This is a genomic window from Jatrophihabitans fulvus (assembly GCF_054781375.1).
In genome coordinates, this window is sequence record NZ_BAAGUN010000004.1 from 245,060 (window position 1) to 300,040 (window position 54,981).

The window sequence follows — 54,981 nt, forward strand, 5'->3', positions numbered from 1 at the left end:
GGGCCGTGCGGCGGGGTGCGGCCGGACGGTGCGTGCGAGATGCGACCGCACCCGTGCGTGTTCGACGGCCCGGTGCCGTGGCCCGACCCCGTCGCCGCCGCACCCGCGGACGTGCCCCTGGTGCTCGCCGACTTCTCGGCCCCGCCGTTCGACCTCGCCACCGCGACCCGCCTCGCGCGGACGATGGCCGAGCACTGCGGCGCCGTGCTCGTGGGCGAGCACAGCAACCGTCCGGATCTCCCACCCACTCTGCTCGCGAGCGCGCTGCTCGACGCCGGCGCGACCCCGTGGATCACGCTGTCGTGCCGCGAACGCAACCGGGTCGTGCTCGAGCAGGAGCTGCACGGGCTGGCGTCGGTCGGGGTGCGCACCGTGCTCTGCGTGACCGGGGACGGCCGCGGCTACGACGTGCGTCCCGACGTCACCCAGGTGTTCGACCTGGACGGTCCCCGGCTGGCGTCCCTGGCCGCGGCGACGGGACTGACCGCGGCCGTGCCCGAGACGCCGACCGCCCCGCCGGTGGGCGGACGCCCGCAGCGGCTGGTGCAGAAGCAGCGCGCGGGCGCCTCGGTGGCGGTGCTCAACCACGTCGCGTCGGCCGCCGCGCTCGCCGACTTCGTGGCCGCGGCGCGCGCCGCCGGCCTGACCGTCCCGGTGGTGGCCGGGGTCGCGGTGTACACCGACGTCGCGTCGGCGGCGGTGCTCGACGCCCTGCCCGGGCTGCATCTCGACCGTGGTGTCGTCGATGCGGTGGTGACGGCGCCCGACCCGTTCGAGGCGGGCGTCGCGGCCGCGGTCGACGTCGCCCGTGAACTGCTGGCGATCGAGGGCGTCGCCGGCGTGAACCTGTCCGGGTCGGCCGTCACCGGCGACCCGATGGCCGGGGCGGAGGTCAAGGCCGAGATCGCGCGCCGACTGGCCTCGCCGGTGTGAGGAGGTCCGGTTGAACGACCGTATGGACGACGAGTTCGACACCGTCGCGTGGTGGACGGCCGAGGCCGCCCTCGAGCTGGGGGAGGATCACCGTCTGCCGGCCGCGTGCCGGGGCAGCGGCGGCCCGGGCGTGCTCGGCTGGCTGCTCGACCGGCTGTCGGTCACGGCCGACGACCTCATGCTCGACTGCGGCGCCGGGGTGGGCGGCCCCGCCGCGTTCGCCGCGCAGCGCACCGGGGTGCGTCCGGTGCTCGCCGAACCCGAGGCCGGGGCGTGCCGGGCCGCCACCCGGCTGTTCCGGCTGCCGGCCGTGATCGCTCCCGGCCAGGACCTGCCGTTCCCGGACGGATCGTTCGACGTCGTGTGGTCGATCGCCGTGCTGTGTACGACGGACGAGCAGACCGAGCTCGTCGCCGAGCTGCGGCGGGTCGTCGCGGACGCCGGCCGCGTCGGCCTGCTCGTGTACGTCCGTACCGTCGAGGACGTCAGCGGCGGTCCCGCCGGCAACGTGTTCCCGTCCGACGCCGAACTGGACGAGCTGATCGAGCGCGCCGGGCTCGAGGTGACCGACCGGCGCGGCACGTCCGACCTGCCGTCGGCGGACGACGACTGGAACTCCCGCGCCGAGGCGGTGCAGGACCGGGTGCGCGAGCGCCACGGGCACGAGGAGGCCTGGCGCAGCGCGCAGGAGCAGGCGGACGCGTTCGCGTCCCTGCTGGAGGACGGGCGGGTCGAGGGACGGCTCGTGGTCGCGGTCCCGCGGGTTCGCGATGGCGCCGCCGGGGCACCGTGACGCCATGCCGCTCTGGTTGGACAAGATCCTGGGACGTACCCGCAAGGCCGAGGCCGACGTCGAGCTGGACGACGCCCGCGTCGACAGCCGCGACGCGGCCGGCGACACCGACTACGTCGGACGCGTGGCCGGGCAGGACCCCGGCGCGATCGGCGAGCAGGGCGCCGAGCGCCGCGCGCAGGAGGACGACGACTGACCCGTGCGGTAGGCCGTCGCGGTGCCGGGGCAGCCTCGCGTCACTGTCTGCCGGGACGGGTGAGCGATGAGCAGGATCCGCATGACCGCGGTCGACGCCGCGTGGTTGCACATGGACAGGCCGGTCAACGAGGTGGTGGTCAACGCCGTCCTCTGGTTCGACGAGCCGCTGGACGACGACGTCGTCCGCCTCGCGGTCGAGAAGCGGCTGGTGGGGGAGCACCCCCGGTTCGCGCAGCGGGTCGACGACGACGGCACCGCGGCGTGGTGGGTACCGGTCGACGGTTTCGACCCGATGGCGCACGTGACCCGCGAACGGCTGCCCGAACCGGGTGACCGCGCCGCGCTGGAGCGCCGGGTCGGGGCGCTGGCCTCGACGCCGCTCGACCGGGAGCGTCCGCTCTGGCACATCCACGTCGTCGACGGCTACCGCGGCGGCACGGCGCTCGTGGCCCGCATGCACCACTGCATCGCCGACGGTGTCGCACTGTTCCGGGTGCTGCTGTCGCTGTCGGACGAGGCCCAGGACGGCGGGCTGGGGGCACCTCGAGCGGCGGGGCCGGCGGCCCCGCTGCCGAACGTGGTCTCGCGCGGGTTGCGGGTGACGCGGGCGGTGGCGCAACTGGTCGCCCTGCCGCCCGACCGCGGCACCGCGCTGCGCGGCCCGTTGGGCACCACCAAGGCGGTCCGCTGGTCCGATCCGCTGCCGCTGGACGGCGTGAAGGCGGCCGCCCGCGCGTCCGGCGCCACCGTCAACGACGTCGTGCTGGCCGCCCTCGGCGCGGCCCTGCGCGATGTCATGGCGGACGGGCGGGTGCGCGACGTGCGGGCCGTGCTGCCGGTCAACCTGCGTCCGCTCGATTCGCCCCGGGTCGAGCTCGGCAACCGCTTCGGTCTGGTGTTCCTGCGGCTCCCGGTCACCGCGCCGTCCGCCGCCGCCCGCATCGCGGCCGTCCGCCGTCGCACCGCCGCACTCAAGCGGTCCGCGACCGCGCCGGTGGCGCTGGCCGTGCTCGCGCTGGTCGGACGGACGCACCGGCGGGTCGTGTCGGCGGTGGTCAGCGCGTTCGCGGTCAAGGCGAGCGTGGTGGTGACGAACGTGCCCGGGCCGGGACGGGCGCTGCACCTCGACGGACGGCGGCTGGCGGGGATCATCGCGTGGCCGCCCCAGGTGGGATCGCTCGGTCTCGGGGTGTCGGTGATCAGCTACGGCGGACGGGTCGTGCTCGGTGTCACCGCCGACGAGCGCGTGGTGCCCGACCCCGGCGCGTTGCTGCGCGGCCTCGAGCGCGAACTGGCCGTCCTGGGTGTGACGACGTCGAGTGCCTGACACGGTCCCGATCTGGGTATCCCTCCTGTCGAAGATCGTTCCTCGGGAGGACCACGTGACCAGCGACGCCCTGCGCGCCCCGCGCATCGTCGACGACCCCGACACCGTCTGGTTCCCCGTCGACGACCACGCCGCGGGGTCGGCGCGGCAACACGTCGCCACGGTGCTGGCGTCATGGGGCATCGACGACGTCTGCGCGGGTGACGCCGAGCTGCTGGTCTCCGAGCTGGTGACCAACGTGGTGCGCTACACCGGGTCGCGCACCGTCGGTGTGAACGTCCGGGCGACCGAGCGGATGGTCATCGTCGGCGTCCGGGAGACGGCCGTGACCGCCACACCCGGCCCGCGGACCACGATGCTCGCCGACTTCGCACCGCCACCCGGGCCCGGCGACGACGCCGTGCACGGCCGGGGCCTGCGCATCCTCGACGCCCTCGCCACCGAGTGGGGCATCACGCGCACGAACCGCTACACGGGCACCTGGTTCGCACTCACGCCCGACACGCCGCCGCCGCTGCGGGCGCTGAGCGTGGCGGCCGCCGCCCAGCTCGACGCGGTGCAGTCGAGCCTGGCGCGCACCCAGCTCCTGCTGCGCATCACCGAGAGCCTCGGCGACGCCGTGACCGCCGACCAGGTGGGCACGGTGATCACCCGTCACCTGCGCGACCACCTCGACGCCGTGTTCACCGGCATCGCGCTGATCGTGCCGGGAACGGCCGGCGAGGACGCCATGATGCGCTACCTCGACCTGTCGGCGTTCCCCGAGAGCACCCGCGCGCACTGGGCCCGCTTCCCCTACGCCACCGGCGCCCCGGTGGCGGCCGCCGCAGCCACCCGCACGGGGCTGTTCCACGAGAGCCGCGACGCCGCGGACGCCGATTTCCCCGGCATCGGCGAGCACATGGCCACGGCGGGCACCGGTGCTATGGCGCACGTGCCGCTGCTGGCGGCCGGCACCTGCCTCGGCACGCTCGCCCTGGCGTGGTCGCAGCCGCGGGTCATCGACGCCGACACCCGGGCCCTGCTCACGATCGTGGCGGGCTACGCCGCGCACGCCCTGCACCGGCACGCCTGACGCCGACACGGGCGCCGCCCGCCCGCACACGTCAAGATGGAGGGGTGACCCTCGATCCCGCGGAGCTGTTCGACCTCGACCCGGACCGTCCCGACCTCACCGGCACCGTGCTCGTGCACACCCTCGACGGGTTCGTCGATGCCGGCGCCGCCGTCCGGCTGGCCCGGTTGAGCCTGCTCGGCGAGGCCGACGACGCGCCGGTGCTGGCCCGCTTCGACATCGACCAGCTCTACGACTACCGGGCGCGGCGGCCGATCATGCGCTTCGACGCCGACCACTGGAGCGCCTACGAGACGCCGCAGCTCACCCTGCGCCTGCTGCACGACAACGACGAGACGCCGTTCCTGCTGCTGAGCGGCCCCGAGCCCGACATCCAGTGGGAGCGGTTCGCGTCCGCGGTGACGATGCTCGTCGAACGGCTCGGCGTCCGCCTCGTCGTCGGGCTCGACGCGTTCCCGATGTCGGTGCCGCACAGCCGCCCGACACCGCTGATCGTGCACGGGTCGCGGCGCGATCTGTTCGCCGACTACCAGCCCTGGCTCGGCCAGATCGTCGTGCCGGCGAGCACCGGCCACCTGCTGGAGTACCGGCTCGGCACGGCCGGCATCGACACGATGGGACTCGCCGCCCCGGTGCCGCCTTACCTGTCCGAGACACAGTTCCCCGCCGCCGCGCTGGCTCTGCTGCGCGAGCTCGGCGCCCGCGCCGGGCTGCGGCTCGACACGGCCGCGCTCGAGGACGCCGAGCTGGTGAGCCGGACGGCCATCGAGCGCGAGGTGGCCGGCTCCGAGGACCTGCAGCGGGTGGTCGCGGCGCTGGAGAAGCAGTACGACGACGCCGCGGCGACGCGGCGGGCGACGCTGGGCGACGACCTGCCGTCCGCCGACGAACTCGGCGCGGAACTCGAACGCTTCCTGGCGGACGAGTCCCGCGGCGAGTGACGCCTCAGGACGCGAGCGGGACGCCGAGCCGGTCGGCCAGGTCGGCGGCCGTGGTGCCGTAGGTCTCGACGACCTCGACCCGGCCGTCGCGCAGGGCGAAGACCGCGTGGTCGGTGTAGACGCGGGTGACGCAGGCGAGGCCGGTCAGGGGGTAGGTGCACTCGGGCACCAGCTTCGGCGCCCCCGCCTTGTCGAACAGGGTCATGATCACGTAGACGTCCTTGGCGCCGATGGCGAGGTCCATGGCGCCGCCGACGGCGGGGATCGCGTCCGGCGCCTCGGTGTGCCAGTTGGCGAGGTCGCCCGCGACGGACACCTGGAAGGCGCCGAGCACGCACACGTCCAGGTGGCCGCCGCGCATCATCGCGAAGCTGTCGGCGTGGTGGAAGTAGCTGGCGCCCGGGGTCTCGGTGACGGGGATCTTGCCGGCGTTGACGAGGTCGAGGTCGACCTCGTCGTCGTGCGCCGCCCGGCCCATGCCGAGCATGCCGTTCTCGGTGTGCAGCGTGACGCCGCTGTCGACGTCGAGATGGTCGGCCACGGCGGTGGGTTGGCCGATGCCGAGGTTGACGTACGCGCCGGCCGGGATGTCGCGGGCGACGCGCGCCGGGATCTCGTCGCGTCCCAGGGGTCCGCGGTCGAGGTGTTCGACGGTCACGCGACCACCACCCGGTCGACGAAGATGCCGGGCGTGACGACGTGCTCGGGATCGATGTCGCCCAGCTCGGTGACCTGGACGACCGTCGTCGTGGCGGCGGTCGCCATGACCGGTCCGAAGTTCCGCGCCGTCTTGCGGTAGACGAGGTTGCCGGCGTGGTCGGCGCGATGCGCCTTGATCAGCGCGACGTCGCCGCGGATGGGGTACTCGAGCACGTAGTCGCGGCCGTCGATCGTCCGGGTCTCCTTGCCCTCGGCCAGCGGGGTGCCGACGCCGGTGGGGCAGAAGAAGGCACCGATGCCCGCGCCCGCGGCCCGCATCCGCTCGGCCAGGTTGCCCTGCGGCACGAGCTCGAGCTCGATGCGGCCCTGGCGGTACAGCTCGTCGAACACCCACGAGTCGCTCTGCCGCGGGAACGAGCAGACGATGCGGCGCACCTGTCCCTGCTTCAGCAGGGCGGCCAGGCCGGTGTCGCCGTTGCCCGCGTTGTTGTTCACGACCGTCAGGTCGCGCACGCCGCTGCGCCGCAGCGCCTCGATCAGTTCGACGGGCTGGCCGGCGGGGCCGAAGCCACCGATGAGGACGGTGGCGCCGTCCTCGATGCCGGCCACCGCCTCGTCCGGGTCGGCGCAGACGACCGCGCGGCTCACGCGTTCTCCTCCGCCAGCACGATGTCGAACCGTACCCGCGTCCAGGTGCCGTCGACGGCGCGACCGTCGGGCGTCGGAGTGCCGGCGGGCTGTCGCTCGAAGTCGCGCACCAGCGACTGCCGGATGCCGAAGACGCTGTCGGCGCCGAGGTCGTCGCCGGCGACGAAGATGTGCGTGACCAGCGTGGCGCAGCCCGGGGCGGACACCATGAAGTGCAGGTGGGGTGCCCGCATCGGCGACCGGTGCGTGGCGGCGAGCAGCCGTCCGACGGGGCCGTCGTCGGGGATCGGGTACGGGGTCGGGGTGAGCGCCCAGAACCGGAACGTGCCGTCGCCGGCCGCCACGAGCCGCCCGCGGGCGCTCGTCCGGTCGCCGTCGCGCTGCACGTCGTAGAGGCCGTCGTCGTCGGCCTCCCACACCTCGATCGCCGCGCCGGGCAGGGGACGTCCGGAGGCGGAGCGCACGCTGCCCTCGACCCAGCACGGCTCGCCCGGCGCGCCGAACGCGATGTCGCCGCCGTCGGCGACCTCGGGGGCGCCTTCGACGAAGAACGGTCCGAGGACGGTCGACTCGGTCACGCCGCCGTCCGCCGGGTGGTTGACGGTGATCGTCTGCATCGACAGCCCGAGCACGTCCGACAGCAGCACGAACTCCTGGCGGCGGTCGTCGGTGATGTGGCCGACGGCGGTGAGGAACTCGATGGCCGCCGACCACTCCGGCTCGGTGAGCCGCACCTCGCGCGCGAACGCGTGCAGGTGCCGCGTGAGCGCGGTGACGAGTTCGTGCAGGCGGGGGTCCGGGGTCGCCGCGAAGCTCGCGACGACGGTGTCGGTGAGGGCGGCCTCGCGGGCGGCCCGGTCGTCGGTCATGTGCTTCCCTTCGCGGACGGTGTCGAGTGGAGCCACCATGACGGACGTCCCACCGCGCCGCGCGAGGTGGTCGACCAGGTCATGGGACGGCCCGGTCGACGGCCGGGGCGGACCACGCGGTCCAGAGCCCGGCGTACCGCCCGCCCGCGGCGAGCAGGTCGTCGTGGGTGCCCTGCTCGACGATCGCGCCGTCGTGCAGCAGCAGCACCCGGTCGCAGGCGGCGGCCTGGCCGAGCCGGTGCGCGATGACGATGGCCGTGCGCCCCTCGATCGCCGCCTGTGCGGCCGCGTCGAGCTGGCGGGCGCCGGACGAGCCGGCCTCGGCGGTGGCCTCGTCGAGGACGACCACGGGCGGGTCGGCGAGCAGCACCCGTGCCAGGGCGAGCTGTTGCGTCTGGGCGGGGGTCAGGGTGGCGCCCCCGTCACCGACCACCGTGGCGGCACCGTCGGGAAGGGCGTCGACCCACGCCAGCGCCCCGACCCGGGCCAGCGCGGCGCGCAGGTCGGCGTCGTCCGCGTCCGGACGGGCCAGGGTGAGGTTGTCGGCGACGGTGCCGGTGAAGACGTGCAGGTCCTGGCTGACGAGCCCGACCCGGCCCGCGTGCACCCGTCCGCGGGTGGGGCGCACCCGCCCGGCGGCGACGAGTCCGAGCGTCGACTTGCCGGCGCCGGTCGCGCCGACGACGGCCACGTGCTCGCCGGGCGCGAGCACCAGGTCGACGTCGCGCAGCACCGGACGACCCGGCACGTACTCGTGCCCGACGCCGGCGAGGACGACCCCGGCGTCGGGACGGTCGCGCGCGTCCGCGGTGGGGGGCGGCATCAGCGCCACCCCCGCCATGCGCGACAGCGACGCCCCGCTCGACTGGATCTGGTCGAACGAGAACAGCAGGGTGCCGATGGGATTGAACAGCCGGTGGAAGTAGAGCGCCGCCGCGGTGGCCTCGCCGACGGTGCCGCCGCTGCGGACGACGAAGAACCCGGCGGTCAGTACGAGAATCAAACCCACGAGTTCGCTGCCGTTGTTGCGGGCACCCCAGCGCACGAGGACGCCGAAGACGGTCATCGACAGGTCGGCGGCACGTCGCGACTGCTGCCGTACGCGCTCGACCTGGTCGCGCTCGCGTGCGAAGGCGCGCAGCGTCGCCGCGCCCTGAATGCCGGTGACGAGGGCCTCGGCACGCTCGCCCTGCGCGATGCGTTCCTCGCGGTAGAGCTGCGGGGAACGGGCGAGATACCAGCGCAACGCGAGCGCGTAGCAGGGCATGGCGGCGAGCCCGGCCAGGCCGAGCCGCCAGTCGAGCGCGAGCAGGCCGACGGCGGTGAACGCGGTGGTGAGCAGCGACGTGATCACCGGCGGCACCACGTCGGTGAGCGAGGTCGTCACCGTCCGCACGTCGTCGCCCACGCGGGACAGCACGTCGCCCGCCCCGGCCGCCTCGATCCGCTGCGCGTCGAGGTGCACGGCCCGGTCGAGCACGTCCTCGCGCAGGTCCGCCAGCGCCGGCGCGGTCACGCGGGCGAGCGCGGCCGCCGACAGCGTGGTGGCCACGCCGCCGACGACCGCCGCGGCCGCGACGACCAGCGCCAGCCGGGTGACGGTCGACGCGTCGTCACCGTCACGCACCGCGTCGACGATGCGGCCCAGCGCGAGCGGCGCCACCATGCTGCTGAGGCCGGCGACGACGAAGGCGGCGACGGTCAACGCCAGCGCGCCGCGCCGGCGCCGCAGCAACCGCATCGCGAGGGCGGCGGTCGGGCGGGGTCCGGCGATGGGGAGCAGGTCGCGGGTGGTCACCGCACCACCGCTTGCCGGTACGCGGCGTCGCCGGCGACGAGATCGCGGTGAGCGCCGCGTGCGGCGACCCGTCCGTCGCGGACGACGACGACCTCGTCGGCCAGGTCGAGCAGCGCCGGGCTCGAGGTGACGACGAGCGTCGAGAGACCGGCGCGCACCGTCCCCACGCCCCGGGCGATCGCCTGCTCGGTGACGGCGTCGACCGCGCTCGTGGGCTCGTGCAGCACGAGCACCGGTGCGGGTGCGGCCAGCGCCCGGGCCAGCGCGACCCGCTGCCGCTGGCCGCCCGAGAGCGTCGAGCCGGACGGCGAGACCGGGGCGTCGAGTCCACCGTCCGCCGACGCCACGACGTCGTCGGCCGCGGACGCCGCGAGCACCGCCGCGAGGTCGTCGGCGTCGAGCCGGTCGTGGGGGTCGACGTTGCTGCGCAGGGTGCCCTCGAACAAGTCGACGTGGTGCGGGCAGACGAGCAGTGCGCTGCGCCGTGCCGCGATGCTCAGCTCGGCGAGGTCGACCCCGCCGAGCGTGACGCGGCCCGCGTCCGGACGCCGCCCGGCGAGCACATCGAGCAGGGCGTCGGCGGTGGCGGGGTCGTCGACGGCCAGGGCCACGAACCGTCCGGGGTCGCAGCGCAGCGACAGGCCCCGGAGCGGCCCGCTGCGCACGTCGTCCAGCTCGAGTGCGGCGGTGCCGGCCACGGTGGCCGAACCGTCCACGGCGATCAGGTGGGGCGAGTGCAGGAAGCGGGCGATCCGTCCGGCCGACCCGTGCGCTGACGCGGCGTAGGCGCTCACCTCGCCCAGGCCGGTGATCGGCTCGGCGAGGAACTGCGTCAGCCCGACGACGGCGACGAGCTCGCCCAGGGAGATGTCGCCGGCGAGGGCCGCCCGTCCGGCCAGCAGGGCGACGAAGGCGAGGAACACCCCGGACAGGCCGGTCGTGAGCCCGAACAGGTAGCCGTACGAGCGGGCGGTGCGCACGCTCGCGTCGCGCGCGACCCGGCTGGCCCGGCGGTACCGGGCCACCGCGGCGCCCTCGCCGCCGAAACCCTTCAGCGGACGCAGGCCACGCACGATGTCGGTGGCGAGGCCGGACGCGTGCGCGATCACCTCGTGCTGCCGGGCGCTGCGACGCGAGATGACGGGGCTGACGACCTGCACGAGGCCGAGCACGACGGGCACGCCGACCAGCACGACGAGCCCGATCGTGACGTCGACGCGCAGCAGGTACACGGCGCTCACCACGATCGCGGTCAGCGCGCCCAGCGCGTAGGCGAGCAGGCGCAGCAGCAGCCCGACCTGGTCGGCGTCACCGGTCGCGAGCGACAGGACCTCGCCGGGCAGCAGGTCGGTGTCGGCGCCGCGGGGATGCAGCTCGCGCTCGGCGATCTCGACGCGCAGCGCGTGCGACTCGTCCTGCGTGGCGCGCATGCCGAGGCGGGCGCCGAAGCGGTAGCCGTAGCTCAGGACGGCCATCACGGCAGCGAGCACGCCGAGCCAGGCCACGAACGCGCCGACGTCGCCGGTGGCGATGCCGTGATCGATGACCGCGCCGAGGACGACCGGCACCAGGGCCTCGCTCGTCGCCCAGACCGCGAGCAGCAGGTACGAGCCGGTCAGCAGCCGGCCACGTCGGCGCAGCATGCGGCGCAGCAGGCCCCACGCGCCGCTCGGGGTGGTCGCGTCCGGCACGGCGGCCACCCTAATAGGCATGCCTAACCTCGGGCTGGGTGCGTGTCCCGGAGGTCACGGCGCGACCATCGTCCGGCGCGGGTGTGGCCGTCGACGCACACGTTCGAGACGACGTGTCGCGCGGGTAGGGCATAGGGCATGACTGCTGCGCCGAACAAGCCGAACCCGACCGTCGCCGTGCTGCGGACGGCGGTGCGAGCCGAACAGCTGCTGGTTCGGACGCCGCTGGCACTGGCGGCCGGTGTCGCCGCGTCGAAGCTGGGGCGGCGTTCGCCCGTCGCAACCACCCTCGAGCGGGGGGTGGAGGTGCTCGACGCCGCCGCCGAACGGCTGCTTGCGTCGCTCGATCCCGCAGGCTCGCCGCAGCCGCGTCCCGAGGCGCACCCCGAGCCGCAGGCGCCGACCGCCTCGCGCCCGGGCACGTCGGACCCGGAGGACATCGAGGATGCCGTCGACGTCACGGCGCCCGAGGTGGAGGTCGCCGGCCCCGAGGAAGCGCTGCCCGCCGAGGAGACCGAGGTCGTCGAGCACGTCGCCGAGGAGTTGCTCGAGGAGCAGGAGCACAAGCCGCTCGCCGGCGAGCTGAGCGAGGACGACGAGTTGCGCCGGGTGCAGGCGGAGCTGCACGCCAAGCACCTCGTGGAGGAACAGGCCCAGGAGCGCAGCGCGGAGTAGGCCGAGCTGCGCTCAGGCGGCATGGTGTTCGCCGGCGTCGTAGTGGACGACCGGCATCCAGCGCAGCGTCGTGCGGACCGGGGTGGACCCGCGACAGGGTTCAGCGCTGTCGTAGCGGTGGCCGGTGGGCGTCACGGTGGTGACGGTGCCGTCGTGGCGCGCGAGGGCGGCCCACCCGAAGGTCTCCTTGATGTAGTTGCAGCGCTCGCACAGGCCCTGGCCGTTCGCGGCGCTGGTGGCACCGCCGTCGGCGACGCGTTCGACATGGTCGAGGTGTCTGATCGGGGCGTCGCACCACGGAGTGCGGCACGTACCGAGGTCGCGGAGTTCGATGAAGTGGGCCAGGCCGTGGTCGAAGCGGCGGCGTGCGGAATCCATGGCGACCAACCGCCGGCCGTCGGGGCTCGTGTACAGCCGTCTCAGCCAGCGGGCGACCTTGCCGTCACCTCCCGCGAAGGCGATGGCGCGGGCGAGAGGCGCCGGGACGGGTCCGAAGCCGGGTACGTGGCCGGGCTGGTCGCCGTTGTTCAGCAACGTGTCTGCGGGCATCACCAGCTCGATCTCGACCGGCACCGCGGCCGCTGACGTCTGGCCGGTGAGCCGCTCGACGGCGAGGTCGGCCATCACCTGGTCCCGGGTCTTCGCGCTGCCGTCGTCGTTGCTGCCCTGAGCGCCACGACCGATCAGCTCGTCGGCAGCCTTCTGCAGGGCCGCGCGGACGGCGACGCCCTGGGCGACGGGCAGGAGCAGCGTCACCCAGCTCATCACGTCGGGCGCGGGACGGACGGTCACGCGCCGTTCACGGGACGCACGCCGGGCGCGCTCGGCGGCGCCGGCCGGATCGAGCTGCTGCGCCAGCGCCCGGGCCTCCCGCTCCACGGCCCGGTCGCCGAGGCTCTCGAGGCGCTCGGCGAGGGCGCGGTCGACGTAGGCACGGTCGTCCCGCGACAGGTACACGGTCTCGCGGACCATCGCCGCGGCGCGGCGCTCGGTGGTGCGCCCGGCGAGCAGGGACGCGAACGTGGACGGCATCTCGGTGATCAGCACCCGCGCCAGTTGCAGCCACCGGTCGGCCTGGTTCGGTGACATGCGCCGGGCGAGCGCCACCTCACCGGCCGCCCCTGCGCCCTGCCGCTGCGGCGGCACGCCGCGCGTCGCGTCCTCGACGCGGCGCTGGTCCTGATGCGCGACGGCCAGGGTCATCAGCTGCGCGTCGAGCGACGCGCGCAGCTGCTGCAACTGTCTGATGCGCTCGATACGGTCGGCCGCATCGAGCACCGGAACCATCGAGCCGAGCGCAGCCCTCACCCCGGGCAGTGCTGCGGTGTCGAAAGGCCCGTCCATCCTCATATTATAGTTCACATGTTCGAATAAGGCAACCGGGGAGCAGTCATGATCGACGCGCCCGAGCTGCGGACGCACCGGCTGCTGCTGCGTCGGTGGCGGCAGAGCGACCGCGAACCGTTCGCGGCCCTCAATGCCGACCCCGAGGTCACCCACTTCCTTCGCGGGTCGCTCGACCGCGAGGAGAGCGATCGATTTGCCGACCGCATCGAGGCATCCTTCGAGGAGCACGGGTACGGCTTGTGGGCGGTCGAGCTGCAGTCGTCGGGCGAGTTCCTCGGCTTCACGGGGCTCGCTCTGCAGACCTACGACGCGCCGTTCACGCCGGCTGTCGAAGTGGGTTGGCGTTATGCGCGCTCGGCGTGGCACCACGGGTACGCGACGGAAGCGGCGCGGGCCGCCGTCGACTTCGCGTTCGGGCCTGCCGGTCTCGCCGACATCGTCTCGGTCACCGCTGCGGCGAACGAGCCCTCGCGGGCCGTGATGCGACGGCTCGGGATGACCTACGACCCGGGCGACGATTTCGAGCAGCCGGGCTTCGCCGACGGGCATCCGCTGCGGCCCGGCGTGGTCTACCGACTGACTCGGGAGCGTTGGGTTCGATAGGAACGCCGACGGCGCTGTCTGACCGCGTCGCTACCGTCCGCACCATGAGTGTCGAGCCGCCTGCCGATCTTGCCGCGGTGCGGGCGTCGTACGACGCCGTGGCGGACAACTACGTCGCCATGGTCGGCGACCCCGGCCCCTGGTTGCGGGCGGCGCTCGACGCGTTCGCCGAGCAGGTGCGCGACGTCGGGCCGGTGCTGGACGCCGGGTGCGGGCCGGGATGGATCACCGGCTACCTGCACGCGCGGCAGGTCGACGTGTGGGGCATCGACCTGTCGCCCCGCATGATCGAGCACGCGCGGCGGCAGCATCCCGACGTCCGTTTCGAGGTCGCATCGGTGACCGAGCTGCGGCCCGAGCCGAACTCGCTCGGCGGCGTCCTCGGATGGTGGTCGTGGTTCAACCTGCCCAGGCAGTGGCTGCCCCGCGTGATCGCGACGATGGCGCAGGCGCTGCGTCCCGGCGGGCAACTGGTCATCGGCACCCACTGCGGCGAGGGCGATCGTTCACGCACGCGCTGCTACGGCGACGTGCCGGTCGAGTGGACGACCCACCTCTACCGGCCCGAGGACCTGACCGCCCTGCTCGCCGACGCCGGGTTGGAGATCGTCGTCGAACTACGGTTCCCGCCCCGTCCGCCGTCCGCCACGCCGCAAATGATTGTTTCTGCGCAAAAACCCTAGGGTCGCCAGCGCGACGCCGGCACGCCGGGGACGTCGACGCGCACGTGGAACACCGATCCGGCGAGCGGGTCGGGGTCGAGGTCGGCGGTGCGGATGCTGCGGCGGGCGGTCGTGACGAACAGGTCGCGCAGGTCGTCCCCGCCCAGGCAGCAACTCGTCGTGCGGGCCGTCGGCACGCGTACCTCGGCGAGCAGTCGCCCGTCGGGCGCGAACCGTCGGACGGCGCCGCCGCGGTAGAACGCGATCCAGAGGCAGCCGTCGGCGTCGATCGTCATCCCGTCCGGCATTCCGTCGTACCGGGTGAGGTCGAACGCCGGTTCCCGCGCGGTGACGACGCCGTCGGCGACGTCGTACGCCAGCTCGTCGACCCTTCCGAGCACGCTGTCGATGAAGTACAGCGAGGTGCCGGACGCCGTCCACGCCAGACCGTTGCCGATGCCGACTCCGTCGAGCAGCGGCACCGCGGTGTCACCGTCCAGCCGCAGCAGGTGGCCGTCGCGACCGGTCGCGTCGGCGCGCATCGTCCCCGCGACGAAGCGTCCGGCGGGATCGCACGCGCCGTCGTTCAGCAGCACGTCGCGATCGACCGGAGCGAGCAGCACCGACGGCGGCCCGAGCGAGCGGAAGCCGCCCTGCGCGGCTACGACCAGGCCGTCACCGTCTTCCCGCACGGCGATGCTGCCGACGTGGCGTCCGAGGTCATGGCGGGTCTCGTGACCGGTGGCGACGTCGAGGGTCAGCACCGCTCCCGCCACGCCGTCGACGCGGTGCAGCACGCCCTGCCGCTCGTCCCACACCGGGCACTCGCCGAGCAGGTCGCCGCCGCGGTGCACCGGTTCGGCGAGCAGGGTGGTCATGCCGGCGGACGGAAGGCGAGCGGCGGTTCGACCCCGATGGCGGGCGGGTGGGCGACGAGCTCGTTGCGGGCGAGGTGGCACTGCAGCCACCAGCCGCCCTCGACCTCGCTGAACTCGCCCTCGCCGACGACGAAGGCGGTGTTGAGCCAGCGGTACGCGTCCGCCGACGTCGTGAACGCGACCGTCGCCAGCACCGATCGCCGCACGTCGGGGGCGCGTTCGAGCACGGAGACGCCGTCGATCGCGACCAGCACCTCGGCGCCGTCGGACGTCGTCACGTAACCGCGCACGCTCGGGCACCAGACACCGTCCTCGCGACGGTGCGCGTGGTTCGACCAGAGCAACGTGCCGGTCAGCGCCGGTCCGTCGACGGTGCCGGTGCCCGCGCCGAACCCCTGTCCCTGGTCGCCCGCGTACGGCCGGTGCCAGCTCGCGTGGTCGTAGCGCAGCGCGAAGCGGCACAGCGGACGGAGTTCCATCGCGTCAGCCGCCGTTCACCATCTCCGTGACGGTGCGGTGGAAGTGCTGCACGCCGGGCTCGTTGCGCCCGAACGTGAACGACGTGCCCGCGAGGGCGTCGAGGCCGCGCTGCACGCCCTCGCCGGTGCGGTAGTCCTCCTCGAGGGTGACCTCGTAGAACCAGTCCCGGGCGTGGTCGGCGACCTTGACCTCCTCGTCGTCCGCGGGAGGCTCGCGCAGCAGGGTGTGCTGCTCGGTCGTCGAGGTGTCCCAGGCGGTGCCGGGCAGCACGATCGAGATCTCGACGATGCGCCGCCAGCCGCCGGCGATCGCGATGCCGGGGAAGAGCCAGAAGATCGGACCGACGTTGGCGGCCGGCTCCCACTCGTCCTCGGGCTTGTCGGCGGACGCCCCGATGGCCTTGAGCGCGAACGCCACGCGCATGTGCGGGCCGAACGCGTCGAACGTCGCCATGTTCGAGTGGTTGGTCTTGAACACGGTCTGGGTGTGCAGCGACGCGAAGTGGTAGCCCTCGAGATAGCCGTCGACGACGAGCTTCCAGTTCGGGCCGGGCAGGTGGGTGGTGCCGTGGTGGTGGCACCGGTCGATCGCGAGACCGTCGAGCACCGGGCCCATCGGTCCGAGCCAGGCGTCGAGGTCCATCGGACGCCCGCGGTCGAGGCTCACGAAGACGAACCCGGCCCGCTCGGCGACCGGCAGCGACAGCAGGCCGAGCCGCTCGCGGTCGACCCCGCCGAACGTGTCCTCGCCGTAGACGCCGACGAGGCATCCGGACAGGTCGTAGGACCACGCGTGATACGGGCACGTCAACCGGCGGGTCGTTCCGGTGCCGGACGGCAGGATCTCGGCGCCACGGTGCCGGCAGGCGTTCACCATCGCCCGCACCTGCCCGTCGCGGTCGCGGGTGACGATCACCGGCGTGCCGACGATCTCGAGCGACTTGAACGACCCGGGTTCGGGCAGCTCGGCCGAGAGCGCGACCGGCAGGGGCACCGTGCGGTGGATGTGCTCGATCTCGCGCTGCCACAGCTCGGGATCGCGGTAGCGATCGACCGGTTCCGAGTACTGCTCGGGCGCCTGGTCGGTCGTCTTCGCCCGGTAGTGGCCCACGAGGCGACGCATCACGTCGAGCGCGTCATCCCGCATCTCGCGGGTGAAGTCGAGCGCGGTGATGTAGGGCGGGGTGGACATGGCAACCTCCGAAGGCCGACTGACTCATCTATACAACTCAGTCGGACGCGCCCGGTCAACCTCCGGACGTCAGGTCGTGCCGTACTCGACCAGGTAGCGCACCCGGTCGGCGCGCGCCCGCCGCCGCACCCGCAGGACCGGCTTGCCCGCGACGTCCGCGGTCAGACCCTCGCGGACGAGCACCGGCGTGCCCGGGCGCACGCCGAGCAGTTCGGCGTCCTCGGGCGACGCGGCCTCGGCGGCGAACGACCGCCACACGTACCGCAGCCCTCCCTCGACGCGGTCCAGCAGCAGCCCGTAGACGCCGTCGGTCTCGCGCCACCGCGCGGCGACGCCCGACAGTGCGCGCTCCGGGCCCCACGCGGTCGAGCACACCCAGGTCTCGCCGTCGACCTCGAGCGCGCTGTCGACCCGCCGCAGGCGACCGCGGGGATAGCGCAGGTCGCGGCGTACCGCGGCGTCCTCGGTGAGCTCGCTGGACATCAGCACGTCGCGGTAGCTGCGGCCCAGTTCGAGCATCTGGCGCTCGATGCCGGACGCGAACTCGTCGCGCGACAGCGGGATCGTGACCGCGATCGGCGCCTGCCGGTGGGTGACGAACGTGCCCGATCCCTGGCGCGCCTGCAGCAGGCCCTCGCGGGCGAGCTCCTCGACGGCCCGGCGGACGGTCAGCCGGTGCACGTCCAGCTCCTCGGCCAACCGGGTCTCGCTGGGCAGCTTCTGCCCTGGCGTGTACTCGCCGTCGACCAGGCGACGGTGCAGGGTGTCGCGCACCTGCCGGTACAGCGGCGCTTCTGCACTCCCCGCGGCGGTCACGAGGCAGCAGCCTAGTGGTGATGCCACCACCCCGTTGCGTCGATTCATCTATATGACTTAGCGTGCCGCCATGGACCTCGGCCTCAGCGGTGCCCGTGCCCTCGTCTCCGGCGGCAGCCACGGCATCGGCCGCGCGGTCGCCGAGCGCCTGCTGCGCGAGGGGGCGAGCGTCGCGCTCTGCGCGCGTGACGGTGCTGGTGTCGAGGCGGCGGTGCGTGACCTGTCCCCGCTCGGCACGGTGACGGGCGACGTGTGCGACTTCGCCGACGAGGCCGCCGTCCGCGCGTGGGTGGGGTCGTCCGCCGAGCGGTTGGGCGGTGTCGACGTCGTCGTCAGCAACGTGAGCGCCAGCGGCCAGCACGGTGACGGGTCGGCGCCGTGGCGCACCGTCTTCGACGTCGACATCCTCGGCTGCGTCGCGCTGTGCGAGGCGGCCAAACCGCATCTCGACCGGTCGTCGGCGGCGGCCATCGTGCAGGTCGGCACCATCACCGCGATCGAGCACCACGACGTGCCGATCAATCCGAGCTACGGCGCGCTGAAGGCGGCCACGATCAACTACATGGCGCAGCTCGCGCAACGCTGGGGCGGTGACGGCATCCGCGCCAACACGGTCTCGCCCGGCCCGACCTTCATCGAGGGCCGGCGGTGGGACAGCATCAGGGAGCGGCACCCCGACATCTACGCCCGCGACCGCGACCGGCACCCCGGCGGCCGGATGGGCACCGCGGACGAGATCGCCGACATGGTCGTCGTCCTGGCCAGCCCGGTGGCGAGCTGGGTGACCGGACAGAACCTCGTCGTCGACGGCGGTTACACCAAGCGCGTCGGCTTCTGACGGCGATCAGGGGCGGGTCGTCGCCGTGACCCGCTGCACCTGCCCGACGACGAGCGGACGCACGATGCGCGGCACGCCCGACCACGTCGCCGCCCGCAGCGAGGTCGCGTCGAAGCCCGCGTCCCGCAGGGCGGCGCCGGTCTCGCGGTTGCACGTGCAGCCGGCGGCGAACGCCGCCCACGGCCGCCGCCACCGGTCCTGCCGGCGCGCGAGCCGCGGGTCGGCCGCGCGCACGTGCTCGATGACGAGCAACCGCCCGCCCGGCGCCAGCACCCGGTCGATCTCGCGCAGCGCGGCGGACGGGTCGGCCACCGTGCACAGCACGAGCGTGCAGACGACGGTGTCGAACGTGCCGTCCGCGAACGGCAGGTCCCCGGCCGGGGCCGGCACGACCGTCGCCGGCCGGCCGCCGCGCTCCGTCCGCCGCCGCAACCGCCGCAGCATCGCCGCGTCGGAGTCCGTGAGGACGAGGTCGGTGACGGAGTCCGGGTAGAGCGCCAGGTTGAGCCCGGTCCCGGCGCCGATCTCGAGGGTGCGTCCCCGGGCCGCCGCGAGCAGTTCGGCCCGCTGCGCGTGCATGCCGCGACGCTCTCCCGGACGCAGGAACGCGTCGTAGGCGAGGGCGAACAGACGGGTGCCGAGTGACATCGGGTTCTCCTGACCTGTGGTGGACGGGCGTCGTCCATCGTCGTCGTCGCGGGGCCGCGATGCAGCCGTGGAACTACCGCTTTCCGGCGCCGTCCGCAGCCTGCTCGGCGGTGAACCAGGCCGCGATCTGCGCCCGGTTGCGGAAGCCGAGGCGGTCGCGGATGCGTTCGACATGCGACTCCGCGGACCGCTCGGTGATGACGAGGCGGGCGGCGATGGCGCGGTTGGTGAGGCCGTCGGCGACCAGCGCGGCCACCTCGAGCTGGCGGCGCGTCAGCCGCGGGGCGACGGGGCGTTCGACAGGAGGAAGACCCAACCCACTTCGGATGGCGTCGACGAGCGCGTCGACGTCGCCCGCGAACGGGATGTGCGCCCGGCCGGGAAGCACCGTGAGTGCGGCGCCGGGGATCGTCGCGGCCAGCCGGCGGCCCTCGGCGACCGGGACCGCGCGGTCGCCCTCGCGGTGGATCACCTGCGTCGTCGCGCGCACCCGCGCGGCCGCGTCCGCGACGTGCAGCCCGTAACCGAGCGCGAGCGTCCGCCGTGCGGTGGCGGCGGGGCAGCACTCGCGCTGGTAGGTGGCGAAGGCGGTACGGAAGGCGGCGTCGCCGTCGGGCGCGAAGATGCCCGTGAGCACCTCCGAGCCCAGCCCCCAGTGCTGCTCGACGAGCCCGAGCACGTGCTCGCGCACCGCGGGCGGCCCGAGCGCGTCACCGTCGAGCCAGCCGCCGTAGAGCACCAGCCGGCGCACCGCGTCCGGGCGGGCCGCTGCCCACAGCACGGCCAGCGGGGCCGACAGCGACGACCCCACCACGTCGGCGGAACTCGCGCCGATCGCGGCGAGCACGGCCTCGATCACCTCGAACTCGAGCGCGACCGCGTCGGTGGCGTCGCAGGGGTCGGACGTCCCGCACCCGGGCCGGTCGTAGCGCACCAGCGTCCGTCCGGTGGCCAGCGCCTCGTAGAAGCGCCGTTCGGCGGGGAAGGCCCAGCCGAGGTCGAGGTGCGAGACCCAGCCGGGCACCCACAGCATCGGCGGCCCCGAGCCCACGGTGGCGAAACCGACCCGGGTGCCGTCGGCGAGCCGCACCCGGTCGACCCGCTGCCGGACGGGCCCGGCGCTCGTCGTGGGCATGCGTTCACCATCGCCTCGACGTCAAGCACGACCCGTGAAAGCTCCACAAACGGTTGACGTTTCCGCATCATTTCGTAGACACTTCGAGGTATGACGGCCGTGGAACTCGCACCCTCGATCGACTTCCGCCGCACGCCGGACGGCTACCGGCACTGGCGGGTCAGCTACGACGGTCCGGTCGCGACCGTCGTCATGGACGTCGCCGAGGACGGCGGGCTCGTGCCGGGTTACGAGCTCAAGCTCAACAGCTACGACCTCGGCGTCGACATCGAGCTGTACGACATCGTCCAGCGGCTGCGCTTCGAGCACCCCGAGGTCCGCACGGTCGTGCTGACGTCCGGCAAGGACAAGATCTTCTGCGCGGGCGCGAACATCCGCATGCTCGCCGCGTCCGCGCACGGCTGGAAGGTGAACTTCTGCAAGTTCACCAACGAGACCCGCAACGGCATCGAGGACGCGTCCGCGAACTCCGGTCAGCGCTGGATCGCCGCCATGAACGGCACGGCGTCGGGCGGCGGCTACGAGATCGCGCTCGCGTGCGACCACCTCATGCTCGTCGACGACCGGTCGTCCGCGGTGTCGCTGCCCGAGCTGCCGCTGCTCGGCGTGCTCCCGGGCACCGGCGGGCTCACCCGCGTGGTCGACAAGCGGCACGTGCGCCGCGACCTCGCCGACTACTTCGCCACCAAGAGCGAGGGCGTGGGCGGCGCGAAGGCCGTGCAGTGGAAGCTCGTGGACGAGGTCGTCCCCCGCCAGAAGTGGGACGAGACCGTCGCCGCGCGCGCCGCCGAGCTCGGCGAGGGGTCGTCGCGTCCGTCCGACGCGACGGGCATCGAGCTGCCGCCGCTGCAGAAGGAACGCACCGACGCCGGCATCACGTACCCGCACGTCACGGCGGCGTTCGACCGCGACCAGCGCAGCGTCACCATCACCGTCCACGGCCCCGAGGGCGAGGCGCCGTCCGACATCGCCGCGCTGCACGAGCGGGGCGCCGACTTCTGGACGCTCGCACTCACCCGCGAGCTCGACGACCTGATCCTCGACCTGCGCACCAACGAGCCCGAGCTCGGCACGTGGGTGCTGAAGACTCGCGGCGACGCCGCCGCGGTGCTCGCCCACGACGACCTGCTGCTCGCGCACCGCGACACCGACTGGCTCGCGAACGAGGTGCTGCTGTACCTCAAGCGCACGCTCAAGCGGCTCGACGTGACCAGCCGGTCACTGGTCGCCCTGATCGAGCCGGGCAGCTGCTTCGCCGGGTCGCTGCTCGAGCTCGCGCTCGCCGCCGACCGCTCGTTCCAGCTGTTCGGTGTCTTCGAGGACGTCGACCCGGACGCCGCCCCGGCGACGGTGACCGTCGGCGCCGCCAATCTCGGCGCGTTGCCGATGGGCAACGACCTCACCCGGCTGCAGACACGCTTCTGGGGCGACGACGAGGCGCTGGCCGCGGTGACGGCCCGGCAGGGCGACGCCCTCGAGGCCGACGACGCCGTCGCCCTCGGCCTGGTCACGTTCGGCCCGGACGACATCGACTGGGACGAGGAGGTGCGCATCACCGTCGAGGAACGTGCCTCCTTCAGCCCCGACGCGCTCACCGGACTCGAGGCCAACTACCGCTTCGCCGGCCCCGAGACGCTCGAGACGAAGATCTTCGGACGGCTCACCGCCTGGCAGAACTGGATCTTCAACCGGCCCAACGCGTCAAGCGCCGACGGCGCCCTGCGCAAGTTCGGCACCGGCCAGCGCGCGGACTTCGACCGGACCCGGGTCTGATCAGACCCGGTCGATCGACGCCCACACGATCTTGCCGACGCGGTCGTCGAGCGGCTGCACACCCCAGGCAGCGGCGAGCCGGTCGACGATGGCGAGCCCGCGCCCGCTGCCCTGCCCCACGACCTCGTCCGCCTCGCGCTTGCGCGGCGTGCCCGGCCCGTGGTCCAACACCGCGACGTCGACGGCGAACGGTTCCGCCCGCAGCCGCACGCAGATCTCGGGCGCGCCGTGCCGCACCGCGTTGCTGACCAGTTCGGTGACGACCAATGCCACGTCGTCCAGGACCTCTTCGTCGAGGTGGGTCCACCGCTGCTGCACGTAGCGACGTGCCACCGGCACCGACCCGTTCTCGGCGGGCAGCGACAGTTCGACGGACCCGTCGGCCAGTTCGGTCACGTATTCCGCAGTCGGCTCTGCGGGTTCAGCGGTCACGAACGCCACTGTCCCCGTCCGCCCTCACGCCCAACCAGGCCCCGTAACCTCGAGAGCGAGTCCGGCGAACGAGGGAGATCGGCAGTGGCCCAGACCTACGCGCTGATCCTGGCCGCCTGCGTCGTCATGACCCTGCCCCTCGAATTCCTGATCCCGGCGCGGGTCTACCGGCGTCCCGTGGCGCTGGTGGCGACCCTCGTGCCCGTCGTGGCGGTGTTCGTCGCCTGGGACGTGCTCGCGGTGCGCGCGGGGTGGTGGACGTTCGACCCCGACCAGACCCTCGGCGTCACCCTGCCCGGCCGGTTGCCGATCGAGGAGTTCCTGTTCTTCGTGGTCGTGCCGATCTGTGCGGTGCTGACCTACGAAGCGGTCGACGGCACGCTGCGCCGCCGCGCGGGGACGGTGTCGGCATGACGTACACGCAGGGCGCGGCGCTGGGCGTGGTCCTGGCGATCGCGATCGACCTGTGGCTGGTGCGCAGCCGGCTCGTCACGCAGAAGGTCTTCTGGGTGTCGTACGCGGTGATCGTCTTCTTCCAGCTGATCGTCAACGGCCTGCTCACCGGCCTCGAGGTCGTGCGTTACGACCCCGACCGCATCCTCGGCCTCCGCCTGGCCTACGCCCCCGTCGAGGACATCCTGTTCGGGTTCGCCCTCGTGCTGCTCACGCTCACGCTGTGGGTGCGGCTGACCCGCGGCGCACCCCGGGAGCGGACGGACGACTCCGTCGGTGTCGGACGCGAGCGGGCGTCGTGAGCGACCGCATCCCGATCGAGCGCATCCCGCGCACGCGGGTCGACCGGCTCGCCGCCAGCTGGAAGCAGGCCGACCCCGAGCGCATCGCCGACGCGCTCGCCGACGCCGAGAGCCGCGACCCGGGTGGCTGGTTCGTCGTCGGCGCGGCGGCGGACGTCCCCGCCCGGCGCAGCGTCGTCCGCGAGATCGCCGGCCGCGAGGTGGTGCTGTGGCGCGACGCGTCCGGTGGCCTGCACGCCGGCCCGGGTGCGTGTCCCCATCTCGGCGCGCAGCTCGACGGCTGCCCCGTCGTCGGTGACGCGCTGCGCTGCACGTGGCACGGGCTCGCGCTCGGCCCGAAGGGTCGTCCCGACTGGCGCACCTGGCCGGCGCACGACGACGGCGTGCTGGCGTGGGTGCGGCTGCCCGGCCACGACCGCGAGCAGCGCGACGAGCCGATCGTCACCCGGCGTCCGCCGCTCGACCGGTCGCTGACGGCGGTGATCGGCATGACCGCCCGCTGCGAGCCGCGTGACGTCGTCGCCAACCGCCTCGACCCGTGGCACGGCTCGTGGCTGCACCCGTACGCGTTCAGCCACCTCACCGTCGACGACGCGGCCAGCAGCGTCGAGAAACTCGTCGTCGACGTCGTGTTCCGCCTCGGGCCGACCTACGGCGTGCCGGTGAAGGCCGAGTTCTCCTGCCCCGACGCGCGGACGATCGTCATGCACATCGTCGAGGGCGAAGGGGCGGGAAGCGTCGTCGAGACCCATGCGACGCCGCTGGGCACCGACCGCGACGGCGCCGCCCGCACCCTCATGACCGAGGCGACGATCGCGTACAGCGACCGCACGGGGTTCCGCGTCGCCACCGGGGTGGGGGCGCTGGTGCGGCCGCTCATGCGCCGCTCGCAGCGGCGGCTGTGGGTCGACGACCTCGCCTACGCCGAGCGCACGTACCGGGTGCGTCGTGGCGAGGTGGGCGGTCCCGCGCGCCGCTAGTCGGGCAGGCGAGCGGTGATCGTGTGCAGGATGCCCTTCTGCCAGCCGCCCACGGTCGCCACCTCGATGTCGGTGAACCCGGCGCGCCGCAACCGCTGCTCGAAACGGGCCACCGAGTCGAAGCGCAGCACGCTGCGCCACAGGTAGCGGTACAGCGTGGTGCGGCGTCCGAACACCAACGACAGCGGGATGACGATCAGCCAGCAGACGATCGTCCACAGCAGCTGCGAGCGGCGTGACCCCGCGACCGAGTACTCCTGCGTCACGAGCGTTCCGCCGGGTGCGAGCACCTGCCGCACCGCCTCGAGCGCGCCGTCGCGATCGTCGATGTTGCGGAACAGGTAGCAGGCCAGGGCGCCGTCGACCCCGCCGTCGACGAGGGACGGGATCTGCTCGGCCTTCGCGTGCACGAAGCGCACCTCGTCCGGCCAGCTCTTGCGCCGGGCCTCGTCGAGCATGCCGTCGGACGCGTCGACGCCGAGCAGGTCCGCGGTCTCGTGCCCGGCGAGCGCGTCGACGAGGGCCACGGTCGACGCTCCCGACCCGCACCCGAGGTCGAGCACGCGGACCGACCGATCGGTCGGTAGCTGCGCGACCAGCGTGCGGGCGGCCTCGGCCAGGTGGTCGTGGTAGCCGGGGTTCAGGCCGACGAGGCGGTCGTACTGCGGTGCGGCGGCGTCGAACTCGCGCTCGAGATCGACCTCGGACCGGGGGCTCACGCGGCCTCCTCGCCGCGCAGCCACTGCCCGACCCGTTCGGCCGCGAGGCGTCCGGACAGCAACACCATGGGCACGCCCACCCCGGGCGTGGTGCCGCCGCCGGCGAGCACGAGTCCGGGCACTCGCCGGACGGTGTTCTTCGGACGGAACGGGCCGGTCTGCACGAAGGTGTGCGCGAGGGAGAACGGCGTGCCCGCGCTCAGCCCCTCGTCCTGCCAGTCGGCGGGCGTGACGAGATGCTCGGACACGATGTCGGTGGGATATCCCTCCTGACCCAGGAAGGCCAGCAGGCGCTCGCGCATGGCGTCGCGCTCGCGCTTCCAGTCGAGGTCGGCGGCGAGGTTCGGCACCGGCTCGAGCACGTACATGGTGCTGGCACCCTCGGGAGCCAGCGACGGGTCGGACAACGAGGGCACGGACACCAGCCTCGACGGGTCGGGCATCAGCTGCCGACTGCGGATCAGCGCCTCGAACGACTCGGACCACTGCCGTCCGAAATGGATGTTGTGGTGGGTCGTGCCGTCCGCGGGCGCGCCCTTCGCCCCGACGTGCCAGACCACCGCCGACGGGGCGTATCCAGCGCGGCGCACCGCGCGCGGCGCCCGCAGATCGGGCAGGAGTCGTTCGTAGGTGGTGCCGATGTCGGCGGTGCAGACGACCGCGTCGGCGCGCAGCTTGTCGCCGTCGGCCAGGCGCACGCCGGCGACCCCGCCGGTGTCGGACCGGCGCAGGATCTCGACCGCCTCGGCCTCGTAGCGGAAGGTCACGCCCGCCGCGGCTGCGGCGTCGGCCAACGCGACCGGCACCGCGTGCATGCCGCCCTCGGCGACCCACACGCCCTCGACGGTGTCCATGTAGGTGATCACCGCGTAGAGCGCCAGCGCGCGCGTCGGGTCGAGGCCGGCGTACAGCGCCTGGAAGCTGAACAGCCGGCGCAACCGCTCGTCGTCGAAGTACTTGGCGACCGCGCGGTTCAGCCGGCCGAAGCCGCCGAGCCGCACCAGCTTCGCCGCCGCGCGGGGGTCGCTGAGCAGGTCGAGCGGCGAGTCGAAGTTGCGGTCGATGAAGTTCGGCAGCTCGACCTCGTACAGCTCGCCGAGCCAGTCGACGAAGCCGTCGAACCCGTCCGCGTCGTGCGCACCGCAGCGGGTGGCGATCTCGGCGCGCATCGCGTCGAGCGACGAGCGCACCAGCAGTTCGCTGCCGTCGGCGTAGCGCGCGCGGTAGGCGGGGTCGAGCCGTCGTAGCGGCAGCACCGCCTTCGGATCCGCGCCGGCCGCGCGCAGCACGTCGTTGATCAGACCGGGCATGGTCAGCACGGTCGGGCCCAGGTCGAAGGTGAAGCCGCCGTCGCGGCGGGTGGCGGCACGGCCGCCGGGCGCGGACGTGGACTCCACGACGGTGACGTCGTAGCCGCGGCGGCTGAGGTGGCAGGCGGTGGCGAGGCCGGCGAGCCCCGCCCCGATGACGATCACGGGCTGCATGAGTGGGTCAGGACCTCCGGCCGGCGAGCTCGGTGGCGAGCCGCCGCAACTGGGTGATGCCCGCGCCGGAGAGCAGGGCGGGGTCGAGCGCGGCCAGGGCGTCGCGGGTACGGGTGTCGATCATCGCCTCGACCGTGGCGACCACGCCGGTACGCCGCAGCGCCTCGGCGACCGCGTCGACCTCCGCGTCGGTCATGTCCGCGCAGCCGGCGCGGGCGAGCAGGGCGGCGTCGTCGCCCTCGAGCCGTTCGGTCGCGAGCGCGAGCAGCACGGTGGGCTTGCCGGACCGGATGTCGTCGCCGATGGGCTTTCCGGTCGTGCCGGGGTCGCCGTAGACACCGAGCAGGTCGTCGCGCAGCGCGAAGGCGTCGCCGACCTGGCGGCCGAACTCGGCCAGCGCGTCGAGCGCGGCCGGTGCCGCCCCGGCGGCGGCGGCGCCCAGCTGCAGCGGCCGGGCGATCGTGTACAGGCCGGTCTTGCGGCGGGCGACGCGCCGGGCGAAGCCGAGGTGCCGCTGCCCGGCGGCCGTGCCGACGATGTCGGTGACCTGGCCGGCCAGCAGCTCGATCACCATCTGCTGCCAGATCGCGCGCAGCGGCGCGGGCAGGCCCGCGGCGAGCCGCTCGGCCTCGGAGTGCGCGAGGTCGCCGACCAGCACCGCCACGCTGTCTCCGAACCGCGCGCTGTCACCCCGCCCGTCGTGGGCGGCGTGCAACCGGGCGGCCTCGGCATGCACGCTCGCCAGGCCGCGGCGGGTGGGTGACTCGTCCATCACGTCGTCGTGGATGACGGCGAACGCGTGCAGCAGTTCCAGTGCCACCGATGCCCGGACGACGTCGTCGTACCCGTCGACACCGTGCCCCGCCACCCAGCCGAGCAGGATCATCACCGGACGGGTGCGCTTACCGCCGCCGAGTACGAGCGAGCTCAGCCGGCCGGGAAGGTCCATCGCGGCGGCCCACGAGTCGTCGGGCAGGGTCGCGTCCCAGCCCTCGGCCAGCGCCGCCAGCTCCTCGGCCAGCCGGTCGGTCACGAGGCCGACGTGCTCGGCGATGGTGGGCGGGTTCCCCTCCGGTGTGGCACCGGCGGAGGCCGCGTCGGCGTGAACCGTCACCGCCACCTCCGCTCGCCCGGACGCGCGTCCGCACGTCTCTGCCCGATCATGCCCGTTGTGCACCGTCTGCAACGCCGGGGGGCCCGAGACGCTCACCACGCGCGTACCCGGTCACGTGCCCACGACGCCGCGCCGGCTACCCCACCGACCGCACGGCGGCGGTGACGGTGTGCAGCGCGAGCAGTCGTACCAGGTCGACGTGGGCCCCGGCCGTGGCGGCGGTACCGGTCGCGGTGCCCGTCGCGGCGGCGACGAACGCGTCGCCGTCCGCACGGGTGTGGGGCGTCGTGACGGCGCGGGCGAGACCGTCGTGGGCGCCCTGCGCGACGAGTCGGCACTGCGTCTTGTCCAGGTGCGCGTCGGTGACGACCACGCCGATCGTCGTGTGCTCGCGCGGCCCGAACGCGACCGACAACCGGGACACGGCGGCCACGGCGTCCCCGTCGAGGCTGCCGTCGCCGGGGTCGACGTCGCCGAACGCGTTGACCGCGACGAGGGCCGCGACCGTCACGCCACCGCCCGTGCGGACGGCGTGCCCCAGCCCGCCGGGGCGGCGGCCGTCCGGACCGCGCCAGTGCCCGACGTAGGCGCCCGCCCCGGCGCCGACCCGACCCGACACCACCGCGTCCGGCCGCAGGTCGCGCGCCGCGGCAGCGCCCGCCTCGGGTCCGGGACGGACGCCGGCGTCGCCGACCGCCAGGTCGAACAGGCCGAGCGTGGGGACGATCGGGACGACCCCCGCCGGTGTGAGTACGCCGCGGCCCGCCCGCTCGTAGTGGCGCATCACCCCGTCGGCGGCGGCCAGCCCGAACGCCGAGCCGCCCGTGAGCAGCACGGCGTCGACCGCGGACACCATCTTGTCCGGCTCCAGGGCGACCAGCTCCCGCGTGGCCGGTGCTCCACCGCGGGCCTCGTAGGACGCGACCGTGCCGGGCGGCAGCTCGACGAGGGTGCACCCGGTCTCAGCCGCAGCGTCCGTCCAGTGGCCGACCCGTACGCCGTCGATGCCGAAGCCCATGCGAGCAGGCTGCCAGGCTTCATGAGAATCCGATGTGATCGGCGCCCGACGGTCCCCTTCGCCGCCGGTGATCTCCGTGCCAAGGTCACGGAGTGATCACGACCCTCGGCCGCCAGGTCGGCTTCCGGCGCGTGGTGCTCGCCCTCGCGCTGGTGCTCGCCGGTGGCGCGGCCGTCGCGGCGCCGGCCTCCGCGGCCCCGACCTGGACGACGGCCGTCGTTCCGGCGGCCGGCCCCGACCTTCCTCACGCCAAGCTGCTCGGCATCGCGTGCGCGGGCGGACGGTGCCTGGCCGTCGGCCGGCGCGTGGCGACGGACGGACTGCTGCGGCCGTTCGCCGAGACCCGGGGCAGCACGTGGCGCCCGGTCACCGCCGCGGTGCCGGCGGGGTTCACGTCCTTCGACTCGGTGTCGTGCTCGTCCGCGACCTTCTGCATGATCATCGCGAGCGACGACGCCGGCATCGGGCAGCCGGTGCGGTGGGACGGCAGCCGCTTCACCCGCCTCACCGTCGGGCCCGCCGGTCACACCCGGCTCAGCGACGTCGCGTGCCGCACCCGCGCCGACTGCCAGCTGGTCGGCACCGCCTCGGGCGCGAACGCAGCGTGGCACTGGAACGGGAAGGTCTGGGGGCGGCACACGGCGCCGTCCGGCATGCGGATCGACGCGGTGACCTGCCCGTCCGCGACCGCCTGCTACGGCGTCGGGGCCACGCCGGGGTACACGTCCCGACGCCCGCGGGCCGAGCGGTGGAACGGGCGCAGCTGGTCAGCCGTCCACCTGCCCCGCGGCCGGTCCGGCTCGACGCTCGTCGACATCTCGTGCCCCACCGCCTCGCGGTGCCTCGCCGTCGGCGGCGGTGCCACGACGGCCGTGCTGTCGGGCGGACGCTGGCGCCTGGGCACCATGCCGACGTCGGTCCGACGCAGCGGCGACGGCGTCGCGGTCGCGTGCACGGCCTCGTTCACCTGCACCTCGATCATCAGTTACCTCGACGCGCACGACGCGGTCGGCTACTCGCTGGTCCGCCGCACGGCCGCGGGGTCGTACGGGAAGGCGTCGCGCGAGCTCGTCGACGCCGAGGGCCTGCGCTGCTCGGCCACGCGGTGCGACGTCGTCGGCAGCGACCTGCTGTTCGACCGGGGCGGCATCCAGCTCGGCGACGAGACGGTGCACGCCCGTGCGTGGAGCACGTCGACGGCAGCGGGCACACCGTCGCCGCAGCCGGTGACCGTGCGTCAGCCCGTGGGCCGGCTCGCGAACCTGATGCAGTCCGTGTCGTGCGCCCCGGACGGGTTCTGTGCCGCCACCCAGCAGTCGAGCGACCTGACCCGGGGCGACACCGCGCTGCGCACGCGCACCGCGCCGGGCGGCGCGTGGAGCACCCACGCCACCGGCAACATCACCCCGGCGTGGGCCGACGTCGACTGCCTGTCGAGGACGTTCTGCGCGGCCGTGCGCAGGGGCGGGTCTGCGATGTGGGACGGCGTCCGCTGGACGACCCACGCGATCCCGCAGCCGGCCGGCAAGGGCAAGGACGACGTGCTCGGCGTCTCGTGCACGTCGCCGACGTCGTGCGAGGCGGTCGGCACGACCGGGGCGGACGGCCTGCCCGTGCGTTCGCTCGTCGCCCACTGGAACGGATCGTCGTGGACGGTCGCCCGCGGCGCGAGCGCCGCCACCGACCCGACCCAGCTGAACCAGGTGTCGTGCGCCTCGGCGACCTACTGCCTCGCCGTCGGCGTCGCCTACGGCGGACGACCGCACCCGGTCGCCGAGCGCTTCGACGGCAGTGCGTGGCACGCGGTGAGCACCTCCGGCCTGCCGTCCGATTCCGCACTCGGGGACGTCTCGTGCGCAGCGGCATCCGCGTGCATGGTGACGGCTCCGAACGACTACGGAACCCCGACGGTGTCGAGCTGGGACGGCACGCGCTTCACGCCACGTGCGCTGCCCGGGCGCCTCGCCGACGTCTACGGAGTCTCGTGCGACGCGACGGCGTCGTGCACCGTCGTCGGCACCTACGCGCCCGGCGGGACGACGTTCCGACCGCTGGTCGCCCACTGGAACGGCGCCGCGTTGACGGTGGTGCCGCAGCCCGTCCTCACCGGCATCGATTCCGAGTACGACAGCGTCTCGTGCCCGGTGGGCTCGTCGCACTGCACCGCGGCCGGGACGGTCTCCCGGGCGATGGCCGTCGGCATCGTGGGGGACGGGCCGATCGGCTGACGATCACGCGTCGGAGCTGCCGAGCGCCCCGGTCACGAACAGCGCGCACGCGGCGGCACAGCCGACCGTCCGCACGTGGTTCCACGCGGTCCAGCGGGAGAGGAACGTCTCCCACTGCGACCCGGCCGCCGCCGGGTCGAGCGCGGCGAGCCCGTCGTTGAGCGGCACGTTGGCGCCGATGGTCACCACGACACCGGCGGCGACGTAGGCGATCGCGGCGGCGAGCGTCCAGCGAGCCCACGACTCGTCGAGGTGGCGGGCGGCGCGCACGCCGGCGGCGACGCTCACCGCGGCCGTCCCGAACAGGGCGATCATGAGCGGCGGCTGCACCGCCGTCCGGTTGATCGACTGCATCGCGCGGACGCCGTCCGCCGAGGGCAGCCGGCGCAGGGCCGGCATCACGAAGCCGGAGAAGGCGAAGAACACGCCGCCGACGAGGCCGGCGCCGAGGGCGGCGGTGGTTCCGAGGGTCTGGGTCAGGTTCGGCATGCGTCCAGTGCACCGGCCCGCGTCGATACGGACCATCGCCGTGCAGCGCAGGAACATACGCGAGCGTCTAGATTGACGGCCCATGGACGCCGTCGCCGGTCTGCTCGACGGGCCGCGGGCCCGCGAGGCCTTCCTGCTGCGGGCGACGCTCGCGGCGCCGTGGTCGGTCGGCATCCGGGACGGGGCGCCGTTGACCGTGCTGGCGGTCGCCCGCGGTTCTGCGTGGCTGGTGGCCGAGGGCGTGCGCCGTCGGCTGGTGCCCGGCGACGTGGCGGTGGTGCAGGGACCGGCGCCCTATCTCGTGGCCGACGACCCGGACCGTCCGCCCGACGCGGTCATCCTGCCGGGCCAGGTCTGCGCCGCCCCGGACGGCGGCGAGCAGCACGTGATGGGCTGGGTGGCGCCGCGCACCTGGGGCAACGCCGCCGACGGCGGCACCGAACTGCTCGTCGGCACGTACACCGTGGCCCGCGAGGTGAGCCGCGCGCTGGTGGCTGCGCTGCCGCCGGCGCTCGTGCTCGGGGCGGACGAGTGGCACTGCCCGCTGCTGCCGCTGCTCGCCGACGAGGTGGGCAAGGACCTCCCCGGCCAGGACGCGGTGCTCGACCGGCTGCTCGACCTGGTGCTCGTCACGACGCTGCGGGCCTGGTTCGACCGGGCGCCGGCGCCCGCCTGGTACCGGGCGCACGACGATCCGGTGGCGGGCCCGGCGCTCGCGCTCATGCAGCACGAGCCGCACCGCCCCTGGACGCTCGCCGCCCTCGCCGACACCGCGGGTGTCTCGCGGGCGACGTTCGCGCGACGGTTCGCCGAGGCCGTCGGCGAACCCCCGATGGCCTTCCTGACGCGCTGGCGGCTCGACCTCGCCGCCGACCTGCTGCGCGAGTCGGACGACACCCTCGAGGCGGTGGCGCGCCGGGTCGGCTACGCGACGCCGTACGCGCTGAGCACGGCCTTCCGGCGGGCCCACGGCGTCAGCCCCCGGGACTACCGGCGGCGGGCATCTGACCCTGCGTGACCGGCCGTGCAGGCTGTGATCGTCAGCGAACGCGACATTCACGCAACCCCGCGCAGGTGCGGGACGCGGAGGGGCAGACGTGTGAGGATCGCGGCACAGCACCCTGCCAGGGAGCGAGCGCGGGAGGGAGGCACCCGGGTGTACCGCGTCCGCACCTGCCGCTGCACCTGCTGCGAGCTCGAGCTCGACATCGCGATCGACCCCGAACGCCCCTTCGCGGCGCCGGTCTGCGCCCGCTGCTGGTTGCACCAGGACGACGACCAGGTGCGAGCCGGCGACCACGTGGCGATGTACCGGCACGCCCTCGACGACGCCCGGGACGCGACCGAGCTGGCGCAGGGCGAGCGCGACTTCTACCGCGAGCGCGCCACCACCACCGCGCAGAGCGCGGAGAGCCTGGTGCGGGTGCTGGGCGAGATCGACCACCTGCACCACCTCGTCGGCACCCGGTGCTCGTGCGGCGCGTGGGACTGCCGCGTCATGGAGCTGCTCAGCGACCCCGCCGTCGGCCGGCTCATCGGCACGTACGACGAGCAGCGCCACACCCTGTTCGAGCTGCGCCGGGCCAACCCCGGCGCGTGGTCGGACGAGTGGGACGACATCGACGTGACACTCGTGTACCCGCCGGCGCCGCCGCGCAGCACCGGCGGACGTCACCGCGCCGTGGGCTGACCACCTACCCCAGTGCCGTGAGCAGGCGCCGGGCCACCGGAACGGCCTTCGTGCCCGCCGAGGCCCCGTCGTAGACGAACACCGCGAACGCCAGGCGGTTCGCGCCCGTGCCGCTGACCCCGGCGAACCAGGAGTGGCTGCGCGGCGGCTTCGCGTCGCCGTACTCGGCGGTGCCGGTCTTGCCGACCACGGTGATGCCCAGGCCGGCGAGATCGCGGGCGGTGCCGCCGGGCAGTGCGACCGTGGCGCGCAGCAACGGCGCCAGCTTCGTCACCAGGGCGAACGGGACGGTGCCGGTGCGCGTGGGCGCGCGCGTCTGCAGCAGCTGCGGGGCGTAGACGTCGCCGGTGGCGGCGCTGCCGGCCATGAGGGCCATGAGCAGCGGTGACACCAGCACGCGGCCCTGACCGATGCCGTCGGCGGCCCGCTCGGTCTCGGTGCGCGGGGTGGGTACCGACCCGGCGAAGGCCTCGACCGGGAGCGTCCAGGCGCCGCCGAGCCCGAGCTGCTTCGCCGCGGCGCCGAGCGCACCGTCGGGAAGGTCGAGCGCGGCCTTGATCGCCGAGGTGTTGCACGAGTACCCGAACGCCGAGCTGATCGGGATCGGCGGGTAGCCGAACCGGTCCTCGTTCTCGAAGCGGCGGCCGTCGACGGTGATCGTGCGCGGGCAGGCGACCTTCGTGGCCGGTGTGAGCGACGGGGTGTTCTCGAACGCCGCCGCCCATGTCGCGATCTTGAAGGTCGACCCCGGCGGCACGGCCGCGCTCAGGCCGAGGTCGTAGGTGGCCGCGGACGTGTTCGCGTCGGCCAGGATGCGGCCGGTGCCCGGCTGCACGACCACGATCGCCGCCTGCTGCCGGACGGATGCGAGCGCGGTCTCGGCCGCCGTCTGCACTCGCCGCTCGAGGGTGAGGCGGACGGGGTCGCCGGGCTTCGGCGCGCTGACCGTCGCCAGGCGCGTGCTCTGCCCGCTGCCGGACGTGGCGTCGACGGCGAGGCCCGGCGTGCCGGACAGCTGCGTGTCGAGAGCCTGCTGCAGGCCGCCGAGCCCGGTCTGCCGCCCGGCCGTCAGCCGTCCCTTCGACTTCTCGATCATCTCGGCGGTGGGCTCGCCGACGCTGCCCAGCAGCTGGCGGCCGAAGCCGGCGGTCGGGGCGAGCACGCGGGTGTCCGACCGGAACACGGTGCCGGGCAGGTCGTAGATGCGGCTGCGGATGCGCTCGTAGACGTTCTTGCGCAGCGTGATCAGTTCGACGAACTCGGTCGGACGGGCCGCACGCACCGCCTTCAGGATGTCGGCGCGGGTCGACTGCAGCTCGGGCACGGCGGCGAGCGTCGTCGCGAGCCGGCCGAGGTTCGTGACGCGGCGTGGCTCGATGCCGACGGTGACCACCGGCGTGGCCGTGAAGAGGGCCCCGCCGGCCGAGTCCTGCAGGGCGGCACGCGGCGGCTGCACCCGCACGGCCTGCAGGTGCTCGCCGTCGCGCAGCTTCGGGTGCAGGGTGTTGGCCTGCCACGCCACCCGCCAGCCGTCGCGGGTGTCGTCGAGCGGCACCAGCCCTCGGTAGCGCCAGGTGGCGTTGCCGGCGAGCGTCCACTCGGCGGTGAACCGGGCGCTGGTGATGCCGCCCTTCGTGCTCGTCGTGACGTCGGTGAACCTGACCTGGCCGCCCAGGCCCTTCAGGGTGGCGGCGACGAGGGGGCGGGCGGCGGCGGGATCGGTGGTCACGGCGGCGGCGGCCACGGCGTCGCGCTGGGCGACCGCGTCGAGGAAGGTCTGCACAGCTTGCTGCTCGGGCGGCGGACCGTCGTCGCCGGTGCACCCGGCGAGCACGCCGAGTGCGAGCAGCGCCGCGGCCACCGTCCGTCCGGTTCGTCCGAAGATCACGCCGACAGTCAACCGGAAGGGTCCGTCAATTCCGTGCGGGACCCACGGAACCGCGCGGTTGCGCGACCGGGGTCAGCAACTTGCGCCGTGACCTCTTGTCGTCGTCGATCGCCCGGACGGTGCGCTCGACGGCGTGCGCCACGAGGGTGTCGACCGGCCAGCGGAAGTTCGACAGGGGAGGGGTGAGCAGCCGCGACACCGGGTCGTCGTCGTAACCGAGCACCGAGATGTCGTCGGGGATGCGCAGCCCGAGCCGGCCGGCGGCTGCGTACACGCCGTAGGCCATCGCGTCGGCGAGGCAGAACAACGCGGTCGGCGGCTCGTCGGCGGTGAGCACCTGCTCGGCGACCGCGGCGGCGCCGTCGAGGTCGTAGGGAGTCATGTGCAGCTCGGCGCTGATGCCGAGCTCGTCGGCGACCCGGGCGATCGCGACCTCGGCGGGGGTGTCCGGGGTGTTGCGGTCGGACGGGGTGAGCACGGCGACGCGCTTGTGGCCGCGGTCGGCCAGCTGGGCGAAGGCCGTCCCGACGCCGACGTCGTTGTCGAACACGACCTCGACGTACGTCGCGGCGCCGGGCAGGCCGTCGCCGATCGAGACCAGGATGGTGCGCTCGGCGACGTCCGCCCAGTGCGGCGCGCGCGGGTTGGCCCAGAGCGTGATGAGCGCGTCGACCCGCTGGTCGACGAGCTGGTTGGCGAGTTCCTTCTCCAGCTCGGGGGAGTTGGACGCGTCGACGATCAGGGCGTGTCGGTCGTTGTCGAGCAGGCCCCGGCCGAGGGCGGCGGCGACGTTCTGCTGCCAGATGTCCGACAGCGAGCCGCAGAGCACGCCGACGTACCCGGTGCGTCCGGACGCGAGGGCGCGGGCGATGGGGTCGACCTGGTAGCCGAGGCGGTCGGCCACCTCGCGGACCCGCGCCTGCGTCTCGGGCGGCACCTGCAGCCCGCGCAGGGCGTAGGAGACGGCGGCGGTCGAGAGGCCGGTCTCCCTCGCGACGTCTCGCAGCGTCACGCGCTTCGGACGTTCGCGCATCGCACGATCGTAACGAGGTGGTGACACGGGGGTAGTGGAGTACGGCTAGCTTAAACGCTACAGTGAAACGGTTCACCAGATCGGTTCGAGGAGGTCCCACCGCATGACCACGCCCACCACGTACACGCGACTCGACAGCGGTGGCGGCGTTCCCGCCCACGCTGCCCGGGCCATCGCCGAGGTCGCGTCCGGTGCCGTGGCGGGTGCGGTGGACATCGGCGGGGAGCGTTACCTCAGCCGGCGGCAGCTGCTCGACCTGGCCGCTTCGATCGCGTCCCGGCCGCACGACTGGGAGAGCGAGGTGCGCTTCGAGGGTGGCAACGCCGAGGACCTCCCCGGCGGCGAGCGCCACTACGTGTGCCTCCACCGCGACGAGGTCGTCGACGTCTGGCTGCTGTGCTGGACCACCGACGGCGACACCGGCTGGCACGACCACGACGTCTCCTCCGGTGCGGTGGCCGTCGCGCGCGGCCGCATCGTGGAGCACAACCTGGCCGTGGGCCGGCCCGAGATCCGCACCGACGTGACGGCTGGCCAGGCCTTCTCGTTCGGGCCCGACCACATCCACCGGCTCACCGGCGCCGACCCGGCGGGCAGCGTCAGCATCCACGCGTACTCGCCACCGCTGCAGACGCTCGGGCAGTACGTCGTCGACGACAACGGCATGCTGCACCGCACCTCCGTCACCTACGCGGACGAGCTGCGCGTGCTCGACGGGGTTCCGGCATGAGCGGGCGCTACGACCTCGTGGTCGTCGGCGGTGGCGTGATGGGGCTGTTCACGGCCTATCACGCGTCCGCGGACGGACGCCGGGTCGCCGTGCTCGAACGGGGCACGATCGGCGACCCGATGACGGCCTCGTTCGGACGCACGCGCTCGTACCGGGTCGACTACCTCGACCCGCTGTACGTGCGGCTGGCCGGCGAGGCCGTCACGCTCTGGGACGCGTTCGAGCGCGAGACCGCCACGCGGGCGCTCGTCCGCTGCGGGTGCATGAACATCGCGTCGTCGAGCGTCACGCCCGACCTCGCCGACACCTACGCGCAGCGCAGCACCGAGGTGATGGTCGAGCTGGGCGTCGGGCCCGAGGTCCTGACGCCGTCCGAGATCGGCGAGCGCTTCCCGTACCTGCGTGCCGACCTCGCGCATCTCGACCCGTCCGGGGGACTGGTCGATCTGCGCACCGTGGCCGCGACGCTGCTCGCGGCCCTCGAGGCGCGGGGCGTCGACGTGCACGAGCACGTCGACGTCACCGCGATCGCGACGGACGGGGACGGCGTGCGGCTGACCACCTCGGCGGGTGAGTTCGCCGCGGGCTCGCTCGTCGTCACGGCGGGGCACGGCACCAACGACGTGCTCGCCCTCATCGAGGGGGTCGAATTGCAGGTGCCGATCACCAAGGACCGTCCGAGCGAGGCGAAGTACTTCACGCCACCGGCGGACGTCCGCGAGCGATTCACGTCCGAGCACATGCCGGTCATCGCCTACCTCGACACCGGCGTCTACGTGCACCCGATCGTCGACGGCGTGATCGACAAGGTGAAGGTTGGCTATTACAACCCACCGGACATCCCGCGTGACCGCACCGGCGTGCAGGACATCGCCGACTTCGTCGCACAGGTCATGCCGGGTCTCGCCGACGCGACGTTCGAGGACGTCGTCGACACCGACGGCTGCGACTACGACCTCGTCGCCGACGACCACTTCGTGCTCGGCGCCGTGCCCGGAGCCGCGAACGTGTTCGTCGGCGTCGGCTGGCGCGGCACCGGCTACAAGTTCGCCCCCTGGGTCGGCCGCTCGCTGGCCGACCTCGTGGGTGGTGCAGCGGCGCGCCATCCCGAGTTCGATCCCGCCCGCTTCGTCACCGCGTCCGTCGGAGGTTAGCCATGCCGTCCGCTCCGCCCCGCCCGTCCGCCCGCAGTTTCACCGAGCGTCTCGCCGACGGCCCTATGGTCGGCGCCGAGGGGTACGTCTTCGAACTCGAACGGCGCGGCTACGTCAAGGCCGGTCCGTACGTGCCCGAGGTCATCCTCGACGCGCCGGACGCGTTGCGGCAGCTGCACCGTGAGTTCCTGCGGGCGGGTGCGGACGTCATGGTCGCGCTCACCTACTACGCGCACCGCGAGAAGCTGCGCGACGTCGGCCGCGACGGCGAGCTCGAGACGATGAACCGGCAGGCCGTCCGCATCGCCAACGAGATCGCGGCCGAGGGCGGCGCGCTCGTCGCCGGCAACATCTGCAACACCTGGTGCTACGACCCCGCCAACCCGGCCGAGTCGGGCGCGGTCGTGCGCGAGCAGTACCGCGAGCAGCTGGGCTGGGCGCTCGACGAGGGCGTCGACTTCGTCATCAGCGAGACCAACGACTTCCTCGGCGAGGCGCTCATCGGGCTCGAGGTCTGCCAGGAACTGGGGCTGCCCGCGATGGTGACGCTCGCCAGCGTGCGTCCGGACACGACGTTCGACGGGGTCGACTACGTCGAGGCGTGCCGGCGCCTCGCCGACGCCGGGGCCGCCGCGGTGGGCCTGAACTGCTCGCGCGGGCCGGCCACCATGCTGCCGTTGCTCGAGAAGGTGCGCGCCGCCGTCGACGTGCCCGTCGCCGTGCAGCCGGTGCCCTACCGCACCGACGCCACGACCCCCGCCTTCGAGTCGTTGGAGGGGGCGGACGGGCAGCGGCTGTTCCCGATCCAGCTCGAGGCCAGCGGGCACACCCGTTTCGAGATGGCCGACTTCGCGCGCCGTGCCCGCGAGATCGGCGCCGACTACATCGGCATCTGCTGCGGCGGCTCGCCGCACCACGTGCGGGCCATGGCCGAGGCGCTCGGCCGCGAGACCCCGGCGAGCCGCTACTCGCCGGCCCTCGACCTGCACCCGGTGCTCGGTGTGGGCGAGACCGACACCTCCGGTCCCGCGGCCGAGGTCATGCGCGGCTGGTCCGCCGCGTCGTGACCGGTACCGCCTCCTGAGACCCGCCGGGCGTCGTGCTGCCTGCGCCGCGACGCCCGGCGACCTCGGGTCCCCGCTGGTGTGGATCTTCAGGCGGTTACGGGGTCCGGGCGCAGCCACGGTCTGAAGGTCGCGCGCTGGTGTGGATCTTCAGGCGGTTGCGGGGTCCGGGCGCAGCCACGGTCTGAAGGTCGCGCGCTGGTGTGGATCTTCGGGCGGTTCGCGTCAGCGCAGCGGGAACTCGATCCCGCGATCCTCGTCCGGGCGCGGGCCGAAGATGCGACGCTCCGACTCGTCGATGCGCAGGTCGTTGATAGACGCCTCGCGCCGGGCCATGAGGCCGGACTCGGCGAACTCCCAGAGCTCGTTGCCGTAGCTACGCCACCACTGTCCGGACGCGTCGCGGCACTCGTACTGGAAGCGGACGCCGATGCGGTTGCCCTCGAACGCCCAGAGGTTCTTGCGCAGCGCATAGTCGAGCTCGCGCTCCCACTTCGCGGTCAGGAAGGCGACGATCTCGTCCCGCCCGGTGACGAACGTGTCGCGGTTCCGCCACACCGAGTCGGGCGTGTACGCGGCGGCGACCTTCACCGCGTCGCGGGTGTTCCAGGCGTCCTCGGCCGCCTGCACCTTCTGCGCGGCGGTCTCGGCGTCGAAGGGCGGGAACGGCGGGCGGGTCTCGGTCATGTCCTCATCCTGTCGTGCCGGACGGCCGCGCGCTGTCGGGAATCATTGTCATCTCCGCGCGGTTGTCGAGCGCAGGAGGTGCGGAGATGGCACGAGCAATGGATGTCCGTCCGATCGTCACGCTGCGCAGCACGGCAGGGACCGGCTACACGTACGTCACGAGGAAGAACCGCCGCAACGATCCCGACCGGCTGCGGCTGACGAAGTACGACCCGCGGGCGGGTCGGCACGTCGAGTTCCGCGAGGCCCGCTGACCCCCGGTTCAGCCGGGCGTGCCGACCAGCGCGACGGCGGGCTTGCACTGCGGACGGAAGTTCGGGTCGTCCTTGCCGAGCGCGTTGAGCACGTACTGGATCGCGTTGTCGTCGAACGGGATGCCGAGATGATCGGTGGCGTCGAGCGGGCAGGCGCGCTGCAGCACGATGTTGCGCGCGCCCTCGCCGCGCAGGAAAGCCCCCGTGTACGGGGTGACGACGTCGTCGTACCGGGTCTGGATGACGGTGTACTTCACCCCGGCGCGGGTGTCGCCGTTGCGGTTGAGCGCGGAGATGAACGGACCACCCGCGAGTTGCTGCTCGAACGCGGGAGCGCCGACGTAGTCGAGGAAGGGCACGTTGCCCAGCCGCTCGAGCGTGGTCGCGAGCGTGAGCACGCCGAAGAACGAGGTGCCGTAGTTCGACGGTGACAGGCCGACGAGGTGGTTCACCTTCGCGGCGCCGCCGAGGTTCTGGATGTAGTAGCGCGGCATCGGTCCACCGCCCTGCGACCAGCCGACGATGTCGACCTTGCTCGAGCCGGTGCGGGCGAGTACGTCGTTCACGAAGGTGCGCAGCTGCCCCGCGGAGCGGGCGATGTCGCCCATGGCGCCGACCACGCCGTTGGTCGCGGTCGTCAGCTGCGTCTCGCCGTAGTTCAGGCCGTAGACGCAGTAGCCGGCGTTCGCGAGCGTGGGCCCGAGCCGGTAGAACGAGTGCACCGTGCGCGAGGTCGTTCCCTCGAGCACCACGACCGGCCGCGGATGTGCCGGGCTCGGCGTGCAGCCGGTGTTCACGCCCGGCGGGTTCGCATCGGGGTTCGCGAACCATGCGCCGTAGGCCTCTGCCCCGGTGCCGACCCGGTAGGCGGGCGCCGCAGACGCGGACGTCGCGGGCAGCAGCAGTGCGGTCGTGAGCAGGGCCGTCGCGGCCACGGCCGCCCGGCGCAACGGTGAACGCATGGACCGGACTATGCCCGGTTTCGGACGGTTTCGCTCGGTGGAGCGCGAGTCAGTCGCGGCTGCCGGAGAAGATGCCGCCCAGGCCGCCGGCGCCGGTGTCGTCCGCCTTCTTGGAGTTCTTCTCCAGCGCGGCGGCGAGCGCGTTGATGGTCATCGACTGCAGGATGACGCGGCCGTTGCCGCTGAGGGTGGCGAGCGAGAAGCCCTCGCCGCCGAACATCGCGTTCATGATGCCCTGCTTGTTCAGCGCCCCGACCCGCTCGATGCCGTACTGGATGTTGCCGTCCCACGCGACGACGCAGCCGGTGTCGACCTTGATCCTGCCGCCGTAGTCGGCGGGGTTGATGTCGATGAAGTTTGCCGGCACCGCCGATGATCAGGCTGCCGCGACCGGTGAACTTCTCGAGCACGAACCCCTCGCCGCCGCTGAAGCCCTGCCGCAGGCCGCTGAAGGCGATGTCGAAGTTGACGCCGGCCTCGGCGGCGACGAAGGCGTCCTTCTCGGCGAACCAGGTGGTGGAGCCATCGAGCTCGAGCACCTGCATCTCGCCGGGCAGCACGCCCGCGAAGGCCAGCAGCCCGTCGCCGCCGGTGGTGTGGAAGTGGCAGAAGGCGAACGACTCGCCGGCCATCATCCGCTTGCCCGCGTCCATCGCGCCGCGCAGCAGACCGCCGAAACCGCCGCCACCTCCGCCGCCCGGGGGCTGGCCGCCCGGCTGTCCCGAACTCGGCTGGCTGAGCTTCGTCTCCATCTGCACGTCGGCCGAGCTGAACAGGAACTTGCCGGCCTCGCTGTAGACGACCTGATTCGGCGCCAGGTTCACGATGGCCATCTGCATCGCGTTGCCGCTGATGGTGATGTCGAGCATGGGCCGAGGTTAGTGCCGCTCAGGTGAAGAGTGCCCAGTCGTGCGCGGGAACCGTCCGGCCGTCCGCCTCGTACTCCTCGTCGCCGAGGTTGAGCGCGAGGACCACCGCCTCGTCCGGACCCGACAGACGCAACGTGAGCGTCTCGTTGGTGAGCTCGACGGTCTCGCTGCGGGCGGTGTGCAGCCACGGGTGCCGACGGCGCAGGCCCACGAGCTCCTGGTGCAGCCGCAGCACCTCCGGGTCGCCCACCGTGTCGGACGGTGCCCCCAGCGCCGGACGGATCGCGTCGTCACCGCCGGCCCGCTCCTCCTTCACCGCCTCGAAGCCGTACTCGTCGCCGTAGTAGACCGCCGGCGTGCCGCCGAGCGTCATGAGCAGGGCCAGGGCGTGCGGACGGTGCCGTGGGTCGGCCACCTGCGAAGCGATGCGGGTGACGTCGTGGTTGCCGACGAACGTCCAGGGCACGAAGGTGTCGAGCATGCCGTTGTGCCGGCCGAGGGCGTGGTCGAGTTCGAACAGGTTGCGTTCGCGCAGCGAGCTCCAGATCGCCTTCCACAACTCGTACTGCGTGACGCTGTCGATCCCGGAGGCCCGGACGTACTCGGCGTAGTCGCCGTGCAGCATCTCGCCGACGACGTAGACGTCGGGATGGCGCTCGCGCACGCGGGGCAGCACGTCCGCCCAGAACTCCGCCGGAACGGCGTACGCAGCATCGAGCCGCCAGCCGTCCGCACCGCGGTCGCACCAGTAATTCATGACGTCGGCGACGTGGTCGGCGACCGCGGGGTTGCGGTGGTCGAGCGCGAGCAGGCCGTCGTGGCCCTCGAACGTCCGCGGTGAGCCGTCCCGCCCGCGCCGCAGCCAGTCGTCGTGGCCGAAGCCGGGCGCGACGTGGTTGAAGACGCCGTCGAGCACGACCCGGATGCCCCGGTCGTGCGCGGCGGCGACGAAGCGGTCGAAGGCGGCGCCGTCGCCGAGGCGGGGGTCGATCGCGTAGTGGTCGAGGGTGTCGTAGCCGTGCGTCGCCGAGTCGAACACCGGACCGAGCGCGACGCCGTTCAGCCCCAGCTCGACGACGTGGTCGAGCCAGGACGTCAGGAGGTCGAGCCCGTTGCCGGGGGAGCGGTCGCCACCGGTGGTGTCGGCGCCCGCCACGCCCAGCGGGTAGACGTGCCACCAGATCGAATGCGCCACCCAGTCAGCAGTCATGCACCGAACCCTAGGGACGGCCGGTGAGCAGCCTGACGACGGCGTCCTTGGCGATGACGGTGCCCATCATTCCGCTGAACACGAGTGCGTTGGGATTCCGGACCATCGCCCGCCACGAGAACGGCTGCGGCTGCGGGACGGCGACGGGTGCACGGCGCACCGGGATCGGTCGTGCCCACGCGGCCGGGTCGGCCAGGGCCACGGACGACGAGGCGCACAGGCGGGTGGCGTCGAGACGGTCGAGGACGGACATGGCGGTTCCTGACGGGCGGGCGGACGGGTCGTCCGCGTCTGCATCGATCGTGTCGCCGGTGATCACGTCGCACACGAGGGTTGCCACCGAGACCGAGGGGGGTGGTGGTACGCCCTGTGCCGCGGGTGAACCCCGACGGTCCCGATCGTGGGCGCTCTCCCGGCGCGGGGCCATGGGGACGGGTAGCGCTCCCCGCATGCCCTAGGTTCAGCGGGTGGCCGGGTTGCTGTTGCGGGTGCTCGGACCCGTCGAGGCCGAGCGCGACGGCGAGCCGGTCGATCTCGGGGGCGCGCGGCAGCGCTCGGTCGTGGCCCGGTTGCTCGTGGCGGGTGGTCAGATCGTCCCGGCCGAGGTGCTGGTGGGCCAGCTGTGGCGCTCCGACCTCCAGCCCCGCGCGCTGGCGTCACTGCAGGCGCACGTCTCGCACCTGCGGCGCGCACTCGAACCCGACCGGCCGCCCCGGGCTCCGGCGACCGTGCTCGTGAGCTCGCCGCCGGGGTACGCGCTGCGCGCGCACACCGACGCGGCCGAGTTCGCGCGTCTCGTCGCGGCAGGGGACGCCGAAGGTGACCCGGCCGTCGCGGCAGCCCACTTCGCGGAGGCGCTGCGGCAGTGGCGGGGTCCCGCCTACGCCGAGTTCGCCGACGCGGCGTGGGCGGAACCGGAGGTCGCGCGGCTGACCGAGCTGCGGTCGGCGACCGTCGAGCGCGAGGCGGCCGCGCGCATGGACGCCGGGGACACGGACGCCGCCGTCGCCTCGTTGCAGGCGCACCTGAGCGGCCTGCCGCTGCGCGAGGAGGCGTGGCGGCTGCTCGCGCTCGCCCTCTACCGGGCCGGCCGGCAGGCGGACGCCCTCGCGGCGCTGCGCGACGCGCGGCGGCGGCTGGCCGACGAGCTCGGCGTCGATCCCGGACCGGCGCTGCGGACCCTCGAGTCGGACGTGCTCGCGCACGCCCCGCACCTGATGCCGTCCGCCCGCACGCCGGCCGCGCCGCCCGCCGCGGCCGTCCGCCCGGCGTCGCCCGTCCGCCACCGGCTCGTCGGACGGGACGACGAGCGGGAGCTCGTCGCGACCGCTGCCGCCCGGGCGCGGGCGGCCGGGCGGCGACAGATCGCGCTCGTCGCCGGGGACGCCGGTGAGGGCAAGACCGCGCTGCTCGACACGGTGACGTCCGAGCTCGCCGACGACGGCTGGACCGTGGTCGGCGTTCGCTGCCCCGAGACGGACGGCGCTCCCAGCGGGTGGCCGTGGGTCGCTGCGCTGCGCGCGCTGGCCGATCGGATCGGACCGTCCGACGACGCGCTGCTCGCGGGTTGGCTGACGGACAGCGCGTCGGTCGACGCCGGTGACATGGCGTCGGCCCGGTTCCGGGTGCACGGGGCAGCCGTCCGCTGGTTGTCGGACGTGGCGGCGCGGACACCGTTGCTCGTCGCGGTGGACGACCTGCACCGCGCGGACGGCGAGACGGCGTCGCTGCTGCTCGACCTCGTCGAGGGACTGGCCGGATCGCCGGTGCTCGTCGTGCTCGGGCACCGGCGCGAGAGCTCCGCGGAGCTGACCAGGGTGCTCGGCGCGCTGGCGCGGCACGAACCCGTCCGCGTCGAGTTGGGTGGACTGAGCCCTGCCGCGGTCGCGCAGCTCGTCGCCGAGGTCGCGAACACGGACGTCGCCCCGGCGGAGGCCGCCGTGGTCGCCGAACGCTCGGGTGGCAACCCGTTCTTCGTCCGCGAGCTGACCCGGCTGCTGGACGCGGGGGCGGAGGCCACGGCGGTGCCCGACGGCGTGCGTGACGTCGTGCGGCACCGCCTGGCGCTGCTGCCGGCTCGGGTCGACACGGTGCTGCACGCCGCTGCGGCCGCGGGCCGGGAGGTCGACCTCGACGTGCTGCTCGCGACGGTCGGCGGTGACGGCGACGCCGACGACCTGCTCGACGCGGTCGAGGCCGCCGTGGTGAGCGGCCTGCTCGTCGAGCGCGGTCCGGATCGCGTGGCGTTCACCCACGCGCTCGTGCGCGACACGTTGTACGACGATCTCTCGGCGATGCGCGCCGCGCGGTGGCACGGCCGCCTCGCCGCGGCGCTCGAACGCCTGCGGCCGGACGCGGTCACCGCGCTGGCGCACCACCACGGGCTGGCCGGGTCCGCGCACGCGGCGGCGGCCTCCCGGTACGCGGTGCGCGCGGCCGAGCTCGCCACGAGCCGGTTCGCCCACACCGAGGCCGCGCAGTGGTGGCAGCGCGCCGTCGCCGCCCACGGAATCGCAGCTCCCGACGCGATCGACGAGCGCGTCCGGCTGCACGTCGGCTGGATCGCGGCGGTGCAGCGGATGGGTGACGTGCCGCGGGCGCGGACCATGCGCGCGGACGTGCTGCCGACCGCCGCCGGGCTAGGGGACCCCGAGCTGGTGGCCGACGTGGTCCTCGCGTGCGAGGCCCCGTCCGGATGGTCGGCACGCGATCAGGAGACCCCGGACGAGGAGTTCGTCGCGGTCGTGGCCGCCACTGCGGACGCATTGTCCGGGCGGCCGGAACGCCGCGCCCGGTTGCTCGCCGTGCTCGCCCAGGAACTCGAGGCGAGCGCCGACCGGCGCGGTTACGAGGCGAGCCGCGAGGCGCTCGCCCTGGCGCGCGACACCGGCGAGCCGGGAGCGACGGCGCACGCCCTCAACGCCCGCTACCTGCACACCTACCGCGACGGCGCCGAGGGTCTGGCAGAACGCGAGGCGATCGGCCGCGAGCTGCTCGAGCTCGCGGTCGCCCACGGGTACGGCCACTACGAAGCGGCGGCGCACTTCGTACTGCTGCAGGTGGCCTGCGCCGCGCCGGACCTCGACGAGGCCGACCGGCACGCGGCGGCGCTGGTGAGCGCGGCCGATCGGTTCGACGCGCCGCTGCTCGGCAGCATCGCCGCGTTCTACGACGCCGTCCGCCTGGTGATCGTCGGCGACGACACCGCCGCCGAGGCCGCGTACGACGAGGCTGCCGGACGGGTGGGCGCGACCGGCTGGTGGACCGAACTGGCGCAGGCGTTGCGATGGCTCGGCGTGACCGGCATGAAGCTGGCGTCCGGTACCGCGACCGACCTGTCCGGCCCGACCGGGGCGCTGTTCGGGATGCTGCCGCCCGCGGCCCGCGCGATGACCGCCGAGATGTACGCGTGCACTCTGCTGGCCGACGATCGCGGCGACGAGGCACGGCGCGTGCTCGACGACCTCGACGCCGCGCACGGCGGCCCGTTGCCGGTGCGCCCCAACTACCTGGCGCCGCTCATCTACGGCCTGCGTGCCGAGGCCGGGCTCGGGTTGGGCGACCGCGCGCGGATCGACGACGCGTACGAGCACCTGCTGCCGTTCTCGGGCACCGTCTGCGGTGCCTGGACGGCATCGGTCTGCCTCGGCCCCACCGACACGCTGCTCGCCCGCCTCGCCGACGCGCGCGGCGACTCCGCGGCGGCGGCGGTGCACGCCGCGCGCGCCGTCGAGGTCGCCCGCCGGGTCGGCAACGTCCGTTGGGCGGAACTGGCCCAGCGGTTGCGGTGAGTCAGCCGCGGACGATCGAGCGGCGCTCGTGCCATGAGCGCTCGGACGCGCGCAACAGCAGGCGCAGCGGCAACGGGGCGTCGGCGAGCAGCGCGTCGCGTTCGGCGTCGGAGCACTGGTCCATCAGCCACGGCAGCATGAAGCGCAGGTGCTTGAACGACGAGCCCTTGCGGAACATGCGCTCGCACCGCGCGAAGTCCTCCTTCGACACGTAACGGTGCATCACGGGGAACACCGCGTCCTCCTCGTCCGCGATGTGCGCGTCCAGACCGGCGGACAGTTCCGTGAACGTCGGCGCGAGCACGGCGACCGCGGCGCGCCAGTCGGTGTCCAGGCCGCGGACCGCGGACGTCGCGGTGTCGATGAGCTGCTGCAGCTCGGTGTGGTCGTCGGTCAGCGGCTCGAGGTCGATGTGCGGTCCGGCGCACGCGGCGATCACCGGCCACAGCACCTCGTCCTCCTTGACGTGGTGGCCGTGCAGCTCGTGCAGCACATGGCCGGCGAAGCGCTTGATCTCGCGTCGGCGGGTCGGGTCCAGCGAGGCGGCCGGGTGGTCGAGGTGCGTGAAGACGTCCGCCAGCAGGGCGGCACCCGACCGCAGAGCGCGGTGCACCAGCGCGAAGCCGGTCAGGTCGGGCTGCGGGTCGCCCTCGGTGCGGGGCGTGACAGGGAACGGGAGCGTGGTGGCTGCGGTCATGGCGTCACCCTGACCGCAGCCACTTGCGGTGCGCTTGCAGCCGACTAGTGGGCGGTCAGCCGGGCAGCCTGCGTACCTCGTCGACGGGGAGGTCCGACCACCAGAAGTCGTAGCGGCCGTAGGCCCGCGCGTCTCGGGCGCGCAGCAGCGCGAGCAGCCCGTCCGCCTCGGTGGCGAGGGCGGCCCAGGTGTCGTCCGGCAGTTCGTGGAACGCGGTGGCCTCGACGGCGTCGTCGACGACGCGCCAGACGCCGGCGGCCTGTCCGTCGACGAGAAGGGTCGGCAGGCAGTCGCCGTTCTGCCTGATCACGTACCGGCGGTACGGCTCGGGGATGGTGCGGGTGCGGTCGGCGTAGGCGAAGTAGATGCTGTCCCACATCGCCATGAGCCGCGGTGGGGCAACGGTGCCGGCAACCGGCACGGTCGCGCCGGCGACGTCCCAGACCGGCCCCGACGGCCCCTCGTGCGCCTCGACGGCGTCGCCGAGCTCGTCGAGCGCACGCCGCAGCGGCGTGACCGTCAGCCGTGAGAACTGCTGCGCGTCGGCGACGGACGCCGGACCGAACGCCTGCAGGTACCGCAGCAGGTAGTGACGGACACCCTCGTCGCCGGGTGCTGTCGGCACGTGGGTGTGGCGGTAGGACGGCCGCTGGCCGAACGACCACGGACCGCCGGTGGGGGCGTGGTGCACCGGCGCGTACGCGCGCAGTGCCCACCACGCTCCCAGCTCGCCGGTGTCGCCGGTGAGCGAGCGCAGGTGCCGGTCGATGTCGGCGTTGGTGCGCGCGTCGGCCGTGAACTCGGCCAACGGCTCGAGCAGGGCATCGACGTCGTCGATCGTCAGGCCGGTCCCGGCGAAGCGCTTGTCGAACACCCGCTGCCGTAGCCGCGCCGCCATCGCCCCCTGCAGTCCGGGCCAGTCGTCGCTGTGCACGGCGTGCAGCGTCATACGCATGAGCGTCGACTTGACGACGTCGCGGGCGGCGAAGGCGGCGTCGAGCTGTGCGGGGTCGAACCCCGCGACCCGGTTCCACAGCGCGACGTAGGGGGAGGCGGGTGCCTGCGCCTGGATGGCGAGGATGCGGGCGACGGCGTCGGCGACGGACATCCGCCGGCGCTTCAGCAGCAACTGCCGATCGAGGGTGGCGCGGTTGAGCTGCCGCGCGGAGTACCTCACCCCTGCTTGTCGACCGAGGCCTTGTAGATCTCGGCGATGGAGTGCGCGAGGGTGGCGTCGAACTCGTCGTCGCTCTGCCCGTCCGACAGGCCTTCGAGCAGCGCACGGGAGAAGCTCGCGATCATCGCGGGTTCCTTCGCCAGCCGGGCGCACGCCTCGTCGCGGCTGTAACCGCCGGACAAGGCGACGACCTGCAGCACGCGATCGTCGGCGAGCAGGTCGGCGTAGCGGCCGGGCTCGTCGGGGATGGTGAGCTTGAGCATCAGCGGCACGTCACCCTCCCAGCCGGCCAGCCGTGCCTGGATGCCGTCGTGCAGCATCGCCTCGGCGGCGGCCTTGTCGGGTGCGTCGATGCTGACCTCGGGCTCGAGGATCGGCACCAGTCCTGCGGCCGCGATGCGGGCACCGACCTCGAACTGCTGCGCGACGATGTCGCCGATGCCCTTCTCGTTCGCGCTCTTGATCACCGAGCGCATCTTGGTGCCGAACACGCCGTTGTCCTTCGCCCGCGACAGCAGGTCGTCGAGGGTGTCGATCGGCTTCATGAGCTGCACGTGGTCCGACTCGTCCGCCAGGCCCTTGTCGACCTTGAGGATGGGCACGACCTGCTTGTCCTCCCAAAGGTAGGACGCGGTCGGCTTGCCGTGCATCTCGCGGTCCATCGTCTGCTCGAACAGGATCGCCGCGATGACCCGTGAACCGTCGAACGCCGGGCTGGACACGACGCGGGTGCGCATCCGGTGCACGAGGTCGAACATCTCGTCCTCGGTCGACCAGCGGTCGTCCTCGATGCCGTACTGCCGCAGGGCCTTCGGAGTGCTGCCGCCGCTCTGGTCGAGGGCGGCGAAGAAGCCCTGCCCGTTGCGGATGCGGTCGGCCTGCGAAGCGTCGATGGTCATGCCGGACATCCTGCCCGGATCAGGCGCGCACCACCACGGCGTAGGACCCGATGCCGACCAGGGCGTCGCCCGGGACGTCCCGGTCACCCACGCGCAGCGCGGTGATGGTGCCGCCGGCGGGGTCGAAGTCGACGTCCGCGAGCTTGCCGATCTCGTCGCCCGCAGTGGTGAGCACACGCTTGCCGAGGGCGCGACGGTCCTTATGCGCCAGCTCGGCCGTCCACTGGTCGGCCTCGGTGATGAGCGACGCCTCGGCGACCGTGATCGCGTCGCCGCCGACCGCGGTGATGTTCTGCCAGGTCAGGGTGTCGCCGGAGTCGGTCTTCTTCAGCCGCAGGGCGACGACCTTGCGGGTGGACGGGTCGACCACGAACTCGTCGACCTTGCCGACGGTCTCGGCGCTGCTGGTGCTGACGACCTTGCGGCCGTCGACCTCGGTGAACAGCATCAGACACTTCCCTTGCTGAGCTGGGAGCGGAAGTCGTCGACGGCGGCACCGAAACCGGCGAGATCGTCGCGGACGAACTCGGTCGCGCTGGCAGGGACCATGAGGTGCTCCCCGGACGCCGCGATCGTGTCGGGCAGCGGGATGAGCAGCTTCGACCCCTTGGCGTTGCCGGGAGCAAGGGTCTCGCTGGCGGCGATCTCGTAGCCGACGACATCGCACTGCTCACGGCCACCGGCACCGACCTCGATGATCACGTCGACGACCTCGCCGAGGTCGGTGCCCTGGTCGGTGAGCACGCGCGACTTGAGCACGTTGCCGCCGGACCCGCCCGTGGCCGCGGAGTGGTCGAGCACGGCGTCGGGCTCGGACAGCGCGTCCTCGTGCTCGATCATCACCGCGTCGGCGCCGAGGGCGAGCACGTTCGTCCACAGCAGCGACTGCTTGAGCGGGCCGGCGAGCAGTCCCCGTCCGGCGAGCGTGAAACCACCCACCTCGCCTCCGCCCGCGGCGAAGACGATGTCCTTCAGCTGCGCGACGTCCTCACCCGCGAGCGTCACGACCGGCAGCTTTGCGATCTCGGACGTGCGCATCAAGCGGCCGCTCATACGCCACCACCCCGTCCGGTGCGGCGCGACTTGGTCGGGTCGACGATCACGCCGCCCCTGCGGCGACGTGCCTGAAGGGCGATGAAAGCGCCGACGAGCAGCGCGATCACCACCACGATGACGATGAGCCAGACCAACCAATCCATGTTTACGGTGTACCCAACCGGGTCGTCCCCGAGACTGTGAGGCGGGCGATCGTGCTCCCGGGAGTACGGGGGTCAGGCGCCGATGACGCCGGTGACGATGCGGTCGACGACGACCTCGGCGAGGGCGTCGGTGACGGAGCGGGGCTCGTCGCGCAGCGGACCTCGCGTGGCGAGGTCGGCGAGGCCGTGCACCGCCGACCAGCAGGGCCACTCGGCGTGCTCGCGGCGGGACGCGTCGAGCACGCCCGCCTCGACCAGGCCGTCCAGCGCGCCGACGAGGAGGCGGAACGGTGGCGGGTCGTCGGAGTCGGGGTCGCGGACGAACAACTCGTGCGAGCGGAACGCGACCTGGAACCAACCTGGTTCGGAGACGGCGAAGTCGACGTACGCCAGGCCGACGGCCCGCAGCGTCGCGACCGCCTTCGCGCGCGGGTCGCGCAGTCCGGCGACCGTCGCGATGCGGGCGGACATCGCCTCGGCGACGCGCTCCTGCGCCTGCGTCGCGACCGCGAGAACGAGAGCCGACCGGTCGGCGAAGTGCCGGTACGCCGCGTTCGGCGTCACCCCGACCGCGCGGGTGACCTCGCGCAGGCCGAGGGCGTCGGGACCGCCCTCTCGGGTCAGCTCGAGCCCGGCAGCGACGAGGGCCGACTTGAGATCGCCGTGGTGGTAGCCCTTCTTCGCCGTCGGTCGTGCCTTCGCGGGCATCTCTCGGTCCTCCCGGCGGCGGTCGACCACGGTGCGTACCGCGTCGATGTGGACGCTGTAGACACTACGCGCGCCGGCCGTCCCGGCACGACGACGGCCCGGAACGGCAAACCGTCCCGGGCCGTGGGGGGTCGGGTTACTTGGTCACGAGGCGGACGGTCTTCGTCTTCCTGGTGACGTTTCCGGCCTTGTCGGTCGCGGTGGCGGTCCAGGTCACGTGACGCACCTTCGGCTTCTTCGTGGCTGTGACCTTGCGGGTCAGGGAGCAGCTCGCGAGCCCGCTGTACCTGCCGCTGTAGTTCTCGAAGGTCACGCAGTGCACGCTCGGGATCTTGGTGAACGTCGCGCCGGCCCGGGCGCCCTTGATCCACACGCGGGGTGCGCCGCGGTCGATCTTCACCGTCACCGAGACGGTGGCCGTGCCGCCGTCCTCCGCCGTCACGCTGCGCTTGACGGTGCGAGCGCCGCTGACCTTCAGCACGACCGGCTTAGGGCACGAGACCACCGGCGCACTCGTCGCGGTGCAGGAGAAGCGGACGGTCACGGCGCTGCGGTACCAGCCGTACGTCGACTTCGGGGTGGGGCTGGCCACGCTCGTGGTGATGCGGGGGGCGGTGACGACCGCCTTGGCCTTCGTCCAGGTCAAGGTCACCAGGCCGTCGCCGGTGTGCGTGGCGGTCGAGGTGCTTGAGACGAGTCCGGGCGCAGAGTAACCCGATCCGCCGCCGGCACCCTGGTAGTGCCCGCCGGCGCCGCCGCCGTAGCCGCCACCGCCACCGCCGCCGCCGCCGTACTCCTCACCCACGGAGTTGCCGCCGCGGCCCCCGCGACCCGGGCCGTCGGTGTCGGCCGGGCCGGTCCCGGCCGTTCCCGCGCTGCCGTAGACCGATCCGAAGAGGAAGAACTGGCCGCCGGTCCCGCCGGCCGTCGAGGTGCCGCCGGTCGCACCGGTATAGGCGTAGATCGAGTCGGGGTAGCCGACGCCGTCCCCGCCCGAGGCGCCGCCGCCGGCGCCACCCCTGCCCGCCGGCAAGCCTGCGTACCCGCCGCCGCCGCCGGCCGCGACGACGAGGTGCTGGTCCTCGCCGAAGATGAACGATCCGCCGCCGCCGGACGTGCCGTGGGAGCCGGCGCGAACTGGTCCGCCGCCACCGTAGGTGCCGACCGTGTCGCCGACGGAACCCTGCTCGCCGACCGCAAGTGTGAGTATGTCCCCGGCTTGGACCGGGAACCGAAGCCGACTGACACCACCGCGACCGGCGCTGGCGTCCTCGCCGCCCGACGCGCCCTGGACGACCGCGGTCACGTTCGAGACGCGTGCCGGGACGGTGAAGGTCTGCGGTCCCCCGGCGTAGCCGAAGGTGATCGTGCAGGTGGTCGCGGCGCTGCAGTCCGGGTCGGGGTCATCGGAACGGCCTGGGCCGCGGGGGCGAACGCGACGAGGGCGAGGCCGGAGGCCGCGGTGGCCAGTGCGCCGCCGAGGGCGGCCGCGCGGCGGGGGATGCGAGGGGGCACGAGGGTCCGATCGGTAGACGGAGGGTCGCCCGCGCCATCGGCCGTCGTCCGCCCGGCCTGAGGGTTTTGGGTTGCGGAACCGAAGACCGGGACCTTGGACCCGTTCGAACCGGTCACAGTGCGCTGTGACGGACGGTCCCGGATGTCCCGTCCTGGGTAGGGTCTTCAGGTTCGGCGGGCAGCCGGACGTCCGCACTCAGCAAGGGGGAATCCGTCGTGGGGGACGCCGATGCCGTCCGCATCGGTGGCCGCTACCGCCTCGAGCGTCAGCTCGCGGCCGGTGGCATGGGCACGGTGTGGCTCGCGTGGGACGAATCGCTGCGCCGCCAGGTGGCGGTCAAGCGGCTGCACCTGCGGCCCGGGCTGAGCGCGTCCGAACGGGACGACGCCGTCGAGCGGGCCATGCGCGAGGGGCGCATCACCGCCCGCCTGCAGCACCCGCACGCGGTGCCGGTCTACGACGTCGTCGACGACGACCACGGACCCTGCCTGGTCATGCAGTACGTGCCGTCGCGCAGCCTCGCGGCCGTCGTCACCGAGGACGGGCCGCTGCCGCCGCACGAGGTGGCCCGCATCGGCACCCAGATCGCGGCCGCGCTCGCGGCGGCGCACCGGGTCGGCATCGTCCACCGCGACGTGAAGCCCGCCAACATCCTCATCGCCGACGACGGCACCGCGAAGATCACCGACTTCGGCGTCTCGCACGCCCTGGACGACTCGTCCATCACCTCGACCGGCATGGTCACCGGCACGCCGGGCTTCCTCGCCCCCGAGGTCGCGCGAGGCGAGGCGTCGAACCCGGCCAGCGACGTGTTCTCGCTCGGTTCCACGCTCTACCTCGCCGTCGAGGGCGTGACCCCCTTCGGCACCGACCAGAACGCGATGGCGGTGCTGCACCGCGTCGCGTCCGGACGGCCGCGCCCGCCGGAGCGTGCGGGGGCGCTGCGCCCGATGCTCGAGCGGCTCATGGCCCCCGCTCCGGCCGACCGGCCCGACATGGTGGCCGTCGCGACGCAGCTTCCCGACCTGCACCCGCTGACGTCCGACGGCCAGGCTCCCGACGAAGCGGTCACGCAGGCGTTGCGCGCCATTCCCACCGTGCCCAGCACCGCGCCGTCCCCGGTGGCCGACTCGGCCGACACCCAGGTCTTCACGCGCCGGCCCGACGCGAACCGCACCGCGGCGATCCCGGCCGCGGCGCCGCCGGTGCTGCGGCCCCGGACGCCGCCGCCCTCGCCCGCGCCGATGCCGGCCGGTGCGCCCGTCGCGCAGCCGTCGCGGCGGGGTGACTCGCACCGCACGGTCTACGCGCTCGTCGCCGCCGTCGTCGTCGTCCTGCTGGGCGCCGGAGTGCTGGTCGTGCTGCTGTCGAACTCCGGCAACGGTGACGACAACGTGGCCGACCCCGCCGCGTCGACGAGTGCGCCGGCCGCGCCGTCGTCGCAGGCGCCCACATCCCCGTCGTCGACGCCCTCGTCGACGCCCTCGTCGACGCCCTCGTCCACGCCCTCGTCGACGCCCTCGTCGATGCCCTCGTCGACGCCGAAGTCCACCTCGTCGTCGACGCGCCCGAACCGTGCCGCGCAGCGGGTGACGAACGCCGATCTCGCGTCGGCGGTGACGAGCTACTTCCAGCTCATCCCCGGCGACCTGGACGCGGCGTGGGACCGCTTGACGCCCGGGTTCCAGCAGGGCCGGGCGGGCGGACGGGGCACCTTCGACTCGTACTGGAACTCGGTGCGCCGTGTCGACGTGCGCAACCCGGTCGGCAACGCGCCGGGCCAGGCGTCCGCGCAGCTCGTCTACTACTACCGCGACGGACGCGTCGTCACCCAGCAGACGACGTTCCGGTTCGTGCGGCAGGACGGGCAGCTGAAGATCGACGCCCAGTACTAGTAGACGGGGGCGCGCAGGAACGGCCGGCCCACGCCCGAGCCGGATCCGTCGAAGTGCCACCACTCACCGCGGTAGACGACGAGCCCGCCCGAGCCCATGACGCGCCGCAGCTTGGCGCGGTGGGCCCGCGCGATCGTCGACACGCCGGAGGTGGCGTAGGCGTACGCGCGCGGGGTGAAGGCGTCGAACGCGGTGCCCATGGTCAGCAGGCAGTGTCCGCGGACGCGGACGCGGCTCGGGCACGCGCCCGACGTGCGGCGCAGCGCCAAGGTGACGTCGACCGACCGTCCGGCCTCGTGGCTGCGGGCGGACGAGCCCGGCTTCGCGACCCACGCCGGGTTCGGCACGACCCGGTACATG

General features: G+C 73.5%; 56 protein-coding genes and 1 pseudogene (2 of these 57 only partly in view). 23 read left to right on the forward strand and 34 right to left on the reverse strand.

The window, feature by feature from the left end; genetic code table 11:
* From ACYVP9_RS15370 to ACYVP9_RS15395, 6 genes are all read left to right on the forward strand, one after another.
* Positions 1-933 carry the 3' portion of a methylenetetrahydrofolate reductase gene (locus tag ACYVP9_RS15370; RefSeq protein ID WP_460605922.1) on the forward strand. Its footprint begins 9 nt before the window's first position, so only the last 933 of its 942 coding nucleotides appear in the window; its start codon lies off the left edge, out of view; the stop codon is at positions 931-933.
* 10 nt (positions 934-943) lie between these two features.
* Positions 944-1,726 (forward strand): class I SAM-dependent methyltransferase, encoded by a 783-nt coding sequence (locus ACYVP9_RS15375; RefSeq protein WP_460605778.1) that lies wholly within the window; start codon positions 944-946, stop codon positions 1,724-1,726.
* A 4-nt stretch (positions 1,727-1,730) separates the two neighbouring features.
* Positions 1,731-1,922, forward strand: a complete 192-nt coding sequence (locus ACYVP9_RS15380; RefSeq protein ID WP_460605779.1) for a hypothetical protein — start codon at positions 1,731-1,733, stop codon at positions 1,920-1,922.
* 81 nt (positions 1,923-2,003) lie between these two features.
* A complete protein-coding gene (locus ACYVP9_RS15385; RefSeq protein WP_460605780.1) occupies positions 2,004-3,251 on the forward strand; it encodes a WS/DGAT/MGAT family O-acyltransferase in 1,248 nt (415 codons plus the stop codon).
* Between the two features lie 55 nt (positions 3,252-3,306).
* On the forward strand, positions 3,307-4,326 hold the full coding sequence (locus ACYVP9_RS15390; RefSeq protein ID WP_460605781.1) for a GAF domain-containing protein: 1,020 nt from the start codon (positions 3,307-3,309) through the stop codon (positions 4,324-4,326).
* Between the two features lie 44 nt (positions 4,327-4,370).
* Positions 4,371-5,267 (forward strand): PAC2 family protein, encoded by an 897-nt coding sequence (locus ACYVP9_RS15395; protein ID WP_460605782.1) that lies wholly within the window; start codon positions 4,371-4,373, stop codon positions 5,265-5,267.
* A 4-nt stretch (positions 5,268-5,271) separates the two neighbouring features.
* Here the strand turns inward: ACYVP9_RS15395 and ACYVP9_RS15400 are convergent, their stop codons facing one another.
* The 5 genes from ACYVP9_RS15400 to ACYVP9_RS15420 are packed head-to-tail and all read right to left on the reverse strand — an operon-like array spanning position 5,272 to position 10,933.
* Positions 5,272-5,925 (reverse strand): sugar phosphate isomerase family, encoded by a 654-nt coding sequence (locus ACYVP9_RS15400; RefSeq protein ID WP_460605783.1) that lies wholly within the window; start codon positions 5,923-5,925, stop codon positions 5,272-5,274.
* Positions 5,922-6,575 carry a sugar phosphate isomerase family gene (locus ACYVP9_RS15405; RefSeq protein WP_460605784.1) on the reverse strand — a complete coding sequence of 218 codons (654 nt, stop codon included), beginning with the start codon at positions 6,573-6,575 and terminating at the stop codon, positions 5,922-5,924. Before ACYVP9_RS15405 ends, ACYVP9_RS15400 begins: the two co-directional genes overlap by 4 nt.
* Positions 6,572-7,483, reverse strand: a complete 912-nt coding sequence (locus ACYVP9_RS15410) for a peptidase associated/transthyretin-like domain-containing protein (RefSeq protein ID WP_460605785.1) — start codon at positions 7,481-7,483, stop codon at positions 6,572-6,574. The genes ACYVP9_RS15405 and ACYVP9_RS15410 overlap by 4 nt, the downstream gene beginning before the upstream one ends.
* Before the next feature lie 40 nt (positions 7,484-7,523).
* Positions 7,524-9,242 carry an ABC transporter ATP-binding protein gene (locus ACYVP9_RS15415; protein ID WP_460605786.1) on the reverse strand — a complete coding sequence of 573 codons (1,719 nt, stop codon included), beginning with the start codon at positions 9,240-9,242 and terminating at the stop codon, positions 7,524-7,526.
* On the reverse strand, positions 9,239-10,933 hold the full coding sequence (locus ACYVP9_RS15420; protein WP_460605787.1) for an ABC transporter transmembrane domain-containing protein: 1,695 nt from the start codon (positions 10,931-10,933) through the stop codon (positions 9,239-9,241). Before ACYVP9_RS15420 ends, ACYVP9_RS15415 begins: the two co-directional genes overlap by 4 nt.
* Positions 10,934-11,071: 138 nt before the next feature.
* On the opposite strand from ACYVP9_RS15420, the gene ACYVP9_RS15425 reads away from it, so the two are divergent.
* Positions 11,072-11,608: a hypothetical protein gene (locus ACYVP9_RS15425; RefSeq protein WP_460605788.1), complete on the forward strand. Its 537-nt coding sequence runs from the start codon at positions 11,072-11,074 to the stop codon at positions 11,606-11,608.
* A gap of 12 nt (positions 11,609-11,620) precedes the next feature.
* Here ACYVP9_RS15425 and ACYVP9_RS15430 read toward each other — a convergent pair whose 3' ends face one another.
* On the reverse strand, positions 11,621-12,952 hold the full coding sequence (locus ACYVP9_RS15430; protein ID WP_460605789.1) for an HNH endonuclease: 1,332 nt from the start codon (positions 12,950-12,952) through the stop codon (positions 11,621-11,623).
* Positions 12,953-13,000: 48 nt separating this feature from the next.
* Here ACYVP9_RS15430 and ACYVP9_RS15435 point away from each other — a divergent pair, with 48 nt between their 5' ends.
* Positions 13,001-13,558: a GNAT family N-acetyltransferase gene (locus ACYVP9_RS15435; protein ID WP_460605790.1), complete on the forward strand. Its 558-nt coding sequence runs from the start codon at positions 13,001-13,003 to the stop codon at positions 13,556-13,558.
* Positions 13,559-13,602: 44 nt separating this feature from the next.
* Positions 13,603-14,241: a methyltransferase domain-containing protein gene (locus tag ACYVP9_RS15440; protein ID WP_460605791.1), complete on the forward strand. Its 639-nt coding sequence runs from the start codon at positions 13,603-13,605 to the stop codon at positions 14,239-14,241.
* Here ACYVP9_RS15440 and ACYVP9_RS15445 read toward each other — a convergent pair.
* From ACYVP9_RS15445 to ACYVP9_RS15460, 4 genes are all read right to left on the reverse strand, one after another.
* A complete protein-coding gene (locus tag ACYVP9_RS15445; RefSeq protein WP_460605792.1) occupies positions 14,238-15,098 on the reverse strand; it encodes an SMP-30/gluconolactonase/LRE family protein in 861 nt (286 codons plus the stop codon). The two genes, ACYVP9_RS15440 and ACYVP9_RS15445, sit on opposite strands and share 4 nt — an antisense overlap.
* Complete coding sequence (locus tag ACYVP9_RS15450) at positions 15,095-15,577, reverse strand: DUF3237 domain-containing protein (RefSeq protein ID WP_460605793.1); 483 nt, start codon at positions 15,575-15,577, stop codon at positions 15,095-15,097. The genes ACYVP9_RS15445 and ACYVP9_RS15450 overlap by 4 nt, the downstream gene beginning before the upstream one ends.
* A gap of 4 nt (positions 15,578-15,581) precedes the next feature.
* Entirely contained in the window at positions 15,582-16,769 is a 1,188-nt protein-coding gene (locus ACYVP9_RS15455) for an aromatic ring-hydroxylating oxygenase subunit alpha (protein WP_460605794.1), read from the reverse strand.
* Between the two features lie 69 nt (positions 16,770-16,838).
* Complete coding sequence (locus ACYVP9_RS15460; RefSeq protein WP_460605795.1) at positions 16,839-17,585, reverse strand: GntR family transcriptional regulator; 747 nt, start codon at positions 17,583-17,585, stop codon at positions 16,839-16,841.
* Between the two features lie 70 nt (positions 17,586-17,655).
* Here ACYVP9_RS15460 and ACYVP9_RS15465 point away from each other — a divergent pair, with 70 nt between their 5' ends.
* The gene (locus ACYVP9_RS15465) at positions 17,656-18,423 is read left to right on the forward strand and encodes an SDR family NAD(P)-dependent oxidoreductase (protein WP_460605796.1); all 768 of its coding nucleotides are present in this window, start codon (positions 17,656-17,658) and stop codon (positions 18,421-18,423) included.
* 6 nt (positions 18,424-18,429) lie between these two features.
* On the opposite strand, the gene ACYVP9_RS15470 is transcribed toward ACYVP9_RS15465, so the two are convergent.
* On the reverse strand, positions 18,430-19,071 hold the full coding sequence (locus ACYVP9_RS15470; protein ID WP_460605797.1) for a class I SAM-dependent methyltransferase: 642 nt from the start codon (positions 19,069-19,071) through the stop codon (positions 18,430-18,432).
* A 73-nt stretch (positions 19,072-19,144) separates the two neighbouring features.
* Positions 19,145-20,206: an alpha/beta fold hydrolase gene (locus ACYVP9_RS15475; RefSeq protein ID WP_460605798.1), complete on the reverse strand. Its 1,062-nt coding sequence runs from the start codon at positions 20,204-20,206 to the stop codon at positions 19,145-19,147.
* A 90-nt stretch (positions 20,207-20,296) separates the two neighbouring features.
* Here ACYVP9_RS15475 and boxC point away from each other — a divergent pair, with 90 nt between their 5' ends.
* Complete coding sequence (gene boxC / locus ACYVP9_RS15480; RefSeq protein WP_460605799.1) at positions 20,297-21,979, forward strand: 2,3-epoxybenzoyl-CoA dihydrolase; 1,683 nt, start codon at positions 20,297-20,299, stop codon at positions 21,977-21,979.
* On the opposite strand, the gene ACYVP9_RS15485 is transcribed toward boxC, so the two are convergent.
* The gene (locus tag ACYVP9_RS15485) at positions 21,980-22,411 is read right to left on the reverse strand and encodes an ATP-binding protein (RefSeq protein WP_460605800.1); all 432 of its coding nucleotides are present in this window, start codon (positions 22,409-22,411) and stop codon (positions 21,980-21,982) included.
* 84 nt (positions 22,412-22,495) lie between these two features.
* Here ACYVP9_RS15485 and ACYVP9_RS15490 point away from each other — a divergent pair, with 84 nt between their 5' ends.
* From ACYVP9_RS15490 to ACYVP9_RS15500, 3 genes are read left to right on the forward strand one after another with little or no spacing between them, the layout of a single operon-like run.
* Positions 22,496-22,825: a lycopene cyclase domain-containing protein gene (locus ACYVP9_RS15490; RefSeq protein WP_460605801.1), complete on the forward strand. Its 330-nt coding sequence runs from the start codon at positions 22,496-22,498 to the stop codon at positions 22,823-22,825.
* Positions 22,822-23,166 (forward strand): lycopene cyclase domain-containing protein, encoded by a 345-nt coding sequence (locus tag ACYVP9_RS15495; RefSeq protein ID WP_460605802.1) that lies wholly within the window; start codon positions 22,822-22,824, stop codon positions 23,164-23,166. Before ACYVP9_RS15490 ends, ACYVP9_RS15495 begins: the two co-directional genes overlap by 4 nt.
* Positions 23,163-24,146, forward strand: coding sequence for a DUF5914 domain-containing protein (locus tag ACYVP9_RS15500; RefSeq protein WP_460605803.1), 984 nt, complete (start codon positions 23,163-23,165; stop codon positions 24,144-24,146). Before ACYVP9_RS15495 ends, ACYVP9_RS15500 begins: the two co-directional genes overlap by 4 nt.
* On the opposite strand, the gene ACYVP9_RS15505 is transcribed toward ACYVP9_RS15500, so the two are convergent.
* From ACYVP9_RS15505 to ACYVP9_RS15520, 4 genes are all read right to left on the reverse strand, one after another.
* Positions 24,143-24,865: a class I SAM-dependent methyltransferase gene (locus ACYVP9_RS15505; RefSeq protein WP_460605804.1), complete on the reverse strand. Its 723-nt coding sequence runs from the start codon at positions 24,863-24,865 to the stop codon at positions 24,143-24,145. The two genes, ACYVP9_RS15500 and ACYVP9_RS15505, sit on opposite strands and share 4 nt — an antisense overlap.
* Complete coding sequence (crtI, locus tag ACYVP9_RS15510) at positions 24,862-26,349, reverse strand: phytoene desaturase family protein (RefSeq protein WP_460605805.1); 1,488 nt, start codon at positions 26,347-26,349, stop codon at positions 24,862-24,864. The genes ACYVP9_RS15505 and crtI overlap by 4 nt, the downstream gene beginning before the upstream one ends.
* Before the next feature lie 7 nt (positions 26,350-26,356).
* Positions 26,357-27,463: a polyprenyl synthetase family protein gene (locus ACYVP9_RS15515; RefSeq protein WP_460605806.1), complete on the reverse strand. Its 1,107-nt coding sequence runs from the start codon at positions 27,461-27,463 to the stop codon at positions 26,357-26,359.
* A 136-nt stretch (positions 27,464-27,599) separates the two neighbouring features.
* Positions 27,600-28,481, reverse strand: coding sequence for a P1 family peptidase (locus ACYVP9_RS15520; protein WP_460605807.1), 882 nt, complete (start codon positions 28,479-28,481; stop codon positions 27,600-27,602).
* Between the two features lie 92 nt (positions 28,482-28,573).
* Between ACYVP9_RS15520 and ACYVP9_RS15525 the strand changes: the two genes are divergently transcribed.
* Positions 28,574-30,709, forward strand: coding sequence for a hypothetical protein (locus ACYVP9_RS15525; RefSeq protein ID WP_460605808.1), 2,136 nt, complete (start codon positions 28,574-28,576; stop codon positions 30,707-30,709).
* 3 nt (positions 30,710-30,712) lie between these two features.
* Here the strand turns inward: ACYVP9_RS15525 and ACYVP9_RS15530 are convergent, their stop codons facing one another.
* Positions 30,713-31,198, reverse strand: coding sequence for an anthrone oxygenase family protein (locus ACYVP9_RS15530; protein WP_460605809.1), 486 nt, complete (start codon positions 31,196-31,198; stop codon positions 30,713-30,715).
* Positions 31,199-31,280: 82 nt separating this feature from the next.
* Here ACYVP9_RS15530 and ACYVP9_RS15535 point away from each other — a divergent pair, with 82 nt between their 5' ends.
* The gene (locus ACYVP9_RS15535) at positions 31,281-32,216 is read left to right on the forward strand and encodes an AraC family transcriptional regulator (protein ID WP_460605810.1); all 936 of its coding nucleotides are present in this window, start codon (positions 31,281-31,283) and stop codon (positions 32,214-32,216) included.
* 138 nt (positions 32,217-32,354) lie between these two features.
* Positions 32,355-32,888 (forward strand): hypothetical protein, encoded by a 534-nt coding sequence (locus tag ACYVP9_RS15540; RefSeq protein WP_460605811.1) that lies wholly within the window; start codon positions 32,355-32,357, stop codon positions 32,886-32,888.
* A gap of 4 nt (positions 32,889-32,892) precedes the next feature.
* Here ACYVP9_RS15540 and ACYVP9_RS15545 read toward each other — a convergent pair whose 3' ends face one another.
* Positions 32,893-34,776, reverse strand: a complete 1,884-nt coding sequence (locus ACYVP9_RS15545) for a penicillin-binding transpeptidase domain-containing protein (protein ID WP_460605812.1) — start codon at positions 34,774-34,776, stop codon at positions 32,893-32,895.
* A gap of 25 nt (positions 34,777-34,801) precedes the next feature.
* The gene (locus ACYVP9_RS15550) at positions 34,802-35,809 is read right to left on the reverse strand and encodes a LacI family DNA-binding transcriptional regulator (RefSeq protein WP_460605813.1); all 1,008 of its coding nucleotides are present in this window, start codon (positions 35,807-35,809) and stop codon (positions 34,802-34,804) included.
* A 103-nt stretch (positions 35,810-35,912) separates the two neighbouring features.
* Here ACYVP9_RS15550 and ACYVP9_RS15555 point away from each other — a divergent pair, with 103 nt between their 5' ends.
* Genes ACYVP9_RS15555 through ACYVP9_RS15565 form a run of 3 tightly spaced genes read left to right on the forward strand, consistent with a single transcriptional unit; the run spans position 35,913 to position 38,760 of the window.
* Positions 35,913-36,539, forward strand: a complete 627-nt coding sequence (locus ACYVP9_RS15555) for a cysteine dioxygenase (protein WP_460605814.1) — start codon at positions 35,913-35,915, stop codon at positions 36,537-36,539.
* Positions 36,536-37,693 carry an N-methyl-L-tryptophan oxidase family protein gene (locus tag ACYVP9_RS15560; protein WP_460605815.1) on the forward strand — a complete coding sequence of 386 codons (1,158 nt, stop codon included), beginning with the start codon at positions 36,536-36,538 and terminating at the stop codon, positions 37,691-37,693. Before ACYVP9_RS15555 ends, ACYVP9_RS15560 begins: the two co-directional genes overlap by 4 nt.
* A gap of 2 nt (positions 37,694-37,695) precedes the next feature.
* A complete protein-coding gene (locus ACYVP9_RS15565) occupies positions 37,696-38,760 on the forward strand; it encodes a homocysteine S-methyltransferase family protein (protein ID WP_460605816.1) in 1,065 nt (354 codons plus the stop codon).
* Between the two features lie 222 nt (positions 38,761-38,982).
* Here ACYVP9_RS15565 and ACYVP9_RS15570 read toward each other — a convergent pair whose 3' ends face one another.
* A complete protein-coding gene (locus tag ACYVP9_RS15570; RefSeq protein ID WP_460605817.1) occupies positions 38,983-39,444 on the reverse strand; it encodes a nuclear transport factor 2 family protein in 462 nt (153 codons plus the stop codon).
* Between the two features lie 86 nt (positions 39,445-39,530).
* Between ACYVP9_RS15570 and rpmG the strand changes: the two genes are divergently transcribed.
* A complete protein-coding gene (gene rpmG / locus ACYVP9_RS15575; protein ID WP_460605818.1) occupies positions 39,531-39,698 on the forward strand; it encodes a 50S ribosomal protein L33 in 168 nt (55 codons plus the stop codon).
* A gap of 8 nt (positions 39,699-39,706) precedes the next feature.
* Here rpmG and ACYVP9_RS15580 read toward each other — a convergent pair whose 3' ends face one another.
* From ACYVP9_RS15580 to ACYVP9_RS15595, 4 genes and pseudogenes are all read right to left on the reverse strand, one after another.
* Positions 39,707-40,660 (reverse strand): lipase family alpha/beta hydrolase, encoded by a 954-nt coding sequence (locus tag ACYVP9_RS15580; protein WP_460605819.1) that lies wholly within the window; start codon positions 40,658-40,660, stop codon positions 39,707-39,709.
* Positions 40,661-40,709: 49 nt separating this feature from the next.
* Positions 40,710-41,499, reverse strand: a pseudogene (locus tag ACYVP9_RS15585) (AIM24 family protein).
* A gap of 49 nt (positions 41,500-41,548) precedes the next feature.
* Positions 41,549-42,739: an alpha-amylase family protein gene (locus tag ACYVP9_RS15590; RefSeq protein ID WP_460605820.1), complete on the reverse strand. Its 1,191-nt coding sequence runs from the start codon at positions 42,737-42,739 to the stop codon at positions 41,549-41,551.
* Positions 42,740-42,749: 10 nt separating this feature from the next.
* Entirely contained in the window at positions 42,750-43,079 is a 330-nt protein-coding gene (locus ACYVP9_RS15595) for a hypothetical protein (protein WP_460605821.1), read from the reverse strand.
* 127 nt (positions 43,080-43,206) lie between these two features.
* On the opposite strand from ACYVP9_RS15595, the gene ACYVP9_RS15600 reads away from it, so the two are divergent.
* Complete coding sequence (locus ACYVP9_RS15600; RefSeq protein WP_460605822.1) at positions 43,207-46,530, forward strand: BTAD domain-containing putative transcriptional regulator; 3,324 nt, start codon at positions 43,207-43,209, stop codon at positions 46,528-46,530.
* 1 nt (position 46,531) lies between these two features.
* Here ACYVP9_RS15600 and ACYVP9_RS15605 read toward each other — a convergent pair whose 3' ends face one another.
* The 8 genes from ACYVP9_RS15605 to ACYVP9_RS15640 form a co-directional block, all read right to left on the reverse strand.
* Complete coding sequence (locus ACYVP9_RS15605) at positions 46,532-47,227, reverse strand: hemerythrin domain-containing protein (protein WP_460605823.1); 696 nt, start codon at positions 47,225-47,227, stop codon at positions 46,532-46,534.
* 55 nt (positions 47,228-47,282) lie between these two features.
* Positions 47,283-48,404 (reverse strand): winged helix DNA-binding domain-containing protein, encoded by a 1,122-nt coding sequence (locus ACYVP9_RS15610; RefSeq protein ID WP_460605824.1) that lies wholly within the window; start codon positions 48,402-48,404, stop codon positions 47,283-47,285.
* Positions 48,401-49,303, reverse strand: a complete 903-nt coding sequence (locus ACYVP9_RS15615) for a class I fructose-bisphosphate aldolase (RefSeq protein WP_460605825.1) — start codon at positions 49,301-49,303, stop codon at positions 48,401-48,403. The genes ACYVP9_RS15610 and ACYVP9_RS15615 overlap by 4 nt, the downstream gene beginning before the upstream one ends.
* Positions 49,304-49,322: 19 nt before the next feature.
* Positions 49,323-49,751 carry a PRC-barrel domain-containing protein gene (locus ACYVP9_RS15620; protein ID WP_460605826.1) on the reverse strand — a complete coding sequence of 143 codons (429 nt, stop codon included), beginning with the start codon at positions 49,749-49,751 and terminating at the stop codon, positions 49,323-49,325.
* Positions 49,751-50,356, reverse strand: coding sequence for a PRC-barrel domain-containing protein (locus ACYVP9_RS15625; RefSeq protein ID WP_460605827.1), 606 nt, complete (start codon positions 50,354-50,356; stop codon positions 49,751-49,753). The genes ACYVP9_RS15620 and ACYVP9_RS15625 overlap by 1 nt, the downstream gene beginning before the upstream one ends.
* The gene (locus tag ACYVP9_RS15630; protein WP_460605828.1) at positions 50,353-50,502 is read right to left on the reverse strand and encodes a hypothetical protein; all 150 of its coding nucleotides are present in this window, start codon (positions 50,500-50,502) and stop codon (positions 50,353-50,355) included. The genes ACYVP9_RS15625 and ACYVP9_RS15630 overlap by 4 nt, the downstream gene beginning before the upstream one ends.
* A gap of 72 nt (positions 50,503-50,574) precedes the next feature.
* Positions 50,575-51,210 (reverse strand): TetR/AcrR family transcriptional regulator, encoded by a 636-nt coding sequence (locus ACYVP9_RS15635; protein ID WP_460605829.1) that lies wholly within the window; start codon positions 51,208-51,210, stop codon positions 50,575-50,577.
* Positions 51,211-51,346: 136 nt separating this feature from the next.
* Positions 51,347-52,516 carry a glycine-rich protein gene (locus ACYVP9_RS15640; RefSeq protein ID WP_460605830.1) on the reverse strand — a complete coding sequence of 390 codons (1,170 nt, stop codon included), beginning with the start codon at positions 52,514-52,516 and terminating at the stop codon, positions 51,347-51,349.
* Between the two features lie 425 nt (positions 52,517-52,941).
* Between ACYVP9_RS15640 and ACYVP9_RS15645 the strand changes: the two genes are divergently transcribed.
* Positions 52,942-54,621, forward strand: a complete 1,680-nt coding sequence (locus ACYVP9_RS15645; protein WP_460605831.1) for a serine/threonine-protein kinase — start codon at positions 52,942-52,944, stop codon at positions 54,619-54,621.
* Here the strand turns inward: ACYVP9_RS15645 and ACYVP9_RS15650 are convergent.
* Positions 54,618-54,981, reverse strand: partial view of a M15 family metallopeptidase gene (locus tag ACYVP9_RS15650; protein ID WP_460605923.1) — the 3' portion only. It continues 362 nt past the right edge of the window; the window shows 364 of its 726 coding nt (coding positions 363-726); the start codon falls outside the window, past its right edge; it ends in the stop codon at positions 54,618-54,620. The genes ACYVP9_RS15645 and ACYVP9_RS15650 overlap by 4 nt on opposite strands.

Bases quoted from the DNA above. Each gene is read 5' to 3' on its own strand.
- ACYVP9_RS15560 (WP_460605815.1), top strand. From the start codon at position 36,536: ATGAGCGGGCGCTACGACCTCGTGGTCGTCGGCGGTGGCGTGATGGGG.
- boxC (WP_460605799.1), top strand. From the start codon at position 20,297: ATGACGGCCGTGGAACTCGCACCCTCGATCGACTTCCGCCGCACGCCG.
- ACYVP9_RS15475 (WP_460605798.1), bottom strand. From the start codon at position 20,206: ATGCCCACGACGAGCGCCGGGCCCGTCCGGCAGCGGGTCGACCGGGTG.
- ACYVP9_RS15630 (WP_460605828.1), bottom strand. From the start codon at position 50,502: ATGGATTGGTTGGTCTGGCTCATCGTCATCGTGGTGGTGATCGCGCTG.
- ACYVP9_RS15450 (WP_460605793.1), bottom strand. From the start codon at position 15,577: ATGGAACTCCGTCCGCTGTGCCGCTTCGCGCTGCGCTACGACCACGCG.
- ACYVP9_RS15380 (WP_460605779.1), top strand. From the start codon at position 1,731: ATGCCGCTCTGGTTGGACAAGATCCTGGGACGTACCCGCAAGGCCGAG.
- rpmG (WP_460605818.1), top strand. From the start codon at position 39,531: ATGGCACGAGCAATGGATGTCCGTCCGATCGTCACGCTGCGCAGCACG.
- ACYVP9_RS15620 (WP_460605826.1), bottom strand. From the start codon at position 49,751: ATGCTGTTCACCGAGGTCGACGGCCGCAAGGTCGTCAGCACCAGCAGC.
- ACYVP9_RS15550 (WP_460605813.1), bottom strand. From the start codon at position 35,809: ATGCGCGAACGTCCGAAGCGCGTGACGCTGCGAGACGTCGCGAGGGAG.
- ACYVP9_RS15535 (WP_460605810.1), top strand. From the start codon at position 31,281: ATGGACGCCGTCGCCGGTCTGCTCGACGGGCCGCGGGCCCGCGAGGCC.
- ACYVP9_RS15555 (WP_460605814.1), top strand. From the start codon at position 35,913: ATGACCACGCCCACCACGTACACGCGACTCGACAGCGGTGGCGGCGTT.
- ACYVP9_RS15580 (WP_460605819.1), bottom strand. From the start codon at position 40,660: ATGCGTTCACCGTTGCGCCGGGCGGCCGTGGCCGCGACGGCCCTGCTC.
- ACYVP9_RS15455 (WP_460605794.1), bottom strand. From the start codon at position 16,769: ATGTCCACCCCGCCCTACATCACCGCGCTCGACTTCACCCGCGAGATG.
- ACYVP9_RS15495 (WP_460605802.1), top strand. From the start codon at position 22,822: ATGACGTACACGCAGGGCGCGGCGCTGGGCGTGGTCCTGGCGATCGCG.
- ACYVP9_RS15615 (WP_460605825.1), bottom strand. From the start codon at position 49,303: ATGACCATCGACGCTTCGCAGGCCGACCGCATCCGCAACGGGCAGGGC.
- ACYVP9_RS15435 (WP_460605790.1), top strand. From the start codon at position 13,001: ATGATCGACGCGCCCGAGCTGCGGACGCACCGGCTGCTGCTGCGTCGG.
- ACYVP9_RS15385 (WP_460605780.1), top strand. From the start codon at position 2,004: ATGACCGCGGTCGACGCCGCGTGGTTGCACATGGACAGGCCGGTCAAC.
- ACYVP9_RS15520 (WP_460605807.1), bottom strand. From the start codon at position 28,481: ATGGGCTTCGGCATCGACGGCGTACGGGTCGGCCACTGGACGGACGCT.
- crtI (WP_460605805.1), bottom strand. From the start codon at position 26,349: ATGCAGCCCGTGATCGTCATCGGGGCGGGGCTCGCCGGCCTCGCCACC.
- ACYVP9_RS15470 (WP_460605797.1), bottom strand. From the start codon at position 19,071: ATGTCACTCGGCACCCGTCTGTTCGCCCTCGCCTACGACGCGTTCCTG.
- ACYVP9_RS15530 (WP_460605809.1), bottom strand. From the start codon at position 31,198: ATGCCGAACCTGACCCAGACCCTCGGAACCACCGCCGCCCTCGGCGCC.
- ACYVP9_RS15625 (WP_460605827.1), bottom strand. From the start codon at position 50,356: ATGAGCGGCCGCTTGATGCGCACGTCCGAGATCGCAAAGCTGCCGGTC.
- ACYVP9_RS15570 (WP_460605817.1), bottom strand. From the start codon at position 39,444: ATGACCGAGACCCGCCCGCCGTTCCCGCCCTTCGACGCCGAGACCGCC.
- ACYVP9_RS15635 (WP_460605829.1), bottom strand. From the start codon at position 51,210: ATGCCCGCGAAGGCACGACCGACGGCGAAGAAGGGCTACCACCACGGC.
- ACYVP9_RS15410 (WP_460605785.1), bottom strand. From the start codon at position 7,483: ATGGTGGCTCCACTCGACACCGTCCGCGAAGGGAAGCACATGACCGAC.
- ACYVP9_RS15590 (WP_460605820.1), bottom strand. From the start codon at position 42,739: ATGACTGCTGACTGGGTGGCGCATTCGATCTGGTGGCACGTCTACCCG.
- ACYVP9_RS15440 (WP_460605791.1), top strand. From the start codon at position 13,603: ATGAGTGTCGAGCCGCCTGCCGATCTTGCCGCGGTGCGGGCGTCGTAC.
- ACYVP9_RS15430 (WP_460605789.1), bottom strand. From the start codon at position 12,952: ATGGACGGGCCTTTCGACACCGCAGCACTGCCCGGGGTGAGGGCTGCG.
- ACYVP9_RS15565 (WP_460605816.1), top strand. From the start codon at position 37,696: ATGCCGTCCGCTCCGCCCCGCCCGTCCGCCCGCAGTTTCACCGAGCGT.
- ACYVP9_RS15425 (WP_460605788.1), top strand. From the start codon at position 11,072: ATGACTGCTGCGCCGAACAAGCCGAACCCGACCGTCGCCGTGCTGCGG.
- ACYVP9_RS15465 (WP_460605796.1), top strand. From the start codon at position 17,656: ATGGACCTCGGCCTCAGCGGTGCCCGTGCCCTCGTCTCCGGCGGCAGC.
- ACYVP9_RS15445 (WP_460605792.1), bottom strand. From the start codon at position 15,098: ATGACCACCCTGCTCGCCGAACCGGTGCACCGCGGCGGCGACCTGCTC.
- ACYVP9_RS15605 (WP_460605823.1), bottom strand. From the start codon at position 47,227: ATGACCGCAGCCACCACGCTCCCGTTCCCTGTCACGCCCCGCACCGAG.